The 57,671-nt window shown below is 44.7% G+C and carries 51 protein-coding genes and 4 tRNA genes (2 of these 55 only partly in view); 12 read left to right on the forward strand and 43 right to left on the reverse strand.

From position 1 onward, the window contains the following. Together B5Y67_RS24260 and B5Y67_RS24265 are read right to left on the reverse strand one after the other, a co-directional pair. A protein-coding gene (locus B5Y67_RS24260) for a polysaccharide deacetylase family protein (RefSeq protein WP_088228944.1) crosses the window boundary here: on the reverse strand, nt 1–1,243 show its 5' portion. 47 nt of this gene lie to the left of the window's left edge; 1,243 of the gene's 1,290 nt are visible here — the first part of the coding sequence; the start codon lies at nt 1,241–1,243; its stop codon lies off the left edge, out of view. Between the two features lie 144 nt (nt 1,244–1,387). Next, the gene (locus B5Y67_RS24265) at nt 1,388–2,539 is read right to left on the reverse strand and encodes a glycosyltransferase (RefSeq protein ID WP_088228945.1); all 1,152 of its coding nucleotides are present in this window, start codon (nt 2,537–2,539) and stop codon (nt 1,388–1,390) included. A gap of 236 nt (nt 2,540–2,775) precedes the next feature. Between B5Y67_RS24265 and B5Y67_RS24270 the strand changes: the two genes are divergently transcribed. The 4 genes from B5Y67_RS24270 (at nt 2,776) to B5Y67_RS25515 (ending at nt 5,080) form a co-directional block, all read left to right on the forward strand. Then, nucleotides 2,776–3,468: a DUF421 domain-containing protein gene (locus B5Y67_RS24270; protein ID WP_088228946.1), complete on the forward strand. Its 693-nt coding sequence runs from the start codon at nt 2,776–2,778 to the stop codon at nt 3,466–3,468. A gap of 106 nt (nt 3,469–3,574) precedes the next feature. Beyond that, nucleotides 3,575–3,898, forward strand: a complete 324-nt coding sequence (locus tag B5Y67_RS24275; protein ID WP_242976103.1) for a DUF4363 family protein — start codon at nt 3,575–3,577, stop codon at nt 3,896–3,898. Nucleotides 3,899–4,279: 381 nt separating this feature from the next. After that, nucleotides 4,280–4,699: a hypothetical protein gene (locus B5Y67_RS24280; RefSeq protein ID WP_088228948.1), complete on the forward strand. Its 420-nt coding sequence runs from the start codon at nt 4,280–4,282 to the stop codon at nt 4,697–4,699. A gap of 219 nt (nt 4,700–4,918) precedes the next feature. Next, nucleotides 4,919–5,080, forward strand: coding sequence for a hypothetical protein (locus tag B5Y67_RS25515; protein ID WP_170932797.1), 162 nt, complete (start codon nt 4,919–4,921; stop codon nt 5,078–5,080). 318 nt (nt 5,081–5,398) lie between these two features. Here the strand turns inward: B5Y67_RS25515 and B5Y67_RS24285 are convergent, their stop codons facing one another. Then, complete coding sequence (locus B5Y67_RS24285; protein ID WP_088228949.1) at nt 5,399–7,384, reverse strand: cell wall-binding repeat-containing protein; 1,986 nt, start codon at nt 7,382–7,384, stop codon at nt 5,399–5,401. Nucleotides 7,385–7,913: 529 nt separating this feature from the next. On the opposite strand from B5Y67_RS24285, the gene B5Y67_RS24290 reads away from it, so the two are divergent. The 3 genes from B5Y67_RS24290 (at nt 7,914) to B5Y67_RS24300 (ending at nt 10,544) form a co-directional block, all read left to right on the forward strand. Continuing rightward, nucleotides 7,914–8,147 carry a hypothetical protein gene (locus tag B5Y67_RS24290; RefSeq protein ID WP_088228950.1) on the forward strand — a complete coding sequence of 78 codons (234 nt, stop codon included), beginning with the start codon at nt 7,914–7,916 and terminating at the stop codon, nt 8,145–8,147. Nucleotides 8,148–8,495: 348 nt separating this feature from the next. After that, nucleotides 8,496–9,341, forward strand: a complete 846-nt coding sequence (locus B5Y67_RS24295; RefSeq protein WP_088228951.1) for a hypothetical protein — start codon at nt 8,496–8,498, stop codon at nt 9,339–9,341. 246 nt (nt 9,342–9,587) lie between these two features. Further along, nucleotides 9,588–10,544: a hypothetical protein gene (locus B5Y67_RS24300; RefSeq protein WP_088228952.1), complete on the forward strand. Its 957-nt coding sequence runs from the start codon at nt 9,588–9,590 to the stop codon at nt 10,542–10,544. 362 nt (nt 10,545–10,906) lie between these two features. Here B5Y67_RS24300 and B5Y67_RS24305 read toward each other — a convergent pair. The 38 genes from B5Y67_RS24305 to B5Y67_RS24490 form a co-directional block, all read right to left on the reverse strand. Further along, a tRNA-Leu gene (locus B5Y67_RS24305) sits at nt 10,907–10,989 on the reverse strand. A 141-nt stretch (nt 10,990–11,130) separates the two neighbouring features. Further along, nucleotides 11,131–11,427 (reverse strand): hypothetical protein, encoded by a 297-nt coding sequence (locus B5Y67_RS24310; RefSeq protein WP_088228953.1) that lies wholly within the window; start codon nt 11,425–11,427, stop codon nt 11,131–11,133. A gap of 242 nt (nt 11,428–11,669) precedes the next feature. After that, nucleotides 11,670–12,773 carry a DUF5667 domain-containing protein gene (locus B5Y67_RS24315; protein ID WP_088228954.1) on the reverse strand — a complete coding sequence of 368 codons (1,104 nt, stop codon included), beginning with the start codon at nt 12,771–12,773 and terminating at the stop codon, nt 11,670–11,672. 154 nt (nt 12,774–12,927) lie between these two features. Further along, entirely contained in the window at nt 12,928–13,572 is a 645-nt protein-coding gene (locus tag B5Y67_RS24320) for a VTT domain-containing protein (RefSeq protein WP_088228955.1), read from the reverse strand. Nucleotides 13,573–13,690: 118 nt separating this feature from the next. Beyond that, entirely contained in the window at nt 13,691–15,853 is a 2,163-nt protein-coding gene (locus B5Y67_RS24325) for a YhgE/Pip domain-containing protein (RefSeq protein ID WP_088228956.1), read from the reverse strand. A gap of 30 nt (nt 15,854–15,883) precedes the next feature. After that, the gene (locus B5Y67_RS24330) at nt 15,884–18,043 is read right to left on the reverse strand and encodes a YhgE/Pip domain-containing protein (protein WP_088228957.1); all 2,160 of its coding nucleotides are present in this window, start codon (nt 18,041–18,043) and stop codon (nt 15,884–15,886) included. A gap of 526 nt (nt 18,044–18,569) precedes the next feature. Beyond that, nucleotides 18,570–18,645: transfer RNA gene (locus tag B5Y67_RS24335), tRNA-His, on the reverse strand. Between the two features lie 20 nt (nt 18,646–18,665). Then, nucleotides 18,666–18,742, reverse strand: a tRNA-Arg gene (locus tag B5Y67_RS24340). Nucleotides 18,743–18,803: 61 nt separating this feature from the next. Beyond that, a tRNA-Pro gene (locus B5Y67_RS24345) sits at nt 18,804–18,881 on the reverse strand. A 119-nt stretch (nt 18,882–19,000) separates the two neighbouring features. Beyond that, on the reverse strand, nt 19,001–19,594 hold the full coding sequence (locus B5Y67_RS24350) for an XTP/dITP diphosphatase (protein WP_088228958.1): 594 nt from the start codon (nt 19,592–19,594) through the stop codon (nt 19,001–19,003). Continuing rightward, a complete protein-coding gene (rph, locus tag B5Y67_RS24355; RefSeq protein ID WP_088228959.1) occupies nt 19,591–20,316 on the reverse strand; it encodes a ribonuclease PH in 726 nt (241 codons plus the stop codon). Before rph ends, B5Y67_RS24350 begins: the two co-directional genes overlap by 4 nt. Nucleotides 20,317–20,403: 87 nt before the next feature. Continuing rightward, entirely contained in the window at nt 20,404–21,339 is a 936-nt protein-coding gene (locus B5Y67_RS24360; protein WP_088228960.1) for a lantibiotic ABC transporter, read from the reverse strand. Between the two features lie 64 nt (nt 21,340–21,403). Continuing rightward, nucleotides 21,404–22,147, reverse strand: a complete 744-nt coding sequence (locus B5Y67_RS24365; RefSeq protein ID WP_088228961.1) for a heparan-alpha-glucosaminide N-acetyltransferase — start codon at nt 22,145–22,147, stop codon at nt 21,404–21,406. Nucleotides 22,148–22,149: 2 nt separating this feature from the next. Beyond that, nucleotides 22,150–22,803 carry an O-methyltransferase gene (locus B5Y67_RS24370; protein ID WP_088228962.1) on the reverse strand — a complete coding sequence of 218 codons (654 nt, stop codon included), beginning with the start codon at nt 22,801–22,803 and terminating at the stop codon, nt 22,150–22,152. A gap of 204 nt (nt 22,804–23,007) precedes the next feature. Continuing rightward, nucleotides 23,008–24,282, reverse strand: a complete 1,275-nt coding sequence (locus B5Y67_RS24375; protein ID WP_088229073.1) for an HD domain-containing phosphohydrolase — start codon at nt 24,280–24,282, stop codon at nt 23,008–23,010. Nucleotides 24,283–24,370: 88 nt separating this feature from the next. Further along, nucleotides 24,371–25,618 carry a globin-coupled sensor protein gene (locus tag B5Y67_RS24380; RefSeq protein ID WP_088228963.1) on the reverse strand — a complete coding sequence of 416 codons (1,248 nt, stop codon included), beginning with the start codon at nt 25,616–25,618 and terminating at the stop codon, nt 24,371–24,373. Nucleotides 25,619–25,951: 333 nt separating this feature from the next. Then, entirely contained in the window at nt 25,952–26,164 is a 213-nt protein-coding gene (locus B5Y67_RS24385; protein ID WP_088228964.1) for a hypothetical protein, read from the reverse strand. Between the two features lie 102 nt (nt 26,165–26,266). Continuing rightward, nucleotides 26,267–26,824: a Fe-S-containing hydro-lyase gene (locus B5Y67_RS24390; RefSeq protein WP_088228965.1), complete on the reverse strand. Its 558-nt coding sequence runs from the start codon at nt 26,822–26,824 to the stop codon at nt 26,267–26,269. Next, complete coding sequence (locus B5Y67_RS24395; protein ID WP_088228966.1) at nt 26,821–27,681, reverse strand: fumarate hydratase; 861 nt, start codon at nt 27,679–27,681, stop codon at nt 26,821–26,823. Before B5Y67_RS24395 ends, B5Y67_RS24390 begins: the two co-directional genes overlap by 4 nt. Nucleotides 27,682–27,715: 34 nt before the next feature. Continuing rightward, nucleotides 27,716–30,946, reverse strand: a complete 3,231-nt coding sequence (locus B5Y67_RS24400) for a cell wall-binding repeat-containing protein (RefSeq protein ID WP_088228967.1) — start codon at nt 30,944–30,946, stop codon at nt 27,716–27,718. 226 nt (nt 30,947–31,172) lie between these two features. After that, nucleotides 31,173–31,961: an acyl-CoA dehydratase activase gene (locus B5Y67_RS24405; protein ID WP_088229074.1), complete on the reverse strand. Its 789-nt coding sequence runs from the start codon at nt 31,959–31,961 to the stop codon at nt 31,173–31,175. A 276-nt stretch (nt 31,962–32,237) separates the two neighbouring features. Next, complete coding sequence (locus tag B5Y67_RS24410) at nt 32,238–33,251, reverse strand: 2-hydroxyacyl-CoA dehydratase family protein (protein ID WP_088228968.1); 1,014 nt, start codon at nt 33,249–33,251, stop codon at nt 32,238–32,240. A 782-nt stretch (nt 33,252–34,033) separates the two neighbouring features. After that, nucleotides 34,034–35,284, reverse strand: a complete 1,251-nt coding sequence (locus tag B5Y67_RS24415) for a methylaspartate ammonia-lyase (protein WP_088228969.1) — start codon at nt 35,282–35,284, stop codon at nt 34,034–34,036. 76 nt (nt 35,285–35,360) lie between these two features. Next, complete coding sequence (locus B5Y67_RS24420; protein ID WP_088228970.1) at nt 35,361–36,812, reverse strand: methylaspartate mutase subunit E; 1,452 nt, start codon at nt 36,810–36,812, stop codon at nt 35,361–35,363. Nucleotides 36,813–36,824: 12 nt separating this feature from the next. Continuing rightward, on the reverse strand, nt 36,825–38,204 hold the full coding sequence (gene glmL, locus B5Y67_RS24425; RefSeq protein ID WP_088228971.1) for a methylaspartate mutase accessory protein GlmL: 1,380 nt from the start codon (nt 38,202–38,204) through the stop codon (nt 36,825–36,827). A gap of 14 nt (nt 38,205–38,218) precedes the next feature. Then, nucleotides 38,219–38,638 carry a methylaspartate mutase subunit S gene (glmS, locus tag B5Y67_RS24430; protein WP_088228972.1) on the reverse strand — a complete coding sequence of 140 codons (420 nt, stop codon included), beginning with the start codon at nt 38,636–38,638 and terminating at the stop codon, nt 38,219–38,221. 161 nt (nt 38,639–38,799) lie between these two features. After that, nucleotides 38,800–39,729 (reverse strand): glutamate racemase, encoded by a 930-nt coding sequence (gene murI / locus B5Y67_RS24435; protein WP_088228973.1) that lies wholly within the window; start codon nt 39,727–39,729, stop codon nt 38,800–38,802. Then, nucleotides 39,726–40,679 carry a GntR family transcriptional regulator gene (locus B5Y67_RS24440; RefSeq protein ID WP_088228974.1) on the reverse strand — a complete coding sequence of 318 codons (954 nt, stop codon included), beginning with the start codon at nt 40,677–40,679 and terminating at the stop codon, nt 39,726–39,728. Before B5Y67_RS24440 ends, murI begins: the two co-directional genes overlap by 4 nt. A gap of 383 nt (nt 40,680–41,062) precedes the next feature. Then, complete coding sequence (locus B5Y67_RS24445) at nt 41,063–42,061, reverse strand: type II toxin-antitoxin system antitoxin SocA domain-containing protein (RefSeq protein ID WP_088228975.1); 999 nt, start codon at nt 42,059–42,061, stop codon at nt 41,063–41,065. 101 nt (nt 42,062–42,162) lie between these two features. Then, the gene (locus B5Y67_RS24450; protein WP_140419151.1) at nt 42,163–42,396 is read right to left on the reverse strand and encodes a type II toxin-antitoxin system MqsR family toxin; all 234 of its coding nucleotides are present in this window, start codon (nt 42,394–42,396) and stop codon (nt 42,163–42,165) included. An 845-nt stretch (nt 42,397–43,241) separates the two neighbouring features. After that, nucleotides 43,242–44,861, reverse strand: a complete 1,620-nt coding sequence (locus B5Y67_RS24455; protein WP_242976104.1) for a cell wall-binding repeat-containing protein — start codon at nt 44,859–44,861, stop codon at nt 43,242–43,244. A gap of 94 nt (nt 44,862–44,955) precedes the next feature. Then, nucleotides 44,956–46,173 carry an ABC transporter permease gene (locus tag B5Y67_RS24460; RefSeq protein ID WP_088228977.1) on the reverse strand — a complete coding sequence of 406 codons (1,218 nt, stop codon included), beginning with the start codon at nt 46,171–46,173 and terminating at the stop codon, nt 44,956–44,958. After that, the gene (locus B5Y67_RS24465; protein WP_088228978.1) at nt 46,170–46,895 is read right to left on the reverse strand and encodes an ABC transporter ATP-binding protein; all 726 of its coding nucleotides are present in this window, start codon (nt 46,893–46,895) and stop codon (nt 46,170–46,172) included. The genes B5Y67_RS24460 and B5Y67_RS24465 overlap by 4 nt, the downstream gene beginning before the upstream one ends. Before the next feature lie 37 nt (nt 46,896–46,932). Further along, nucleotides 46,933–48,549 carry an HlyD family efflux transporter periplasmic adaptor subunit gene (locus B5Y67_RS24470; RefSeq protein ID WP_088228979.1) on the reverse strand — a complete coding sequence of 539 codons (1,617 nt, stop codon included), beginning with the start codon at nt 48,547–48,549 and terminating at the stop codon, nt 46,933–46,935. Between the two features lie 123 nt (nt 48,550–48,672). Continuing rightward, on the reverse strand, nt 48,673–50,205 hold the full coding sequence (locus B5Y67_RS24475) for an ATP-binding protein (protein WP_088228980.1): 1,533 nt from the start codon (nt 50,203–50,205) through the stop codon (nt 48,673–48,675). After that, entirely contained in the window at nt 50,202–50,897 is a 696-nt protein-coding gene (locus tag B5Y67_RS24480; protein WP_088228981.1) for a response regulator transcription factor, read from the reverse strand. Before B5Y67_RS24480 ends, B5Y67_RS24475 begins: the two co-directional genes overlap by 4 nt. 201 nt (nt 50,898–51,098) lie before the next feature. Continuing rightward, nucleotides 51,099–51,533 (reverse strand): MarR family transcriptional regulator, encoded by a 435-nt coding sequence (locus B5Y67_RS24485; RefSeq protein ID WP_088228982.1) that lies wholly within the window; start codon nt 51,531–51,533, stop codon nt 51,099–51,101. An 83-nt stretch (nt 51,534–51,616) separates the two neighbouring features. Next, the gene (locus tag B5Y67_RS24490) at nt 51,617–52,390 is read right to left on the reverse strand and encodes a GerMN domain-containing protein (protein ID WP_088228983.1); all 774 of its coding nucleotides are present in this window, start codon (nt 52,388–52,390) and stop codon (nt 51,617–51,619) included. 197 nt (nt 52,391–52,587) lie between these two features. On the opposite strand from B5Y67_RS24490, the gene B5Y67_RS24495 reads away from it, so the two are divergent. Beyond that, nucleotides 52,588–53,334 carry a ZIP family metal transporter gene (locus B5Y67_RS24495; RefSeq protein WP_088228984.1) on the forward strand — a complete coding sequence of 249 codons (747 nt, stop codon included), beginning with the start codon at nt 52,588–52,590 and terminating at the stop codon, nt 53,332–53,334. A gap of 10 nt (nt 53,335–53,344) precedes the next feature. Here B5Y67_RS24495 and B5Y67_RS24500 read toward each other — a convergent pair whose 3' ends face one another. After that, a complete protein-coding gene (locus B5Y67_RS24500; RefSeq protein WP_088228985.1) occupies nt 53,345–54,046 on the reverse strand; it encodes a GDSL-type esterase/lipase family protein in 702 nt (233 codons plus the stop codon). A gap of 170 nt (nt 54,047–54,216) precedes the next feature. Between B5Y67_RS24500 and B5Y67_RS24505 the strand changes: the two genes are divergently transcribed. From B5Y67_RS24505 to B5Y67_RS24515, 3 genes are all read left to right on the forward strand, one after another. Beyond that, complete coding sequence (locus B5Y67_RS24505) at nt 54,217–54,699, forward strand: YlbF family regulator (RefSeq protein ID WP_088228986.1); 483 nt, start codon at nt 54,217–54,219, stop codon at nt 54,697–54,699. Between the two features lie 162 nt (nt 54,700–54,861). After that, the gene (locus B5Y67_RS24510) at nt 54,862–55,461 is read left to right on the forward strand and encodes a hypothetical protein (protein WP_088228987.1); all 600 of its coding nucleotides are present in this window, start codon (nt 54,862–54,864) and stop codon (nt 55,459–55,461) included. Beyond that, complete coding sequence (locus B5Y67_RS24515) at nt 55,448–55,735, forward strand: hypothetical protein (RefSeq protein ID WP_088228988.1); 288 nt, start codon at nt 55,448–55,450, stop codon at nt 55,733–55,735. Before B5Y67_RS24510 ends, B5Y67_RS24515 begins: the two co-directional genes overlap by 14 nt. A gap of 313 nt (nt 55,736–56,048) precedes the next feature. Here the strand turns inward: B5Y67_RS24515 and B5Y67_RS24520 are convergent, their stop codons facing one another. Then, on the reverse strand, nt 56,049–56,891 hold the full coding sequence (locus B5Y67_RS24520; RefSeq protein WP_088228989.1) for a hypothetical protein: 843 nt from the start codon (nt 56,889–56,891) through the stop codon (nt 56,049–56,051). Nucleotides 56,892–57,004: 113 nt separating this feature from the next. Here B5Y67_RS24520 and B5Y67_RS24525 point away from each other — a divergent pair, with 113 nt between their 5' ends. Next, on the forward strand, nt 57,005–57,671 hold the 5' portion of the coding sequence (locus B5Y67_RS24525; protein WP_088228990.1) for a metallophosphoesterase. The gene runs 281 nt beyond the window's last position; 667 of the gene's 948 nt are visible here — the first part of the coding sequence; the start codon lies at nt 57,005–57,007; the stop codon falls past the right edge of the window.

Consider the following 57,671-nt stretch of genomic DNA (forward strand, 5'->3'; position numbering starts at 1 on the left):
CAGCGGCATAAGAAAGTAACTTTTCGCGGCTAATCCAAACCAACTTCGTTTTATGGCCTAAACGTTCATTTTGGCGCTCTTTGCCTGCCGGATGATAGATACGCATAATCATCATCTGCAGAAGGGCTATACCCTTGCTCTTCCACGTATCCGGCAAATCCTGAACCGTAAAGCCAAACCCCTTAACCCCTCGATAGAGCAACGTCTCACCCACAAACACTTTAATGTCGGCATATCTGGGATTATCCGCGATATACCGGGCTAAGTCCGGCATTGATATCCGAGCTTTACGCAAGGCCTTAAGAGCCGTTTTCTGCATATCCCGGCCTTTCGCCTGAAGCCGAATATTATCCATATGAATTTCCGCTGCCGGATCTCCTTTCTGCGCTAATAACCGTCCGTCTTCAGAATAAAGTTCCGGTCCATCATAAATTGTTTTTTCCAAACGGAAAATATTAGTATCGTCAACCCGGTCTACATGATGTGTTTTAGCGTAATAGTGTTCCCATTTTTCCCAGACTCTGAAGGTCAGCCGTTGACCAAAGGACCAGTCCGGAAAGTCCAGGGGTACAAAAGGTAATTTCATGTCGCGGGGAATTCGTTCTGCTAATAAATCCAAGGCCGCCAGAGTATTTTCCGGAGCTCCGCTTTCTCCGCCGCTGTCATGCATCACGACGATTGAACCTTCATTAACCCTTTTCATAATTCGGGCCGCGATGTCTTCAGGTGAGCGCCGAACCTCCCAATCGTGACCCTCCACGTTCCACAACACTGCCCTCATATGATGTCGTTTGAGCCACAGCCAGGTCACAAGACTAAAAGTTCCCCATGGCGGACGCATCCAAGTTATCTTTTGACCGAGGATTTGCTCCAAGATACGAACACTGTCCGTCCATTCCTGGTTGGTTTTCCGAGGGGAGGTGAACCAGGCATAACGATGGCTGAAAGAATGAACACCAATTTGGTGTCCTTCCCCAACCATCTGCTGAATCAATTCCGGATATTTAGCGGCCTTTTCGCCAATCACGAAGAAGGTTGCGGAGATCTTATGGCGTTTTAGCACTTCCAACAAACGGGGAGTAAGCATCGGATCCGGACCATCATCAAAGGTAAGAGCGACTCCCGGGCTGAATTGTCGTCTCCAGCTCCCGATTCCCCAACGATGGAGAAACAAGTCAGGAATGATTGTATAGATCGCCGCACCTATTAAAATAAGACCAAGCACCAAAGTTCCCCAAACCATGATCTATCTCCCTACCATTAAGCTTAACTAGTGAACTCGCTTACGCTAAAGCTGAACATCGGGGCTTCAGATACAATAATGTCCAGTGGACATTATTGCCGAGCCGCCTTTCCCAATTGGAATACTTAGCGGCGAAGGAGGACTCTAGCCGATCCTTTGAGCACTCCGCCGCTCTTCCACAAGCCGCAGAATTCCTTCCACGGCACGCTCTGCAGCGCGGCCAGGAACTGCTTGAGCCGCAGCCCGGCGCATTTGCTCTACAGCCTCAGGATGCTGCAGAAGGCTAAAAATTATCTTCTCTAACCCTTCTTCATTATCTGCCGCTCGGCCGGCCCCGATTTTCTCCAAATAGCAGGCGTTCTCTTCTTCCTGACCGGGAATAGGTTTGAAAATTACCAGCGGCAGCCGTTTGGTCAAAGCTTCCGAAACTGTAAGCCCGCCTGCCTTAGTAATAATGATATCCGCCGCACTCATTAACTCCTCAACATTGTTAACGAAACCAAAACGCACCAGCGGATTCTTACAGTCCTCAACTAAAGAATCCAAAGCCTTGTATAATTTTTCGTCCTGCCCGCAAACTACGATAGTCTGAAGAGGTATTGCGGCTTCGGAAAGAATTTTGCAAATCCATTTGGCACCGCCTAAAACTCCGTAGGCTCCACCCATTACTAAGACCGTTGGCAGCTCTGGATTCATTGTTAGCTTCTGCAAGATCATCCGACGGTCTAATTCAAATTCAAACTTAGGACTTACCGGAATTCCGGAGATATGAATTGTTTGGGGATTTATTCCCCGAGCCACTAACCCTTTATAAACGTCTTCACAGCCTACGATGTAATGATCAACCCCCGGGTGAATCCATTGGCTATGTACCGCATAATCCGTAACAACAGTCACCAAAGGAACATTTAAAACTCCGCGGAGCCTCTGTTGAGCCAAAACACCTGCAACTGTCGGATAAGTACAAATTACAAGGTCAGGCTGCAGCACCTGAATAAATCTCACGAATTCGCGGCGTCCCAAGCCATTTAAAAAGCGCTGAAATAACGAATCCGGGGGAATCTTAGACGTCCGATAGTAAAACTTGCCCCACAATCTGGGGGTATGTTTAATAAGTTCAATATAAGTATTTTTAACAACTGAATTAAATGTCTTACTTAAAAAAGCTCCAAAGTCCAGGTGGGTAATTTTGACGTTCGGGTCCTTAGCACGCAGGGCTTCAATAATCGCCTCTGCGGCACGAACATGCCCAGCGCCAAAGGACGCCGAAAAAATCAGCACATTTAAGTGTTCCACGAACAAACCTCCTCATTTTTGACTGTATGTTTGTTAGATTTGTTACAGGAAGAATAACCCTCTCAAAAAACTCTGTTCTTTGACCATTATACCGTGAAACTGGCAATTCACCAAATTATGGTGGAAACGCTGAAAAGGAATGGCTGTGCAAAAGGGATAACAGGCAAAATTTGCGGGAACTATACCTTTTGCAAGGAATCGTTAATGGTCAAATTGTCCAAGAAGGAGTATTGAAAATGATCATTGTTGTACTTAGGACTCTGATATTATATGCCTTAGTTATTATAGCCCTTCGTATAATGGGGAAAAGGGAAATAGGTCAGCTGCAGCCTTTTGAACTGGTCGTTATTATCATGATTTCGGAGTTGGCTGCCATTCCAAGTGAAAATATCGGTGTCCCTCTCCTTAGCGGTATCATTCCCATTTTAGTTCTGCTTCTAACAGGCATCACCCTCGCCTGGATTTCTTTAAAAAGCGAACGAGCCAGGACTATTATCTGCGGCACACCAAGTGTCCTTATCGAACGGGGAAAAATCTTAGAAGATGAATTAAAAAAGAATCGTTATAGCCTTACTGATTTACTTGAAGAACTGCGCATTAAAAATGTACCCAACATCTCCGAAGTCGAATTTGCAGTTTTAGAGACAAACGGACAACTAAGCGTTTTTCCCAAATCTCAAAATCGGCCTACAATTCCCAAGGATTTTATGCTGAAAACTCAATATGAAGGACTGCCCTTAACAATGATCATGGACGGAGTTTTAAATCAGAAAAATCTGCAGCAAAGCAATAAAGATCTCAACTGGCTAATGACTGAACTAAAGAAACGAAAGATTGACCGTGTAGAGGACGTCCTTTTGGCCTCTTTGGATAGTTCGGATACACTCTTTGTTCAAGTTAAAAGCAGCTTTAACATTAATAACAAGTAAATAGAACCAAAAACCAAATCATTAAGAAAAAATATCGAGGTGAAACTTTTTGCGCACCCATCTAACGATCGTCATTATCGTTATCCTCTTACTCGGAGGGTCTTTGGTGTCTTATCAATATATTCAAAGAACAACCCAAAGTCTTGGCACTCAAATCTCGACCGTCGAACAATCAATATCCGGCCAACAATGGGATATAGCTCAAAGAAAGTTAAAGGAAACTCAACAACGCTGGGATGAAAATAAAATCTGGTGGACCATCCTGCTCGATCATCAAGAAATCGACAAAATTGAACTCAGCCTATCTCGCCTTGACAAATATGTAGAAACCCAAAACCTTCCCCTTTCTCTTGGTGAAGCTTCTACCTTAGAACTCTTGATCAATCATATTTCAGAAACTGAGAAATTTACACTTGAAAACATTTTATAGAATTCTTTTGCCATTTGCCTATTATTCAATTACAAACTAACACACTATACTATTCCGTTTTTCACGTTACTATTCATTTACATACTATTCATTGGTATATCAATATAATTCCACATACATTTTGACCCTCATAATTCTTCAAACTGCTATAAGAGTTTCAAAATGGTTTGAATTTGTTCATGTACAGTTAAAAATGCTATGGCTATAGCCTGTACTGTATCAATTTTAACACTTATGCGCTCCTCTAATATCTTCTATAATTTCGACTAACTGCCTATTTGGACATTTCGACATTAGTGTTATAAATAGCCATGTCGTTTGACATCATATGAAAAAATATATTAGAATTTAACAGGATTATAATTACTGAGGTGAGATAGCGTGAAAAAAGCATTCTATTGTTTAATGGTATTATTGATCTTAACAACCGTAGTTTCATGTGGCACCAAAAATCCTACAACAACAACAAATAATGCTGCAAACACTTCTTCAAATTCCAGCAGCGCCATAACCTATACAGAAGATTTTTCATACCTCCCCGCCTACAACGGTGTCAAGTCATCAGTCTCCCATAAACCTGCCAGCACGGCACAGCCCCTCGGCGAAGCAACATATGTTATCCAAAATGTAAAAGATACCCAAGTATTTAACGATTATGAAGCCCTCTTAAAGAAGGATGGCTGGACAATTACTCAAGAAAAAAAAGTCATTAGTTTTTCAGCGAAAAAGCAAGACCATGTCGCCAATATTTCTCTTTCCATCTTTGGCAGCGGAGTGATTCTCACAGTTCAGTCAAAGTGAGTGAAAAGTTTCAACCATCAATAACAAAGGAGTCTCGATTATCGAGGCTCCTTCGTTATTGATGGCCACTTTTATATAGCCACGATTTTTCTTTCCAAACTTGCATTTATCGTCACATTTCGTGCTTTAGTCCTACTTTACTCATGACTTAGGGCAGATACACCTATTAGGCTTTTTCTTGTAAACTGTTACAAAATAGCCGAAAAGGAGTTACCTCATATGTATGCTAAAGCAAAAAAGCCAGGCACTTTGCAAACAGCACAATTAATATGCGAAAAAGAAAGCTCTTCTCTTGTAAGTGATTGCTTAACTCGATTAATGACACCGGAAGATTGGGAAAAATACGGACCCTTAAATATAAGGAAACTAAAAAAAAAATAATAAATCTTAAACCCATCTTCAAATGCAGCAGCCCATTTGTCCAAGTAGGACGAATGAGCTGCTGCTTCGTTTCACAGGAACTGTAAGTGTTCAAATAAGGCTTATGACGTAATGGCCTCTCCGTTCCCAAACAATACCTAAAACCATCTTTAGACCAAACACCTCGAATGTTCAACTAATGTCTCCGGCTGCGCTTCTAAAATAGCAGTAAAGAGAGGGCGTTATGCCCTCTCTTTCTCTGCCGTCATATTCATTACAATGGTTAACTGATAGAAAACTCAGCTTTATTTTATAATAAAGAATTTAACCAGAAAATCCTTATAGACTTAAAGTCGCAGTTGTTGTAACATTGCTGGTTGAGTCAACACCGGATATTGTAACATTAGTAAGTGATTCAGGATTAATATTAGAGAAAAAACTTAATGTGATTAAACCACGCTTGGCTGTAATTGTTCCCACATTTGATGTAAATTGAATATTATTGGCCAGCGAAGTACTTGTAATATCAGCGCCGTACTGATCATACACGGTATATGTTGCATAACCCACCCTTTGACTACCGTAAGGTAAGGGGATTCCCAATTTCGTTGAGTTAATTGTAATTTTACTGACCTTTTGATCTGAATATTGACTTGAGCTTTGATTTCCAGACGTTGAATTATTAGCAGGAGCTGTATAACTTGAAGAGCTCGAAGCGCTTGTGCTGGAAGAAGTATCAAGGCTCACAACTCTGCCGGTGATTAAGTCTACAAGAGTAATAATCGGTTTATCCGTATTTGAAGAAGAGGTGTATGTTATCGTACCGATGCCTTTGCTTGGATCTAAGGTAATTGATGAGCTTACAGAGGTAACGGCTGATAACTGAGCAGCCGGAACGGTTGACGTAATATCTTTCCCGGTTTCATCGAGCACCAGGTACTTAAAGGTTGCAGTAGTTGCCCCAACTTTTGAGAAATTGCTCAAACCAAGAATTCTATTGTTTCCAATTATGGAATCTCCATTTGAAGTTGTATTGGTCGAAGAAGAATTATAGCTCACAAGTCTGCCGGTGTTTAGGTCCACAAGGGTAATAATAATCGGCTTATCCACATCGGAAGAAGAGTTATACGTTATCGTACCGATACCTTTACTTGGATCTAAGATAATCGATGATTTTAGAGAAGCAACAGCAGATAATTGTGTTGCTGGAACGGTTGAGGTAATGTCTTTCCCGGTTTGATCAAGTACTTGGTACTTAAAGGTTGCAGTAGTCGTCCCAACTTTAGTAAAATCACTTAACTTAAGAGTCTCTTGATTTGATGTATTTCCATTTGCAGAATTGGACGAATTCAGATTAGTAATTACAGATTCAGGAATAATCCCTGTTCCGCCAAATACATAAACCTTACTGGCATTGGTAAACCTTTGCTGATAATAGCTTCTCGTAGTTGCCGGTGAATCAGTATTAATAAGGACTATAGGTTCAGATAGGTTAGCACAGAAGGCTGTTCCTGTTAACGCATCGGCAAAACCTTCACCTGTGGCTAAACAGATACTGTCCGCCTTGAAATCAGTATTAAACAATTGATTGACGGCTATATTTCTGGCATATTTATCAGCCCCGGAGATCCGTTCGGCATTGGGGAACTGTTGGGCTACTTGATCGCTAATGATATCCGAATCCCCGACAATATAGGTTTTACTGATATTAAGCGTTGAAATGTAATTCTTAACGACGTCAGGTATGGCATCATGTGGTACAAGAATAATTGGACTTTGCTTTATGGCAGCAATGGAGCCCACGGATAACGCATCGGGATAGTCCTCGCCGGTGACAACAAACAATGTTGAAGGATCTGAAGTAACTTGCTGGGCAACTTGAATCGCTGTCGCGTACCGATCAATTCCGTAAACTCTTGTTGTCTCAAGTCCCATTGTTTGAAGTTCAGATTCAACTTCTTGAGAAATTACTGCTGTTCCGCCAATAATTACTACGTTTTTCACTTGCAGGTCTAACAGGGTTTGTTTCGTAGCAGATGGCAAACTGCTAGTCGTCGTTAATAAGATAGGAGCATCATATTTCTTGGCTAAGGGGGCAGCAGACAGCGCATCAGGATAGTCTCCGCCGAAAGCCAAGATAGCATAATTAGACTGAGACCAGCCCGAACTGGCAATCTGGGCCGCTGTTTCATAACGATCAATACCTGCCAAGCGAGTAATCGTAGGCGATGAATTTGCTAATGTTGCTGCAGGAAAAACTAAACTGATAAGGGTAATCAGACTTAAGATTATACATAACCTTGAGTTTCTTATCCGAAGAGACATAATGATAATTCACTTCTTTCATATTTAATCAGATAAAGTATAATACTTTGCACCGCAATTTTTTTGTCACAAAATGTAATATTTTGTCCTTAATAAAAATTTAATATTTTAGATTTCATAATCCTCACATTTTCCTTAAGTCCATTCAAATATTATGCTCATTCCCTAACCCTCCAGAATCGTATTCCCTGATTGTGAAATAATCAAACGTAACCATTTACGGACATGCTGAATACGATGTATCAAAACCTTCTCGATCTCGTCTTATGTTATCTAAAAAGAGGAGGTGGAACGAATGTTTATTTTCGGATTAATTGGTGCAGCTTTAGCCTTGATTATAGGTTTGGTGTTAGTTATTCTTCATGTAATCTTCGGCGGCATAGTGGCAGACGCTTAATTCAATAGTCTAGGTTTCAAACCTAGGCTTTACATAGATTCTTGAATGCCTTATTCTTCCCCATCATCCAATTCAGTCTCTCAAGGCTCTGATATATTAAGTGTATGATGTGATGAGAGGCTGTGAGGAATTTTGGAGAACCAAGAGTTTCAAAAGTCAGTTCTGACTCACTTTGAAAAATTAACAGAGCGACTTGGTAATATTGAGGAATTTCTTAAGCAACACCACGAAGATACGGAGAAAATTGCTGTGCAAGTAGAGCAAATAGCGACTACCCAGGAAAAAATGCAACACGATATGAATTATTTACTTAGGAAGACTGCGGATCACAATGATGCTCTCATACTTCTAAAAAAAGCTAAATAAATAGAAATAGTTGAGGAATGACTCGTATATTTCTGATACGATGCGTAAGCGTTTAATGCGTAAGCGTTTAAAATGATAAAATACCCCAACTAATGAGGAGGATGCCATCCCGCATCCTCCTTTGGCATATTTAACATTGGGTCTATGCCACTCCGAGCATCCTTTTAGATCAATTAAATGATATCAGGAAGTCCATTATCTCTTGTGCCAGAACTAGGATACATGAAAAAGTATTAGTCTAAAAGTCCTTACTTTTTAGGCCAATTTCCTGAATTATTGAATTAGTCTAGATTAGCTAAATTTAAATCGTTATAATTTAATAAAATTCAACTTGGGAGATGGTCATCAATGAAAAAGCATTATTTTCTTACATTCGCCTTATCCATATCACTTACTTCTCTCCCCCTTATCACTCCTCTAGCCCTGGCTGAAGATAGCGTTCCGGCGAGTACAAACACGGATATAACTGCAACAACAAGTGTAGATACCACAACTGATTCCTCATCAACTGAATGGTTAACACCACTTATCGATAAACTTCAAACCATATTAGGAACCGATTCTCCAGTTACTCCTGACTCGCAAACGGATCAAACTTCGGAAAATACATCTGAAACTAGTACTTTAACTGAAGTTGGGGATACCGGAGAAACGCAAGTACCTACGGATGAATACTCCAAGAAACTAAAGGAAGCTCAAGACTTTTTAGAAGGACTTTCCGCAGAGGACTCGGACACAATGCAAAAACTAGAGCTTGCCGTTAATAATAATCACGCGCAAAATATTAAAGTATTAGGAAATCTATTAGATAAACTACCCACCCAGGCCTCTGAAAGACTGGCTTTTAATATTGTTCGGTCTATGGAAAAGAGCGTTAATAGAACAGAAAAGACTGATCAGCAAACCCAAGAAGTGACAACTACAACAAATGAAGTTACAACTACAGCAAATAGTGTTGAAGACGATTCCTTAAGCGAAACAGAAACGAGCAGCTTAACCGAGGAAGAACAGACTGCCCTAGATTCGCTTGATCAAACCTTTGGAATAGATGAAGCTACCTCCGGAACCGCAGATACGACACCCCAATTAAATGCCGCAGCGAAGGTACACGCTGAGCAAAAACAAGGCGGACACAATGAAAGAGCCGGTGGTGGAGAAAAACATCAGCATTCCAATAGATCGAAAGGGCATTAAAAAATCAACATTCCCAAAATCACCAGGAATACATAATAGAGAGTCTTTCATCCAGAGGAATGATTGACTCTCTATTTTTTTGCTTGTTAATGAAATCGGATCCAGCATTAATACTTGTAAATCTATGATATTCACAAAATCCTCACAAATTTTTCAGCAAACATTCAGCGAACGTTCAGCGTACATTTTGAAATCATGCCTATACTTAGATAAACTATAAAAATTGATTTCAAGGAGTGTTTGACTATGAAATTCACCAAAACAACCAAAATTGCTCTTGCCTCAGCAGTCATTACTTTGTTATCCTCCACTGCAGTTTTTGCAGGAACTTTGAGTCAATCATCGACGCAAACGCAAATACCGCAAATGTCTCACTCAAGAGGTCTTGATGGAGGATTGAAAAGTCGATTAGACAACTTAGTGGCTTCGGGAACCTTAACCTCTGACCAAGAAACGGCAATTAACGATGCTCTAAAAGCATCCATGCCTCAACGTGTCAATCCATTAGATAGCCTGGTAAGCGCAGGAACCATTACACAAGCCCAAGAAACGGCAATCGAAACTGCTATGCAAACAGCTCGCCAAAATGGTACCAAAACAGATATGAAAACCGTTCTTGACAGCCTAGTCACAGCAGGAACCATTACCGCCGACCAGGAAACCGCAATTACAAACGCTATGCCACAACATAACGAACAAGGCGACAAGGGAAAAGATCATAAAAATCCATTCGATAGTCTAGTCACTGCTGGTACTATTACACAAGCTCAAGAAACTGCAATCGAAACTGCTATGCAAACAGCCCGACAAAGTGGCACAAAAACAGATCTGAAAACCGTCCTTGACAGCTTAGTCACAGCGGGAACTATTACCACTGACCAAGAAACCGCAATTACGAACGCTATGCCACAACGTTCTAACCCATTAGACAGCCTAGTTACCGCAGGAACCATTACATCAGCCCAAGAAACGGCAATCGAAACTGCTATGCAAACAGCCCACCAAAATGGTACCAAAACAGATATGAAAACCGTTCTTGACAGCTTAGTCACAGCGGGAACCATTACCGCGGATCAAGAGACAGCGATTGCAGATGCTATGCCTCAACATAAAGAGAACTCTGATTTAAAAACAGCTTTAGATAACCTAGTTACAGCCGGGACGATTACTCAAGCTCAAGAAGATGCTATCTTAACAAAATAGACAGTAAACAGCAAAAATCCTCCTTTTAGCCGTCTAAACTCAAACGGTTAAGAGGGGGATTCTACTTTTTCTAATCAACGAAATCTCAATCAGTACTCCACTGGATTCTCAAAAACAGCTTCACTGGATTACTAAAATCAACTCTCTGTGTAAGGCATAGAAAAAGCCCCAGGCCGAGCTGGGGCTTAGTTTTCTTGCGTATAATTTAAAAAGGGCCATCAACATGGTGGGAACAGAGAAATTAGTAGCTGCGATGAAGGCTTAAAGGCCTTCTTTTTTTATGTGTTTGGTTAAAAATGGGGTTCAAGAGCCTCTATAAAAACAGTTAAACCCGCATGAATAGCGGGCTTTTAGACAAATTATGGTGCGGGAGACAGGACTTGAACCTGCACGGTTGCCCGCTGGAACCTAAATCCAGTGCGTCTGCCAGTTCCGCCACTCCCGCATGTTGAAATCACGTAGCAGAAAATATAATATCATATATCTTACAAAAAGACAAGGGATAGAATATCAATGAAAATTATTTACCTTAACCTTATTTTATCATTTACCATAACTTGCCTAGCTGAGCTTATCTATTACACTATTACCCCATGCTCCGTAATAGCCAAAAATATTCGGATAGTAAAATGATCAGATCAATTCCTATCAAAAACAGCAAATTCTTCAGCCAATTCTCCGGATAGTTCCAAAAATACAAAATAAGATTGATTACGACAAGGACGGCTGAACTAATACCCCAACGCCAATACAAGCTTGAGTCTTTGGAAAAAAGATGAATAAACCAAATGATGGGCAAAAAAAGAAAGACACCCAAAAAGGTAATCATATTGTATCCAATTTGACGACGCAGATCATCAGGGGTAGGTTTAGCTTTGCCCAAAATCTTCTCTCCTTATCTTATCCGAATATGATCTGATTATTACTTGAGTATCAGTATACCATGATTTATCAAATCCGAGTAAATCGAAGAAGTGAAGCAAGATATGGGAACCACTCCCACTTGTAGAAGCGAGAATCTTACGATTGGCACACATAGAAACTCCCGCACACCACTGCCGGTGCGGGAGTTCTTTTTTCAGCTATTGTTCCCTTGCCTTCTCAGAGGATTCAGCTACCCCATCTCTAATCTCTTTGATGGTTTTCTCTGCCGCCTCTCTTACTCTTGGCCATACTTCCATGCTCGGAATTTGTTGATCCTTTTACAGAAGGATGAACAGAATTGGAACTAGCCTTAAGGCCAGACATCGTGGTTCCTTGAGTCATCGGAGTTTGCTGAGCAGACGTAACTTGCTGAGCCCCGGAATTATCCTCGTCCTGGTCCTGATCATCCAGGTTAAGCTTTACATTTTGCTTCAGGGACTTCTTAAAGTTTTCTAAAGCGACTTTAGCATCCTTTTCTAATTGCTTATTATTATTTGTTGTCGGTTGAGTATTTGTTGGACTCGAGTTTGCTGTCACTGAGCCGGAATCAGCCACAGATCCTGAGGTTGATGCAGAAGTACCGGAAGCGACCGTCGTACTTGAAGTCGTACTCGCGGTGGAATCCGTTCCTTCAGCCTGCAACTTGGTTACATCCTTTTCCATAGTTTCAACAATATTCAAGGCTAATCTTTGGGCGGCTTGAGGGGGAAGCTTATCCAATAAACTGCTCAACACCGCAATATTATTTGAATTCACATTTGCGAGGGCTATGGAGAGAGCTTTAGCCGTTTCGCTGTTTGGATCTTTTGCTTGGTTAATAAAATTTTGAGCCTGGCTGATCTTGTCTGAGTATTGAGATAGACTGGCTTCAGCAGCTTCAGGATCTCCTTGCTGCATAAGGTTTTTAGCTTCGGCTAAATTTGCTAAAGCATGGTGCTCATTAATAGAAGCCTTATTAACAGGGTCAGACGTCAACATCAGCTGAATTTTACCTAATAAATCTGTGAACCAATTTTCGGCTGTCACGGTATTGCCATTGCCATCAACAACAGTCGCCGGAGATACCGTAACAGGCACTGTCGGGTCTAGAGGAGGCGCAGCTGTAGTTGTACCTGTAGTTGTAGCTGTGGTTGAAGCTGAAGTTGTTGGAGTTGTTGGAGTTGTTGTAGTTGCGGTTGTATCGGTTGCCGAAGAGGCAGAAGAAACGGTATCAGCGAGTGTTAGAGCGGAACCAATAGGCAGGGTAAGTAAGGTAAAGGTTGCGGCGATAGCTATTCTTCTTTTCATGTGTTGCATTTTGTTCATTAATTATCATAGTCCCCTTTTTTTGAGCTTTAGTACGTACTATTATTTCTTACGAATATAAAGGACGTTTTAAGGGGGCATGAAAATTATTTTTATTTTAAGGGCAATCCTCAGTGAGCTTTTATCAGGGGAACATCAGCTACAGCAAAACCCTTTAGAATACCGTTTTTCTTTTGTTGAGAAAATAACTGGTTCCCCAGAATAGTGCCAGGGCAGCAAATCCCAAAACCAGCCACAGCCAGGTCGCCCGCGCAATACCCAAAAAAACAAGAGCTGTGCCTATATAATAAGGAATCATGGACACTGCAGCGGTCCAGAGATATGTCCATAGCTGCATCGAGGGCATGGCACCTGCTATGTAATTAACGGCAAAAGCAGGGATAGGCAGCAGCCGGGCCACTAATAAACCCATTGACCCTTTGCCTTTGACCCAATTATCGACGGTATTGAACCGTTCCGGCGAAATAAGTTTTTTCATCAGGGTTTGCCCGTAATAACGCACAAGAATGAAAATAACCAAGGAACTAAATGTAGAACCGACCCAGGCAAAGAATACCCCTTCATACACTCCAAAGACTTTCAGAAACATAATAACCAGCCCTTCTGAGGGTATGGGCGTCATGCAGATCGCTGTCATCAGTAAAATAGCAAAAGCAACTCCCCAAATGCCCCAGGCTTGAATAACGTCAGAAATCCGGTTCTGACGATCATAGTAGAAAAAGGCCACTAACAAGATAATAAAAGCCACAGTAATAAGAGCGGTCAGGCCATACTTTCCCAGCTTGTTTTGATCTCCCATCGTTAGCCTCTCAGTCCTCCTCTTTTTATCCCCTCGTGAGAAATTACTTGAAAACACTGATCGTTCCTTTGTCTTAAAACAATGAAGCCTAATTCTCGTTTAGTAATGTTCCCAAAACTTATAACCCGGATTCCTTAAATTTACGCTCCATCAGTTCCGTCAGCCTGTGAAAAGGCTTCTTTAAAATCCCCAGGCAGAGAAATACCAGGCTAAAGATCAGCAGAGCAGCTGCATAGTTCATCACTTTGCCCCATAACGGACCTGCAATCGCTTCTCTAAATCCTCCGATTGCATAAGTAAAAGGCCAGAGAGGCTGCAGGATTCCGAAGATTCTTGGGTTTGTTTGAATAGGATAAATTCCCCCGGAGCCTGCAATCTGAAAAACCATGATGACCACGGCAATTGCCTTCCCAACATTACCGAAGATTGATACCAAGGTAAAGATTATACTGGTAAAGCAAATCCCCGAAAGCAAAGCAAAGCCCAGCATCAGGGGCAAATTTGCCGGACTGACTCCTAAGATGAATTTGTCACCTAAGGTTACGATGACCGCTTGCACAAGAGAAATGGTCATAAATAAGAGCATTTTGCCATAATGTCTTTGGATCAGCGTCAATGTTCTTTTGTCATTATCCCCATAAGCAGTATGTTCAACACTCAATAATGATGAGGACAACAGACCTCCCACCCAAATAGCCAAGACAGTGTAAAACGGAGTTAAGCCTACCCCGAAAGTCTTCATGTTGTAAATATCAACTTCTTTGACATCGATGGGCGAGGAGAGAAAGCCGGCAGCTTGAGCAGGGTTCATTTTCATCAAATTGATCATAGTATTAAGGTTATTTTCGTTTAAGTCCTTCAGCTTAGCCTGTAATTGATTTAATTCGTCCTGAAGATTCGCAAGTTGATTGTTTAAATCATTAGCCTCCTGTACAGATATCTCACTGCCCGCTATGCCATAATTGGCTAAAGCATTTAACTGAGGCACAATAACCTTTGTGGATTCCAGGATCGTATTAATATTATCTAAGCCGCTCGTTAAATTATCCGAGAGATTGTTAAAAACCTTTAGTCCCGCAGAATAAAAATTATTAGTTATTGGAACAAGATTATTTGCGATCTCCTGGTTTAGAGCAGCAGCTTGATCAATGGCTGAATTTAGAGACGCTTGGGAGACGCCGTTGCTAAGAAGTGTTTTAAGTGCGTTTACTTTGGTTTTCTCATCACTGACTAATCCCTTCAAATCCTTAAGCATGCTTATCAATTGGCTTATGGAGCTGTTGGGATAATTTTTATTGATGGATTCTAAGCTGTTAATATCGGCATCGATTAAATTAGCGGCCGAATTAAGTGGGCTTGACAGTTCATCGATAATAGTTGCCAGATTGCCAGCATCTGAAGTCGCGGCCATTTGCTTCAGGGTCGACAACAACTGCTGATTTTGCTGATTAATGGCTTCCAGCTGAATCAAATCGTTATTAATCTCTGTAGCTGTGTTGTTAATCGCTTGCTTTGTGGAGAGCACCAGAGATTTATTGGCTTCGGAGGCACTTTGTAAATTGTTAATTTGAGCCGTAATTTGAGGCAGATTTGTTTTAACAGTTTTTAAATAACCCTGTAACGCTTCAGAGTTAGTATTTGCCTTAGCGATAAATCCTCGAATCGCTTCCAGATCACTGCCGGCCTGAGTCAATGTATCTTTTATCTGCAGAATTTTGGCCTTGTTGGTCTGAATATTTCCTGCCACGGGATTTAAGGTTTCTAAGACTTCCTTCGTAACTGTCGCCAGAAAATTACTCTTAATATTATCGGCTAATTCCTGTGTTGCCGCATTAGAAATTTTGGAGGCGATAGCATTCAGTTTTTCATTAACCCTATAGATAATATCGGGTTTGGGGGCAGTTACACTTGTCAGGCTTACTAACTTTTGCGAAAAATCACTGGGAATCTCTATGAGAGCGTAGTAGTATCCCTCATTGAGCCCATAGTTTGCCTGCCAGGAATCAAGGATAATCCAGTGGATCGATTGATTCTTTTTTAGTTCCGTAATAATCTGATTTCCCACGTTAATTTCCCGGCCATTAAAGGATGCGCCTTCATCATTGTTCGTTACCGCTATAGGAAGATTGCCCGTGTTGGCATAAGGGTTCCAACTGGCCCGGATATTTATCCAGGCGTATAACGAAGGCAAAATGCATAAGCCTATAATGATTAAAATTGCTGCTTTGCTCGTAATAATGCTCTTTAAATCTTGCCTAAAGACTCCGAATACCTTTTTCATGCCCGCTCCTAACTATTACGAAATTCAAACTTACTCTCCGATTCCCGACAACTTAAAATTCGTTTCGAACTTACGAACGCGCTCGTCTAACACCTTTTTAAGGAAGAAGCCCAGCAGGAGGAATATAACCGCAATGAGGATCAGCATGAAAAAATCCAAAGCAACACTGCTAATTAACGGGCCGGCCATGGCCTCCCGGAAAAGGGCAATAGCATAGGTAAAGGGAAATGTCGGCTGGAGTATTCTCAGGATTAAAGGGTCAACCTGGATAGGATACGTTCCCCCGCTTCCCGCTAATTGCACGATCATATAAATAATGGCTAAAGCTTTGCCAAGATTACCCAATAGAGAGACTAAAGTATAGGTGATAATGACAAAGGTTAATGATGATACTAGAGCAGCTACAATCATCAGAGGTGTACTGACCGAATACACGCCTAACAATAGCTTATCTCCCAGGGAAACAATGAGTCCCTGCACAAGGGCTAACGTTATAAAGGTTAACATTTTGCCAAAGTATTTCTCACGGATCGACAAGGTCTCAATTCCTGCAAAATAGGCAGCTTCCGTCTTGAGCAAGGACGTTAAGATAAGTGTCCCCACCCAAAGGGCTAAAACCGTATAAACGGGAGCCATAGCAGAGCCATAGTTTGGCACTCCATATATAGACTCCTCCCGCAAATTAAAGGGTGAAGCAATGTAACTTCCCATTAATTCAGGATTACTCTGGAGTATGGTTATAATTTGCGCTAAGTCATTATTGCTGACCATCTGAAGTTTATCGCTCAAAATGGCAATGATACCTTGATACTCTAATAACCTGCTTCTTAAATCGCCGGATACTTTGGCGGCCAATTGACTGCCTTGAATTGCTGTTCCCATAAGATTATTGATTTGAGCTTGAAGTCCTTGAGCCGATGTTATGAGATTCGAAGCATCGTTGGCAGCATTGATCAGGTTATCCGCGATAGCGTTTAAATCCTTTCGGGCGCTGGCATTATAGGAATTTGCAGCCTTAATAATTTGTGAGTTAAGATTTGTTGTTGTATCGTTTAATTGCTGCCAGAGTGTTTGATTGATTGTATTGGCCTGATTGAATTGCTGCTGTAAAGAATTTAATTGATTGGTTTCGGCTGTCAATGAGTTTTTAATGCTTTGCAACGAAGCAATTAGATTAGCCAGGTTTGCACTGGGGCTAAAATCATTAAATTTCTGCAAGTAAGTAATAATAGTGCCTATTTGGCTATTAAGGGCCTCCAGCTCCAGGTTTATCTGCCCTATGGCGGAATTTATCTGAGATGTTGACGCATTGGCTGCTGAGGAATTCACGCTTTGCAGCAAATCATGGATTCTGTTCACTGAAGCTTGAGCATTATTCAAACCTGTGTCGATCGTATCAAAAGATTGGTTTAAAGTAAGCTGAGTCGTTTTAAGCATTGCCGAATTGTTGTCGTTAATTTGCGCAAGACCGCTTAATTGATTATCCACCCCCGGCATGGCAGCCTGGATTTCTGTCAACAATGAGCTTAAATTACCTGACCGTCTGTTGATGTCCTGAAGCAGCGGTAAGATTACACCCATGTTCCGATTAACCTGGATTATTTCATCCTTCCATTGAATTATTTTGCTTTTATTCGCTTCTGCATCTGCGCCTACTTTATTAAACAAGGTGAAAATACTGGCGTTTACGGTAGATATAAAGTTGGTTGAAATCTGATCCACCAGTGAACTTTTGGCTGCCTCCGTTATTTTGCCGGCAACGGGATTGGCCTTCGTATCCACCTTATAAATTATTTCTGGTTTCTTCGTAGTATCCGTTAGAAAACTAACAAAACTGGCCGAAAAATTGCCGGGGATCTCGATAACTGCAAAATAGGTCCCGTCAACGACCCCCAAATTGGCTTCAGTGTCAGACACGAATTTCCAGCCCATCTGTTTGTTGGTCTTTAGTGTAGTTACAATGGTATTGCCTATATTAATCGCTTTTCCTTGATATGTAACACCTTGGTCCTGATTCACTACCGCCACCGGAATTGTGCCGGTGTTTTCATAGGGATCCCAACAAGCCAGTATATTAACCCATGCATATAGGGAGGGTAAGATGCATAATCCAGCAATGATTATTAAGGCCATGGGATTTGCTTTTATCCGTTTCAGGTCATTGCCATATAGTTTTAAGATATTCTTCAAAGGATCGACTCTCCTTTTTAGAATTATTTGCTCTTGTGAACAGTATTTCCCTAACTAATATCGCTTATCAAAAAAACAGTCTGCATGTAAAATCAGCGAATATTTCCAAGTTTCTCCGTAATTATATCTTGAGATGAATAACTTTTCCAGATCAAGGAGCAACTTGGCCAGTTCTCAAAGGCACTGAACTTATTAACCTCTGCCGAAGGCGGAGGTTAACGGTGGTTATCGGAGATTTGCAACACTAATACTAGAGGAACGTACTTAACGCAAGTCGAACTCTTTGATAAGGGGCTTCTCGCCGCAAAAAAATAACAGCAAACCTTCCCATGATTTCCTAGAAAACCGAGAAGGTTTGCTGTAATAATAATTATCAGATATACAGTGAATAGTTTAGAATTAAGCTCTCGTAAAAAAAAGTGTATAGCCGTATGCGATTGATCATTCTATCCGCCCATTACAATTGCTTGCTTTTCCAAACAATAAAAAAAGCCAAGAACAATTCTTGACTCAGATTTTCCTGATATGGGGTGGGTGATGGGTTTCGAACCCACGAATGCCGGAGCCACAACCCGGTGCGTTAACCGCTTCGCCACACCCACCATAGTGCAGTGAACTTAATTGGTGCGCCTGGAGAGACTCGAACCCCCGACAACCTGCTTAGAAGGCAGATGCTCTATCCAACTGAGCTACAGGCGCAGTTTTAGAGATTACGATTGTCAACCCAGGTTACTCCTAAACCTAAACAAGTTGGGAATAATGGTCGGGGCAGAGGGATTTGAACCCCCGGCCTCCTGCTCCCAAGGCAGGCGCGCTAGCCAAGCTGCGCTATGCCCCGATTGGTGACTTGATTAGTATAGCTCATCTCCAAGTATTCGTCAAGAATTTATGCTCAATATTTTAAAGTTTTTCACCGATTTTTCAATGACTCGAATTTTGCTGGTTCATAATGGGGAGCTAGCCTTTGAGGGCCTGCAAGATGGGAATCGCTTTACGGAAGGCCCTCGCTCTGTGACTCAAATCATTCTTCTCAGCCAAGGTTAATTCTGCTAGCGTTCTTCCCAATTCCGGAACCAAAAACAACGGGTCATAACCGAAACCATCCGTCCCCCGCCGCTGCCTGAGGATTTTCCCTTCAACGGTTCCCTCCGTAAGATATTCTTTCCCCTTGGGAGCCGCAATAACCAGGGCACAGCGAAAACGGGCCGTTCTCTTATCATCAGGGATCCTTGCCAAAAGGTCCAAGAGCTTGTCATTGTTGCGTTCATCGTCTTTAGGCTCTCCGGCAAAGCGGGCAGAAAAGACTCCGGGAGCACCGTTGAGAGCGTCTACCTCTAAGCCCGAATCATCGGCCAAAGCAATGAGGCCAGTTCTTTGAACGGCTGCTCTTGCTTTTAGGGCCGCGTTCTCAGCAAAGGTTTCTCCGTTTTCTTCAACCTCTTCCCAATCCGGAAGATCCCGTAAGGAAACTACTTCAATCTCTTCATCAGCAAGCAAATCCTGCAGTTCTCTTACTTTACCTTGATTTTGGGTAGCTAATAGTATCTTCATGAATTCGTCTCTATTGCTGTCTTCTGGACTTCCATGAGGGAGCGAATCCCTTTTTCCGCTAATTGCAGAAATACATCCAAATCCGTACGATCAAAGGGAACTTCTTCTGCAGTTCCTTGAATTTCTACGAATTTCCCTGCTCCTGTCATAACCACATTCATATCTACTTCTGCTTTTGAATCTTCCTCATAGTCTAAATCCAGGACTTGAACTCCCAGAACCTTGCCGACGGAAACTGCCGCCAAGGTATCCATAATAGGATTTGTTTTGATAAGTTTCTTGTCAAGCAAATACTGTATGGCATCCAACAAGGCTACATAAGCTCCAGTGATGGACGCTGTCCTTGTACCGCCGTCAGCTTGCAGAACGTCACAATCCAGCCATATCGTCCGTTCACCTAATTTTTTTAAGTCAACAACGGATCGCAAAGCACGGCCGATTAAACGCTGGATTTCCATAGTGCGGCCTGTGAGCTTTCCTTTAGTCGCCTCGCGCTGAGTTCGAGTTTGGGTGGCCCTGGGAATCATGGCATATTCGGCAGTTACCCAGCCTTTTCCCGACCCTTTTTGGAAGGGAGGAACCTTTTCTTCTACACTCGCCGTACATAAAACCCGTGTCCCGCCAACTTCGATAAGGACCGACCCTTCCGGCGCTTTTGTAAATTGTCTTGTAATTTTAACAGGGCGCAGCCCATCTGCGGCCCGACCATATGAACGCTGCATTATTAACCTAACCTTTCTTAACCTATAACTTGTTAGTTTAGTTTACCAGATCACTTCAATAAATGCCAATAATACACAAATAATTTGTTACTTGCCGTCTGGATTTTGATTTCTGCCGGCAAACAAATCAATCGAACGAGTAATCATCGCCGCTTCGCCAACAATCCCCGCAATGGTATAAAGCCGGGCAATAGGATCAAAGCGGAATTCTTTAAGGAGGTGAAAGCCTTTAATGTCACTGGTCCTGCGAATGTGGATGCGCGGACCGGTACAGGGATACTTCATTTCGCCCACTCGGATGTGCTCATCATCGGCAAAACAAATCGCCAGATCTGCTTTGATCAAATCCAAGACACGCTCTTCCACTAAGTCTAAATCAATGTCAGGTTTCTCCGGAAGTTCCAAAACAAAGCCATGCTTAATATCACTATGCACTTCGGGCCTTTCCAAGCCCATTTCTTCTAAAATCATGGATGTCAGATCTTCGGCACTATGAGCCATGCGCCGAAATTTGATAGACTCAAAAACAATATCTGCAATACTTTGCGGCTCAGGTCCAAATACCGTCGGACGTGTCACTATGACTTCTTCTCCGACACCGATTAAAACTTCGGCATTTGCTCCCAAGTGGGGATACACAAGATCAAAATGCTCAACAACAACTCTATGCCCTTTAGAAATGGCTTTCTGAATTGCCTCTGCAATTTGCCAGGGCTGGGTGAAGGCTGACTCAAACCGGACATCCAAATGGTAGGTATGACATCGAAAATGGTTACGCTCCGCATCTTCCATTAAGGGCAGCGGCCGGATATTAATACCGTCATCATCATTGGTCAATTCCAGACCGGGAAACATTCCCCGAATGAGCAGCGACTTACCGGCACCCGCATCTCCAACAAAGCCAATTAACTTATCTTCTGGGCTTAAATAACGCTGCTGTATATTTGTTCCCAAAAACAACAACCGCTTTCTCCCTCGCGGGGCAAAATATACGGCTTGCATCAAATGTTCATGGACAAACATCGTTTCAATACCTACTCCCTTCTATGATCAGGTTTAAACCAAACTCCGGTACTTCATCATTATCTTATAAATGGTTGCTTATGTATAGGAGCAGCAAAAGAATCGGTTGATGAATTAAATAGATCCCTAAGGAATTCCGACTTAACCATTGTATCCATCCCGGAAGACGCCAATTAATTCTCGGCCAGCTCCAGACAAGAACGTTTTGCGAAGATCTGCCGCTTCCGGCTCCTTCGGAATAAAAATGCCGGTAAATAAGTATGCCGATGATAGTTACCGCTAAATTAGGGAACAGCGGGTAATAGTCAATGGTGCTGAATCCCCAGTACATCAGACCCAAAGGGAGGAAGAAACTTGTTTGGACCACCAGTGTATTGAACCAAAACCCTAAGCAAGCAATCAAAGCGGCTATGACCCAAAGGAGACGCGAGGACAATCTCCTGAAGAGAGGAGACAAAATCATGGCTGTCCCTAGAAAATGTAAAATTCCGAAGCGGACATACTCCTCTTTCATAACCAGATACGTCACTAACGTAACAACCATTCCGTAAAACAGAACATTTAACCCCCGGCGAACCGGGGAACTACTTAAACCGCTGGACAACCCGGATAAGAGAATAAAGAGCAGCGCCGACGTCTTCCCGAGGATAAACCAGAAAGGCGCTTGATAATCGACAGCCGCTCCGGCAAACTCATGCAGGTCATAAACCGTGTGAAAAATCACCATAAATACGATAGCGACAGCTCTTAAAAAATCGATTTCCTGAAATCGCTGGGATGACCTCCGGAGGGGCTTCCTTTCTCCCATAATTATCTCCCTTTTTCAGCTTTCCTGCTGACAGATACGCCGTCCCCAAAAGGCAGAACCGTAGTCACATAGTCAGGATTAGCGCAAAGTTCCCGCAGAAATTTCCTCAATCCCCCGACCATGCGCTCATATTTCGGTGCAAAATTACTTTCCGGTACTACCCAGCCCCGAAAAAGAACATTGTCAACAACCAGGATTCCGCCTGGGATGATTAAATCATCGATCAGCTTTAAGTAATCCAAATATTCTCCCTTAGCCGCATCAATAAAAACAAAGTCATACCCTGAAGTCAAGCCGGGCAGAATCTTACGGGCATCGCCTTCCAGAGCTGTGATAGTTTCCAGAAGCCCCGCACGCTGAAAATAGCCTTTAGCTCTTGACAAGCGGTCCTTATTCATGTCGATGGTCGTAACATGACCTCCGCTCTTCTCCACCCCGCGGGCCAGCCAGATCGTGGAATAACCAATGGCAGTGCCAATTTCCAAAACTGACTGGGCCTTATTCATGGCGGCCAACAAACTGAGAAAATTCCCCACTGTCGGTGTCACCACAGGTATAGTTTCCTGGAGAGCTTGTTCTTCCATCTCCCGCAGCAAAGGGTCCCTTTCACCCAACAAAGTTTCAAGGTAACGTTCCATTTCAAAAGGGTAAAACACGGTGATCGCGCCTTTCTCTATTCAATAGTTCCACTTTACCACAAATCCGACCTGAAATAAAAAATAAGTATGTGCTTTCTATAAATTGTTTGATCACCGAACAAACAGCTACAGCAAGACACATACTATCAATATATAGTCATCATGAAGACAAGCAATTTGAGCAATCAAAATGCTTTGTCTTAACGACAGAAGAGCTGACTCCTAAGTGATTGTCCGCTGCTGATCAGGCCGAGTACCGTTCGGGGCAAATCCCTGCAGCACTCTTTTGGCTAAAACAATCAATTCCCCATCAACACTAGTGCCTGCACCTCGCTGAATAATATCGAGGGCTTCAGTTGTTGACATGGCAGGCCGATAGGGACGATCCTCAGTCAAAGCAGCAAACATATCTGCAATCGTCATAAGACGGGAGCCAACATCAATTTCTTTGTCCTTAAGTGCAAAGGGATAACCTTTGCCGTCAAGACGTTCGTGGTGATGAGCAGCCCATTCGACCATCCTCGTCGGGAAACCGGCCTCAGTCAACAAACGATGGGTATAATAAGTGTGAGTTCGGATGACGTCTACTTCCGAGGCATCCAAGGGTCCTTGCTTGTCTAAGATCTTTTTGGGAATTGAGAGCTTGCCCAAATCGTGCAGCAAACCAGCTACATAGATTTCGTGACGTTGTTGTTCACTCCAACCCAGGCCTTCAGCTAAACGTTCCACAACCTCTGCAACTGATCGTGAGTGGCGAGCTGTAAAACTGCTTTTTTGGTCGATGAGATCTGCAAACGTCGCTGCCAGCTCGTCAGTGAATCCCGTAGTTTCTAATTCTCTAGTCAAGGGAACATGCCAATTCCCAAACAAGAGTCCTAAAACAATTTGCAGCAAATCCGGCTGCTCGATATCCAGCCAAAAGGCTTCTTTGACGGCTAATTGTTCAAAGGCTGCCGCCGGTTCAGAGAAAAACAAAACTTCCTTTTCCCTGGAAATCCAGTTTAATAGTTCATCCCGTTCTTTACGAGTATGCTGACGGCGAGACAGACGCAAATCCACCTGATCCGCTAAGGATAAAATCCTGGCCATCAGCGGGACTTCAGCAGCAGGAACACCTAAGGCGCTCCGGGCTGAACGCGGCGTTTCATGGTGATACTTTATCGCAGGGGCCAGAATTGCTCCCGAAGGAAACCGCTCGACGATCGCTGAACCGACCAGACAGTGTTTACTAAGAAGCTTTGGGTTGCCATAGTGGGTCCTAAAGGAACCCATGGCCCCAATATCATGGAGCAGCCCGGCTACCGTTAAATGCACTAATTCCTTTTTATGAAGTCCCAAACTGCGCCCCAGACGCATGGCAATATAAGCTACCCGTTCGCCGTGCTGCTGCCCGACTGCGAACTTAAATCCTCGTTCAACCTCTTCATCAACTAACCCGAGGTCAAGAGCTCGAGAAAAACTCCACATTCTCCGAATGTAAAAAGCATCCTCAGGCAAAGTCATTATCTCCACCAACTTTATCCAATCATAAGGCTTTCACTTCTCTAAGTGAGAAGCCCCGATGTTCAGCTTTAGCTGAACGAGTTCACTCCCTCATGCCCATTTGCGCCAGCGACGTGGCCGAATTAGCGACATCTTCTGAGGCTGCTCCAATTTGCCCTGCCGTCGTGGCTAAGGCATCAATCTGCTGGGCAATTCCCTGAACTTGTTGAATACTGGAATTGATTGCTGACATAATATCACCGAAGCGATTGACGACTTCTCCTGCCTCTACTGCTGCGTTTTTCATAGCATCTGTCGTTTCCTCAATGGACTGGTTAACGGCTATGGTATTTTCTTTGCTCTGGGTGATAAGGGCACTAATTTCCCGAACCGATTGTTCTGAATTTGTGGCCAGTTTCTTAACCTCTTCAGCAACAACACCGAAGCCCCGGCCGCTGTCCCCAGCCCTTGCCGCTTCAATAGCCGCGTTTAAGGCTAAAAGGTTAGTTTGCGAAGCAATTTCCCGAATGACATCGGTAACCGAAGCAATGCGGGCTGAACTTTGATCCAACTGGTTCATTTTTTCCTGCATATCAGAAGCCATATCTGCCAAACGCAAAATGGTTTCGGAAATCATTTGAATTTTACTCGCACCTTCTTGAGCTAAAGCATCGACTTTCCTCGAAAATTCCGCCGCTTCTGAAGCATTATTAGAAATACGCGCCGTCGCTTCGTTCATTTCAGCCGCAGATGCAGCCGTTTCCTCCGAAGTTGCCGCTAAAGCCTGACTCGCTTCATTGACTCTTCGCTGCAAACTGTCAATCTCAAAGAGCGCTTTTTCCAATTCAGCCTTCTTATCAATTTCAGTCATATAGGATTGAATATAACTTGCCATAACAACCTGCTGGTCAAAACTCAAAATTCGTTGAAAAGCTAAAGCTGAGCGTAACGCCACATCGGTTTTTTTCTTAAAATGCTTATAGATCAAGGGAATAATTTCATCACATAAGATCTGATTGGCGCTTAGATAATAAAAAGGCGGTAAATTGATGCGATTATGTACTTCTCCGATCGTCACGCGCCACTGCATAAATTGTTCATTAATCGTCTCCGGGCAAATTGAGAGCAAATATTTCTTCATGGTAATTTTAAGCTTATCTACCGATGAAAATTGATCAATAATTGCTTTTAAACCCGGAATCGTCGTAACATGGGCATAAAAGTTGGTCACGATTTGATCGGCATTCTTCTCGATAATCGCCCGTACCTCTTTAAGAAGGCTTAACTGCTCGGAATCGATCTTCAACAGCTGAGTAGATTCTGTCAGCTCAAATTGATGTAATTGTATCAATGTCATGCACCCTTTCTTAAGTTAATTACCCTTTTCCTTACTAAGTCTTAATGAACTATCTGATTGAATAATTTCTTTGGTAATCATTTAAAGCCATGAGCAATGAACTCGTTCAGCTAAAGCTGAACATCGGTGCCACTCCCACCTGAATTCTATTAATAGTCGACAAAATCCTGCTTTTACTATTAAAATCCAATGAGAATTTTCCCAAAATGAAAAGAGAGCCCGCTTTTGAGCTCTCTTTCCTTAAGCTGATTCTGTTGTCATGTACTTATGTTAAGCCTTAGTAAGTAAAAACCTCTTGCTATGCTTTAATTAATCTTCAAATTTAAGTCATCCGGCTCGGCGAACGGCGCGATGAGATATAACATGAGTGATAGGTTCATGGTCAGGGATCAGTGGTTCAACCGATCCGTCAGACATAACCTCATAAATTCTAACCTCTCCACCTCCCTTAGTCCACTCGTGACAACACTCGCTGCAATAATAACGTTCACGGCCAATTCTGCCTACTTCACGCGCTCCACAAAAAGGGCAATAATCCATAGTTAGCACTCCTATCAAGGATTTCCAATAATATCTTATTATATCTTAAAATCCTTAATTGTACTTTAAGAAATTGTGAAGCTTTTGTGACCAATTCTGAGCTTAAACCGTTCTATACTGGGCTTTCCCGCTCTCATACAGATTCGTTCCTTCTTGATCAATAATCACAATTGCCGGGAAATCTTTGACAACCAATCGTCGAACTGCTTCCGGTCCCAGTTCAGGATAGGCAATCACTTCTGCCGAAACAATGCGTTTGGCAATGAGTGCGCCAGCCCCGCCGATAGCTCCAAAATAAACGGCACCATGCTCTTTCATAGCTTCTATGACCTCAGGACTGCGCAGCCCTTTACCTATCATTCCTGTTAAACCTTGAGCAATTAACTTGGGGGAATAGGCATCCATCCGTCCGCTTGTCGTTGGTCCTGCTGATCCAATCACTTGCCCTTCCTTAGCTGGAGTCGGCCCCACGAAATAAATGACTTGGTCTTTCATAGCAAACGGCAATTCAAGCCCTTGCTCCAAGGCTTCCACCATTTTCTTGTGAGCAGCATCTCGTCCCGTATAAATAACACCACTTAATAAAACATTATCTCCGGCTTTTAACGTCTTGAGTTTTTCTTGCGTAAGAGGGGTTTCGATGCGTTTTACATCACTCATTGACTTTCCCTCCCTTGTAAGGTGATTTCCTTATGACGTGTCGCATGACAGCCAATGTTTACGGCCACAGGCATTCCGGCGATATGCGTGGGATATACTTCTAAGTTGACAGCCAGCGCTGTCGTCACTCCGCCAAATCCTTGGGGTCCAATGCCCAAGCGATTGATACGCTCTAATAATTCTTTTTCAATCTTCGCCAAACGTTCATCTTGGTTATGGATTCCAACTTCACGAAGCAAGGACTTCTTAGCCAAGAAGGTAGCCTTTTCCATAGTTCCTCCGACACCCACACCGACGATAATCGGAGGGCAAGGATTTCCGCCGGCTCGGTCAACAGTATCGACAACAAAATCCATCGCGCCCTGCAAACCTTCTGAAGGCTTACACATTTTCAGGCCGCCCATATTCTCACTCCCAAATCCTTTGGGGGCAACAATAAGGCGCAAAGCATCACCGGGTACAATATCGTAATGAATGATCGCCGGAGTATTATCTCCAGTATTGACTCTATCAAAAGGATCTTTGACAACCGATTTGCGCAGGAACCCCTGCTCGTATCCCTGTCGTACTCCTTCATTAAGCGCATCCGTCAGGCTGCCGCCTGCTATGTGCAAATCCTGACCGATTTCCACAAAAAGCACTGCCATCCCGGTATCCTGGCACATAGGGACTTGCTCTTTGTGAGCAATATCGGCATTTTCTATAAGACGCTCCAAGACCTCCTGACCCAAGGGCGAAGATTCCCTTTTAAGGGCTGACTGAAAGCCTGTCATAATGTCCGAACTCAAATTATAGTTTGCTTCCATACAGAGGGTTCGGATAGCTGAAATAATTTCATCCACGTGGATTTCTTTCATTTAGATGCCTGACCTCCTTTAATGTCTATTTATTTTAACTCGATGTCGTCGCTGAAGCAACGGGCGAAAACTGACTAGTAGCAGAACCGTTAACTGCCTGGATTTTATAATAATAGGTTGTATTGGCCCACAGACCGTTATTAGAATAACTATTTGTTGTTACTGTGGCAATATGGGTAAACGTACCCGAAGAGGATGTTGAGCCGAAGATATAATAACTTATCGCACCGCTTACGGCATCCCAACTAAGGTCTATTTGACCTGAGCTTACAGCGGATGCCGTAGCGAGTCTTGGTGCAGATACGGTTGTGGATACATTTGTTGCGTTTGCACCATTAATGCTGGTTAAAACGCTGTCCGGCACAACAACTGTTCCGCCGAAGACAACTTCTTTTTGAATACTGCCGGAGATGCTTCCCAGGTAATCAAGAGTTGACTGCTCCACTGGATTGCTTACCAAAAAGACCGGGGAGTTTGTCAGAGAAGCCAAAACCGAACCGGCTAGAGCATCACCATAGTTTTCACCTGTCGATATATAGCAGGTGCTAAAATCCAATTTGTCAGCAAATGCTTTAATAACACTGATATTTGTATCATACCTATCTTGACCGCTAAGTCTTGTCGGAGAGGGAAGCTGATTAAGAACACTATCACTGATAACCCCTGTGCCCCCTACAACATAAGTACTTTGTATCCCCTGCAAATAGGTTTTCACACTTTGAGAGAGAGTATTCTTCGATGTAAGCAGAATAGGGATTCCCTTCATAGCCGCGATGGGGGCTATAGACAAAGCATCCGGGAAGGTTTCGCCGCTTGCGACGACTGCTTGACTCGTTGGCTTCATTGCCTGTGCGATTTTTACCGACGTTTCGTAACTGTCGTTTCCCGCAATTCTCGTAACTTGAATTCCCATATCTTTAATGCTTTGCTCAACTGCCGCAGAAATAACGCCAACTCCACCTACGATAAAAACACTTTTTACTTTCATACTCGTAAGCTGGGCCTTAGTTTGTTCATTTAACGTATCCTTAGTCGTCAGCAATAAGGGTGCATTATACTCTGCAGCCAAAGGGCCGCTGCATAAAGCATCAGAAAACGTTTCCCCGCTGACAACAACAGCATAGTAAGAGGTTTTCCCTTCTTCTTTGGCGACCTCTGCGGCAGTCCCGTACATATCTTCCCCGGCCAGTCGTTGGGAGGGAATTTGTGAGGGATTCGTCGGTGCAGTGCTGCCCGACCCGGTAGTCACCGCCGAGACGATGGCCGAAAAGGGGCTTGATCCTAAACTGCCCACCGCCTGAATCTTATAATAATAGGTTGTATTCGAAGTTAGATTGGAATCCGTATAATTCAAGGTGGAAACCGTAGCAATATTTGTATAGGTGTCCGAAAGGGAGGATGCCCGGTACACATAATAGGAAGTTGCATTACTGACGGAATCCCAGGTCAAATAGATCTGACTGGTACTTAAGGCCGTCGCTGTAGGGTTGGCAGGAGCCGGCAAGGCACTATTGGTAAGCATTGTTGTGGCAGGGACGATGGCCGAGTCGGCACTGGGACCGTTGCTTCCTACCGCAACCACCTTGTAAGTATAGGTGGTGTTCGCTGCCAAGCCGGAATCAGTAAGGCTTGTACTCGTTGCCATCCCTATATTGGTATACGTCAGCGAAGGCGAAATAGCCCTGTAGACATTATAATAGGTGGCATTGGGAACGGCACTCCAAGTCAAGTATATTTGACTGGTGCTTTGGGCAGTAGCCGTTACATTGGTCGGCGTCGGCAAGGCGCCATAAGAATATGTCGTTGTTACATTGACAATGGCCGAATCCGGGCTGGTAGCCGAACTGCCGACAGCTACGACCTTATAATAATAAGTCGTAAATGCCGAAACTGTGGTATCAGTATAAGTCGTTGTCGTCGGTACGCCAACAATGGTGTATGTTCCGGTAAGAGAGGTGGACCTGAAAACCGAATAATACGTTGCATTAGTTACAGGTGCCCAATTCAAATAGACTTGAGTGCTCGCTGCAGCCGTCGCTGTCAGACTTGCAGGTGCAGCTAAACCGCCGCTGGCGACGGTTGTCGCATTAACAATAACAGAATCCGAACTTGGTCCCGCATTACCAACAGCCACTACTTTATAATAATAGGTTGTATTGGCCGATACGGTGGAATCATTATAATAGGCCGTTGTCGGCGAACCAACAATAGCGTAAGTTCCATAAGGAGATGTTGACCTGTAGACATAATAAAAATTCGCACTCACAGCGCTCCAGGTCAGATAGACTTGAGTGCTGCTGACAACCGTAGCGCTTAGATTACCGGGAGCCGCCGGGACTGTGTTAGAGACTGTCGTTGTCGCGTAAACTACGGGAGAATCTGCACTTGTCCCATAGCTGTTTCCAGCCTGAACTTTATAATAATAAGCTACGTTCGGAGTTAAGCCGGAATCAGTGTAGTAAGGGGTACTGGGTACAGCAATCGTGGAAAATGGTCCTGACGGCGAGTTAGACCTGTAAATATAATAGTTGGTTGCATAACTAACCGGATTCCAGGTCAGGCTGATTTGAGTTGTACTGGGGGCTGTAGCGATAAGGTTTGTCGGGGCTGCAGGAACGCCAGTTGAATTCATCGGTGTCGCAGAAACAACGGCAGAATATCCGCTTACAGCACCACCGCTTACAGCCTGAATCCTGTAATAATACGTAATATTCATCGACAAACCGGTATCCGTAAAACCTGTAGTACTGGGCTGAGCAACAAGAGTATATGTACCTGAGTTCGCTGTTGTCCTGTAAACATAATAGTAGGATGCACCACTCACAGCACTCCAAGTCAAATAAATCTGACTTGTGCTCGCTGCCGTAGCCGTTAAATTTGTCGGAGCGGACAACGTGCTGCTTGAAGTTAGAGTAACCGCACAAACTACGCTGGAATATGCGCCTCCTCCAACGATATTGGCGGCCTGAACTTTATAATAATAGGCGGTACCCGGAGACAAACCAGTATCTGTATAATTCGGAGATGTTGTCGTACCGACAATCGAGTAATTCCCGGAGGAAGAGGTTCCCCGGTAAACATAATAGGCTGTCGTACTGCCTACCGAACTCCAGGTTAAGGAAATTTGACTGCTGCTAAGGGTGGTAGCAGTAAGACCTGTCGGCGCTGGGGGAGTCGTTAAAGCCAAGGCTTTTTGGGGAAAGAATAACGTAGTGATTAATAAACACAACACTAACGCCACAAACTTGAAATTACGTTGTTTCATCAGTTAACCCTCCTGAGCTGCTTTTACCTCAATTTCTTTTGCCTCAGTGTACAAAGACATTTAATACCTTTTTTCATTATTTATCTCGCTGAACATTTCGAGATTGTTATTTTCTTATTAATCGTTGCATAATGTGTATTATTCTTGTTTCAAGCCCTATAATCCTTCTTGTCAAGACAAACATTTTCAGAAATCGATACAAGCCATCTCTGTTTTGTCTTACTCATTAATCACTCGCCTCGCTGCCCTTAATACAACATCCTATGGCCCCATTATATTGAGGTTCTTGGGGAATAATAACCCGCTTCCCTGTACCTTCCTGCAGAAGCCTTGTCACCGCCTGATTATGGGCAACGCCCCCGGTAAAGACTAAAACCTCCCCCTCAAAAGAACGCAAAAGGGGCAGGATTCGCTTAACGATCGTGGCATTAACGCCCGCTGCCAGTTCTTTTATCGGATAGCCTTCAACGATCTTGCCAATAAGTTCGCTTTCTCCAAACACCGCACAGGTAGAATTCAGCTCCACAGGAGCATCTGCATACTGGCCAAGCTCCTCAAGAGACAAATCCAAGATATTAGCCATGTTTTCCAAATAACGCCCTGAGGAGGCCGCACACTTATCATTCGTCAAAAAGTCAATCATTTTACCTCGGCGAACTTGAATGATTTTGCTGTCCTGCCCCCCTAAATCAACGAGCGTGAAATCCTTAAGCCCGGTTTGGTGAACAGCACCCAGAACATGAGCTTTTAATTCCGGAATCGCTTCTCCTCCGGCAAGCTCTAAGGTATTTCGGCCATAGCCGGTCGATACAAGACTGTCAACTTCAGGCAAACCCAAGGCTTCAAAATTCACGACCAGTTTCCCATCGTGCTTACGTCCATATTCTCGATAAAAACGGATAGTATCTAACCTTTCCAGCCGCTTAATCTCTAAGGAATCAGATTCCGTTGGGGATTGCATGAGGGCGATCTTAACACTTCGACTTCCTAAATCAATACCACAAATCGTTTGCATAGACATTTTAACCTCACGAGGCAAGAAGTCTCCCACCGCTTTAGGCAGGGGATGAATTGCCGCCTTTCTTCTTGATATTCTCATTCATAGAGCACTAAAATATAGTAAAACATAGTTGCCAAACCTTATAAAGGAATATAAAAAGCTTTGCGTACATCCTGATTCTTAGGGCTCATTTAACCTGAAAAACTACTATTGTTCGATGTAACACTTCACTGGCGAAAAATCCAATGCCGCCTAACGCTCAAAATCCCTAACAAACAAGGACGACTTTCTCTATTCTTTCAGCATACTTAAAAATGACTCGATCCTCATTTTGCTCCGTGCGTCCAGCCCCGTTGGATTCTCGCCTTCCAGCGTTAAGATCGGGTAGTCCAATTTTTTACGAATAATCAAGTCCTCGATTTGACGGTAACAAAAGCTTTGCGTATAGTGGATAATTCCATCCAGCTGACGTCGTTCCCCTTCGCAACGAATGTCCTCAATCCTCTGAAAAACTTGATAAGGATAGGTGTAGCGCCGGTATTGTTCAACGATATCCTCCGTTGGAAAAGGCATGGAAAATTGCCTTTGAACTTCATTAAAAACAACACGCGCCCCCTGCTCCTCGATAAAATCATACATCTCGGGAAAAATCGGAGGAACTCCGATAAAACCTAATCGTACTTCCCGTGCCTTTTTCCGACCTTGGGACAGATTCCTTTCCGCTAACGATTCTCTTTGGCGAGCCTCTTGGATAAACTCCTCCATCTCGCGGGCAAATCGTTCTGGATCACCGTTAAAATCCGAGCAGGAAACTTGATAAAGATGATTTTCGAACCCCCTTACCCGATTTTCTTCCCAAGTCAGCCGATCAATCTCCCAGGCCAAGGCCCGGACTTGGTCAAGCCGCCTTTTCTGCTCCTTTACACCCTCCCAGGTTGTTCCTAGAGCAGCTATAAGTTTGTCCATTTGCAGCCTAAGCATGTCAGGATCACCATCATAAGGAAACGCAAAAGGTATTATATCAATCCCCTCAACTTCCCACGTCTCCATCAAAGCATGAGTATTGCTGCAATCTCCTTGAGTAACAGCTATAATACGTCGGATTTCAGGGTCCAGCAGAGCACTGGAATACAATCCCTTAATCCAACCGCAGACATTCCTGGGAAAACCAGCCAACTCAGCATCCTCAACACGCTTCATCGCATCTGAAGCAGTAATAAATATATTATTTAAATCAATCGGAGTTTCACCTGCCGCATAAATAACCTCAACCGGCACCGTCGTCGTTAAACCAATCTTACCCATAAAGGCCCACTTCTCCTTGTCCTTGCATAGCTTAAATTGCTTATACTCTTTATTGTAAAGGTTTCAGCCCGAAAAGTTAAGTCCGCGGCCCTTTTCATCATCTAACATCGCCGCAAAGCATCATCATAACCAGCGGTCCCCTCTCGCCGTCCATGGTTTCGGCGAACACACTGCAGGGGTATGCGTAATGAGACGCGGAGTGGCGATAAGCCGTCCGCCTACGTCATGGCCAGCAGTTGACATCGGACATCACCCATGGGTTTGGCACGAAAGTATCCAGCGAACATCTTCGCTCGAAGCGGCTATCTCCAAAGAATACTTATCCGCTGAAGAGCTCCCGCGCAAGCAAGTGAGTTGGCCTCGGAATACCAATGAGCGATATGGGCGCAGCTCCCCGACCCGAAGGATCTATATTTATCCCTCGATGGCGCCATCAGGTCGACTTTAGCGTCGACTTAAAAAAGAGAAGACCAGACCCCTTACTATTAAATCAATAAGGAAATCCAGTCTTCATCCTAAGATTGTTAACCCAAAAACACTATAGACCTAAGAGGAAGGGAGCTTCACCCACAAGAGTGAACTCATTGCATGGAGAGGCGGTTAGGCTCACAAAGTTTGCGTAGGAGAGCGGAGCCGTGGTTCACATCAGGTATTACCCTGAGGTTCGGCAGAGCTCCCACGCAAACGAGTGAGCGAGCCTCGGAATGCTGAGTGAACGGTGTGGGCGAAGCTCCCTGACCCGAACGGCTCAATTTCCGTACAACCCCATTTGCAAAGAAGAACTAACGTGCCGACGCCTTCCTTCCTAACAGCGCCAACGTCCGATTCATCTCATTATGCACGATCATATACCCCTCATCAACGCCCATCCCAGGCTTAGCCAGCATCTGATCCGGACGGCTTGCCAAAGCAACATGAACAGCCGTACGTCCGCCGGCATCAGTTTCGTTGCAAGACCCTCCGACATAGGCGCCTACGCCATACTTTTTGGCATAAATCACTGCTTCAATAGTATTTTGAATCCCGCCAAGATCCGGCGTTTTGATTTGTACCATATCCGCCGCTTGAGCATCCACAAACTCGACAATATCTTCATAGGTGTTGCACCACTCATCGGCGACGATTTCCACCTTCACGCCACGCTCTTTCAAGGCCACCCGCAGGGCTTTCAGTTGGGCAATCTGTCCCTCAGTACTGCCGGCATCCATGGGGCCTTCAATTCGCAAATGCAGAGGGGCAGCCGCTTTTTCCAGTTTTGCAAAATACTCGGCCATTTTTTGCGTATCATCTTTGAAGGCAATCCCAATGGTTCCATAAACGTCAATATGCAAAACCGGCCGGTAATCATCTCCGCCAATGGTGAGAATACGATTTCTCAGCCAGATGACATAGTCTAAAAGCAGTTCCCCGTTAACACCAAGCTTTGTTTCAACGTTATTGATTAAAGCATGCGGCAATACTCCGGCACGCTTAATAATAGCCTTATCGGCATTATCATAGCGGTCATCACCTGTCTGGGCAAAAATCGGAACAGGTTCCAGAATCATAGGGAGATCATATTCTTCCAGAATAACTTCCGTCATGGTTTTCTTCTTAGCTTTGGCAACAGCATCAAGAATTGCTTGGCTGACTCCATAGCGAATGGCCGTATGGTAACGGTCTCCGTTAGGGCGTTTGGAATTTTCCACTAAAGCTGCTAAGTGACGGAAAGAATCGAGTTCCTGACCCAAAAGCTTAGGTGCAATTTCCTCCATAATAATAGGGATAAATTCTTCCGCCAAAAAGAGAGGATCACGGCCGCCCGCTCCTGAATATTGAACGGCAGCACAATCTCCTGAAGCAACTTGACCATCTTCCAAAATCAACATCACGGAAATAGACTCCCCGCGCTGTCTAACAGCTTTAAATCCCGGGGTCATCGGTTCTCCGGTATAAGCGAAACCGTCATGGCCGGCCCCTGCTTTAATGGCCTGCTGATCATCAAAATAAAATCCTGTCAGTCCCGGCGAAGCAATTATGTCAACAATTTTCATGATAGTGTTCCTCCCTCATTTTCTGCATTTTTATCAAGTTAACTTGTTCAGTTAGAGTATTCCGATCCCATTTGTCTTACCTTGGACGTCCGACGAGCATTCCTTTACCGATAGCATAAATATCATCGATGACCATCTGGAAGGAAGGATCCCGGCCCTCATCCCGTCCCCGTTGGGCAATGCGTTCACGGTGGAAATCCTTGATCGTCTCATCAAAGGGAAGGTTACCGAAATCCAGCATTCTTACGGCTCCCGTAGTATCCCGGGCCGGTAAAATTTTGCCGGCATTAAAACGGCTGGGAGCAAAAGGAACGTCGATAACACCTGCCTGGAACGCTCGAACGGTACCCACGGCCATGTCTCCTTCACCGAGACTTAAGACGCGATCCAAAATGGCCCTGGTTTCCGCTAAGATCATCTGTTCTTCTAAAGCCAGTTCCTCTGTCATCGGCAAGGTCTGGTCTTTTAACATGTTCAATACCTGTTTTGTAGCCCGGATTCCTGCCGCATTAGCTTCTTTGGTCGGAATGCCCAAAGCTTCGTGAGGTGTTTTAACAATAACCTTCGTCGCTTTGCCTAAGGCAGCCGTAGCAGCACCCCAAGAAATAACTCCGAAAGCCTTGGCTTCGTCTTGGGGGAATCCACCCATCCACTGGTGAAATACGGTGGTAATCATAGCCTTGGGATACCCAAGCTTCTCCATATATTCTTCAGCAAGGACCGGCAGAGTATGCAAAGCGGCGACATCTTGAATTAGGTTGCCGCATTGACCATAACCCAAGGTCAAACTGCGAACTCCCTGAGCCACTGCCAGAATTCCTTCAATTACAGCCACAGCATGAGAAACTGCCGGAGGAACAAGTGTCCCGGTCAAGGGACCGAAGGGTTCGCGATTAATTTTTACCCCTTGTTCTTCATACAAGCCAATAAGCCGGTCAACATATTGCCAATACTTAATCGTGCTCTCAATCGAAACATCTTTGGAGTAGGGTATATTATAAGAAATGCCTCCCCCTTCAAAATCCGTAAAACCTCCGGCGATGGTTATTTCGGCTAACAGCCGGGCATCCGGAGTCCCATGACGCACCTGAACAGGTACCTGAACGCTCTCAGCGACTTGCCGGCAAGCTGCAACTCCATGGTTTACCGCCGGAAAGCCATTCAACATCGAACGTCCGATTGTTCGGCTTTCTTCAATCCCGGATTGTGCTTCTGCATAGCGGTTCTGCCGCGTATAGGAGTCAATCGTCGTGGGCAGAAAATCTGCGCCTCCTTCATCCTGGAGGCAGCGCAGCAATTCAATATGTTCCGTGATTAGTGCCACACCAGCACGCGGTTGAGCAAAGGTGATCCCTTTCTCTTTGCCTTCTGCCAGTTTCTCAGCAAAAATTTTGCTTTTGGGCAGTCCCTTATGGTAGGCAACTGCTTCTTCGAAATTGACGTCCTTACCGGTCTCCCATTGCCCTAAGACTTCCTGACGCTGACGCTGAAATTCTTCAGCATCCATTTGCCGGACTGTTAATTCCATCGTTATACCCTCCTATAGTTCAACCACGTATTTTTTCATCATTCGAAGCGCAGCTTGGGGTGCAACTTCACGCAGCAAACCCATGGCCGCCAAGATATAATCTTTATCCAGATAGAATCTGGGTTTTTGAGGTTTCAGCAGAGTTGGTTCGGCAGAGTCAAAAAGGGAACCCTTGAGAATTTCCAAAGCATTCGGATGATGAAGCAAAACTCCTCCGGTCCCAATCACCACAGGCAGCGGTGTCAAATCTTTGCCGTGCTGAACATAGGTCGCTCCAAAAGGCGTATAAATCACTTCAATCGTTCCAACATGCCGATCGACAGCTAAACCAACGGCCATGCGGCCCATGGCTGCATCAAATTTAGCTTCCTCCTCGGTCTGAGGTATTCGCCAGGGGTTTTCTTTGAATAGCCGCAGCTGACTGGCTACTTGCTCATCCGTCCAACCCAAATAATCATACAAGCGCCGGCCTGAAGCTTCCACTAAAGCCTCTGAGCTGTAACGCATGCCCAGATCGCCTTCAACGGTTCGTTTGGCAAAAGGTTCCGGCAATCCTTTGAGGGTGACGCTCGGTTTACTCGGATCCCCTTTGGCGACTGAATGAACGTCTGTCGTAGCTCCCCCGACATCAACAATCATCAGTTCACCCAGTCCACGCTCTGATCCGGATCCTTCAGCCAACAATTCCGCCGCCGACAATACCGCCGCCGGGGTAGGCATCATAATCTGTTCTAAAAACTCTTCCGCCTTATCTAAACCTTTGGCGTGGACAATATGGCTGAGGAATATATCACGAATCGCCATACGGGCCGAATCAACTGCCAAAACTCCCAGATCAGGCATCACATTGTCCGCCACTATCACAGGTGCATGCCGTTGTCTGAGCAGGTCTGCAGCCTGAACCGCTGCGGCTTTGTTGCCGGCGACCACCACCGGCAGACTGATAGGCAGCGTGCTCAGCAGTTCGGCGTTTTTAAGCAATATCTCTTTATTTCCGCCGTCAGTACCTCCTGCCAACAGGAAAATATCCGGCTTGGCAGCAATGATCTTCTCCAGATCCCGGGCCGTTAACTCGTAGCTAAAGACTTCAAGCAATCTGGCCCCTGCTCCCAAAGCAGCTCTTCTGGCCGCTTCAGCGGTTAATTCTTTGACCAAGCCGCTGGCCATCATTTTCAAACCACCTGCCGCACTGCTGCAGGCAAGTTTACGGACAAAATTCCATCCTCCCGACGGCTCAGGTATCTGTGCCAGCGCCTTATTCAAACCATCCATAATATTAGTTTCAATGGTCGTTCCGGCCCGGGCGGTACCAAGGATCTCTTCCGTATCAAGGTCAACAATCGTCACTTTCGTGTAAGTACTGCCAAAATCAATGAGAAGGACTGCTTGCAAGGCTCATTCCCCCTTTATTCTTCGCTTATCCCCAAATCTTCCCGCAAATCTTTAATGGGAACTTCAGGCATGGTACCCGGCGGGTAGACACGATTAAAGCCCATTGCCAAGAAGCGTTCTTTAACCGATTCAAAATCTTGTTTCCCCACAACCAGATTACCGCCGACATACATTAAAATGTCACCAATTCCTTTTTCCTGACATTTCTCACGCAGTCCCCGGCAATCCATCTCACCATGGCCATATAATGATGAAACCATCAGGACATCGGCATTTGTTTCAATGGCAGCATTAATGAACTCTTCCTGAGTTGCCAGCACTCCGATGTTAATGACTCTGAAACCTGCATGAGTAAAGGCATAATCCAGGATGCGGTTTCCGACAGCATGAACATCTGAACCGATTACCCCTAATACCAAGGTCTTTTGTTTCACGATTAATTCCTCCCGGCTTTTTCAATTATGAAAACTAACTAAGAATTTGTCCTGGTATTTTTAACTTGGAAACGAAATGACTGGACCGACAATTGTAACAGGAATATACGGAATGTAAATTAAAAGGATGTTTATTTATAATGGGCTTAAGTTTGGGACATCTAAATGTTCAAGGAGCCGTCCAAAAAATGGACTTGTTCAACGGATTCTATCGAGTCCTGCAGAAGTGTATTGCCAACTTGTCTGAAAAGTTCCGGGTCTCCGCTGACAAAATAACGGGCCCGCCATTGACTTTTACCTGAAGCATCAGACGTTGATGCTAATTCTAAGGAAGGATCGGATTTTGCTTCATCCCGCTGCTTCATCTGAGCCAGCAATTCTTTAAGTTCCTCTAACACGGCCAGAGCAGGGTCAACAATCAGAACATCCTCGCCTAAAATTTCTTTAAGAACCGGTTCCAAAAAGGGATAATGGGTACAGCCGAGAATCAAAGCATCAACCCCGGAGGATTGAAGAGGCGCCAGATAAGTCTTGGCAATTCCCCGAGCCTGCAAAGAATTGGCTAACCCAGCTTCGATCAGCGGAACGAAGAGGGGACAGCCCTGTGCTTTGACCAAGGAAATGGCCTGTTCTCCATGCTGCCAAGCCGAGCGCAGGTCAGCATTCTCCGGCACACTTCCTCGGGCCAGGGCGCGGCTGACCCCTAAGGAATAGGCCTTGCTGCGTACCGTTGTTTCCGTAGCAATCAGCCCGATTCGGCCTGCTATGGTTTTCTTCACGGCTAAGCGGGCACCGGGTTCAATCATTCCGATCATCGGAATATCAAATCTCTCCTGAAGCGTTGGAAGGGCGGTGGCAGAACTTGTATTGCAGGCAACGACGATGGCTTCTGCCCCTTGCCCGATCAAAAAGCTGACGCTTTCTTCCCCAAAACGTATAAGTTCCTCCTGGGAACGGTTTCCATAAGGCACTCGTGCCGTATCTCCAAAATAGACAATTCGCACATCAGGCAGCTGCTCCAGAATTTGTTTGGCCACAGTAAGTCCGCCAACTCCCGAATCGAATAAACCAATGACCCGTTGTTTGCTCAACGTTTACCCTCCTTTATTTCCAATAAAGCACCGCGCAGCAAATTTAAGCTCCCGGTATCTGGTTCGAAGCGAAATTCTATACATTCCATATTATCCGGAAGAACTTTTTCAACCCGAAGGCGCAGCTTCGGCGCAAAAATTACTGCCCCGCAATCGGGCAGAGCCTCACGTAATCTTATGTCATCAGGTTGTATCAACGTCCGAAAGGCAGGATGAAGCCCCGCTTGATTTAGAGCGCTGATAACCTTATCCGCAAAATGACTGCTCTCGCAAACTAAGGCCAAGTCCCGTCCTGCCGTCAATTTAGCGATCCGGACAATCGTTTCCAGCTTTGGCTGGAGTGAAACACCCAAAATAGGCAAGTGAAACTTCTCAAATAATCGTTTAACCTCTGACAAATGAGCTACTCCTGTGACGAGCATATCCATACTAGCTAAACGTTTTTGAACCGTGAGTGAATCCTGAAGTTCAGAGAGCAAAAAGGGCAGCAAACTGACACCAGGGCCAAGGTTCCAGCGCGCCTCGTTTAATTGCTCAGGGTTGCATTCAATGAAAGCGACTTTCACCCGTGACAGGAAATGCTTTTTCTCCATCCCCCGCACATGAACGAAAGAGACAAAGTCATCAATGCTGAAGCCTAAGCCAACAGCCTCTTCCATGGCGACATCAATGATACGCAGGACCTTCTCTTTGCGTCCCTCCTGCTGCATGATCAGTAACGTATCGGCTACAAACGTCCCTTTTCCTTGAGCTGAACTTAATACCCCTTCGCTTTCAAGCTCTTTGTAAGCTTGACTGACTGTGTTGCGGCTTACGGATAAACTCGCGGCCAGTTCCCGTTCAGTTGGCAATTTCATACCTGCAGCCCAAACGCCCTGAGTAATGTGACGTCTAATTTGTTCCTTGAGCTGTATGTAGTAGGGAACTCCGCTCTTACGATCGAGATCCATTTACCCACCTCTTAACCAAGTTTCAGCCCTTTGGCTTAGTCCTTATTGGCATGGTCAATTAGTCCAATTTTCTTACGCTATTATATTCGGCATTCCTCCAAGAATCCCTTCTCGTTTCCTAGTATTTTATGAAAATTAATTTATAATTCGCTTACCATTAAAAAGGAGTGGAAAATATAAACTGAACAATGAACAATTATTGATTCACTGCTGTAAGGCTACTGTATCGGAAGTTTCAGAGACTAAACCGTGAGGGGGATGGCTAATTGCCTATCCCCCCAGTTTTTATCCGATCAATTTTTCCCGTTAAGTTGTTTGGAATAACAAATCTTCTCCTATAGCATAGCTAAATTGTGAAGTGTTTAAGATTGACAAACCAAATACTACATAAAGGTTATATTCGATACGTACTTATTAAGGCTATATTCACTACAAATATCATGATTTTTTCGAAGATCGGAAAAATACTGTTGAATAGCTTCTTTAGATATAATGTTTGTACAGCGTTCGTTTTGATCGATTCCCGTTCTTGCATCTACCCAAGGTTTTTCGATATGAGTTAGCCTTTCGAGATATTTAGCATCATACTTACCATAAACAGACCACACTAAATCAAGGACAGTAAGTTCATCTTTTTCAAACACGCCGGGATCGAAAGAAGAAACCTTTGGTATATTCGAAGAACCATATTCTTTAAAATAAATATATAAATCAGGGATAACGGGTCCATGAACCCAGGCTTGAAAATCTTCTTCGAACAAGGATTTATGAAAGGTTAAGGACCACGCCTGGGCATAATATACCAACTTTTGCAATTTTAGCGGTGTAATGGATTCCCCCGCTTCCGGTTCTATTTTATTAAGAAAATACTCCGCTACACTAACAAGCTTATTTTTGTGTGAACTCTTTTGTCCGTGATCGAGAAGTTCCATAAGTCTAGCATATAGTTTTCGTTTAGAAACAGGCGTGAGCGCACCTTTGTTTGTATGATATAAGTCAAGCATATTTTGGGAATTCATCAATTTACGAAGAGTCTCACTATACTCCCTTGTTGGCGTTAAACCATTAAGATATCTAATAATAGTCGTTTCTCCCCAACCCAATAATGAGGAAAGCGGTTTTCGTCCTATGTTGTATTTGATTAGAAGATTTTCGATTTCATTAACTTGGATTAACCCTTTTAATTCCCTATATATCTTATTGGCAGACTTCACATTTTCGTCACTTAATTCAGAAATATAAATTTCCTCTCCACAGTCATTACAATAAGCGATTTTCGCAAGATACGAGAAAACAACATCCTTTATTTCAGTATCAATCATTAATTCTTTAATGCTATACTCAACATCAGCATCGCAGTGATAGCAATACTCTCTCATCATCTTAAACCTCCCACTATCCAAAAATTAATAACTCATATTAATCCCATAGCCCAAAATCGCTGAAAGATCAGCGACTCGCACCGATCACTTATATTGATATCTCAAAGGAAACTCGTTCGATGAAACGATAAACAAACGACTCTTCCCTGTAATTTAAGTTTTATGTAAATTTCGGTTTCGTTGTTAATGAGCGGTGGTTTAAGAACCTTGCCGAAAAGCCATACCTCTCCTTTGCGATTAGGATCTCGATCTGTATCCGTATAAGAGTAATCTTTAAGCGTCAAAGTTAATAGTACTTCGCAAATAATATCATTAGTGAGTCCGTTCTCAATCATGAAATTACCCGTCTTATCCTCACTATTAGTTCTTTTTACAATATATAATCCTTTAGGGGACTCCCCTAAAATAGAAAACACCCTTGAAAGAAAGCCTTCGACTTCTGATTCAAAAGCTACTCTGATTGCAATCCCCTCCTATTAATCTTCTTCTATGATACCATTATATAGTAATTGGGGAGGGCTGGCAATAAAACAGTATCAATTGATACCATATTTTTATTTTACCAGAATCGTGTAGAATTATTCAACTGTCAATTTGTACAGGTATTTAGAGATATTACCTAAAGCTTTAAGTATCTTAATGTAATGTTTGACATCTCCGCTAATACCTATGACTATATCTTCGAAAGTTTTTCACTACTCTCAAATTCTCTGTTATACAAAAATCACTGATTTCCATTAGGCACAAAAAATAAGGGCGGACCGATTCTTGATACAAAGAATCGGTCCGTCCAAATTTAGTATGATCAGCCGAATGTAAAGATAACCTGATGCAGCAACCGGCATTAGACCACTCTAACATCCCTCAGCATCTGATGGCCCAAATAACTACATGACATACCCTGAAAAAAAGGCCACAGAGGAAGGGAGCTTCGCCCACAAGAGTGAACTCATTGCATGGAGAGGCGGTAAGGCTCACAAAGTTTGCGTAGGAGAGCGGAGCCGTGGTTCAAATCAGGTACTACCCTGAGGTTCGGTGCAGCTCCCGCGCAAACGAGTGAGCGAGCCTCGGAATGCTGAGTGAACGGTGTGGGTGAAGCTGCCTGACCCAGAAGATCGCTTGTTATCCTTCCGATACCGCCGCATTAGCCACATGGGTATCCAGTTGTACAAATCTCGGCCTAATGCGCCAACAAATCCTTAAGCTCCGATTCCAAATCCAACGAAACACTGCTGTTAGTTCCAACAACTGACGATTGCTTAATATAACCCACATTATATAACAGGAAGTAATTCAAACTCGAAGGAACAGTATATTGCGGAACCATAGCAACAAACCCACCTTGTTTAGCAGCTAAAGCCGCTGTTACCAAAGCATCCGCCTTGGGATTTCCCGAGCTTACATCACCTTGGCGTACAAGTCCGGAAGCGAAATAGAGAGGGGTTTGAGGCTTCGAGGTGTTAAAAAGATTTTGGAAGATGATATTTTGCGTGTCATATTGATCATAGCCGCCCCAACGCTTAACGTGATAGTTGGAGCCTAATTGATTCTGCACAGAATTTCCAATAACCGCCGTGCCTCCCAGCAAAACGACGTTACTTGCCTTAAGGTCTGCCAAAGCCTTGGCCGTGGAAGAGGGTACGGAATCCTTTTCCGTGAGCAGAATCGGGCTTCCTTGTTCAGCGGCAAAAGCGCTGATGGCGATTGCATCGGGAATCGCGGCATAATTAGCGATATAAACGGTCTGGGTGGGATCAATCCCCACAGTCGCAGAGATCTGGGCCGCAGTATCATATGCCTGCTGGCCGGCAATTCGGGTGACGGTAAACTCACCGTTCAAACTGTCCTGGATCCCTTGGGAGACTGCAACAGTCCCGCCGACAATATAGATATTTTTTGCTCCCAGATTGCGAATCTCCGTTAACGTGCGATCATCCAATTGAGAAGAACCAGTCATAAGAATCGGTGCATCAAGCTTTTTCGAAAGGGGTGCAGCGGCAAGAGCATCCGAAAATTGGTCGTCTCTGGTTAAAATGACATTTAGAGAACCGGAATTCCAGCCGCTTTGTGCCACACTGATGGCCAAGGAGACATTGTCCCCGGAATTCCCTCCAATACGGGAGCTTTGCGTGTAAGCCGGAAGAACCGGTATGGTACCGATAATATGCCCGGAATAGAGAATATTGACATTCCCGAATTGGGTCGGTGTCATATTGAAGGTAAAGGTTCCATCGCTAAGAGTTGTATAGGAGACTGAGGAAGCGCCGACTAATGAGCCGTCAATCGTTCCGGATTTACGCATCAAAGGATTACCGTTGGTATCCGTTACTTTGACCCTGATCGTATTATCCGTATTAATATACATAGGATCGGTGACGATAGTCTTGGCATCTAAAACTGTGATCGTTCCTGCGGCATAGGCTGTTCCTATGGCACCTTGACGAATCACTAACTGATAATCACCGGCTGTATCGAGCGTTACATTGCTAACTGTATAATCTCCGCTGTTTCCGGAGACTTGATAAATTTTCGAAACTCCGCTTGAGTCTGTGATCGTTGCACTGGCAACTGAGCCGGAGAAAGGATTAGAGTTATTATCCCAAAGCTGAACATTAATGTCACCTGTTTCTCCGGCAATCAGTGTGGAATCAGCACTGGTCGCAAAACTGAGATATGCCAGCCAAGTACTGTAATCGTCGGTGGTACTTGCAGCAGATGCTATCCCCGGAATCATCCCGATCAGCAAAATCACAATGGCCAGTACACTCATCACCACTTGGGCCCGTTTACTTTTCCTCACGTATTTTTTCCCCTTTCCAACTTTCCGATAACTAAAAATTGCACAATCGAAGCAAATACCTGAAACAAGCAGCAAAACCAAAAGAATTGATAGATTACTCATACCTTAAAGCGTCAATTGGATCCATCGAAGCCGCTTTTCGAGCCGGAAAAACCCCGAAGATTATGCCGATGGCTGCAGAGAAACCGAAAGCGACCAACACAGACGTCGGGGAAATGCTGGTACTCATTTTTAAGGCTTTCCCAGCCAGGGTTGATCCTCCAAAGCCGAGAACAATACCTATTCCGCCTCCCAGAATACTAAGTACGATGGCTTCAATGAGAAATTGCATCATGATATCGAGACCTTTAGCCCCGATGGCTTTACGGATTCCAATCTCCCGCGTTCGTTCGGTAACCGAGACAAGCATGATATTCATGATGCCAATTCCTCCAACCAGGAGAGAAATTCCGGCAATACCGCCAAGGAGCATAGTCAGGGTTTGAGTTACTCCCGTCATAGTTTGTAACATATCCGCCTGATTTTGAATATTGAAATCATCATTTTTCCCGGCTTGGATATTATGAGCCCTTTCCAGCTCGGCTGTAATCTGATTTTGAGCGGCTTGCATTTGATCCGCCGATGTAGCGGAAACCAAGATATTACGAACGGTCTTTTTCCCCAGCAAGCGCTGCTGAATGGTCGAAATCGGTGCGGTAATCATATCGTCACTGCTCATAAAACCGGTTGATCCTGTTGATGTTGTCACTCCGATAACTTGGAAAGGTACATTGTTGATTTTAATGACTTTGCCGATCACTGAAGCATTGGCATCACCGAAAAGGTCTGTAACTACAGTAGGGCCAAGGACAGCCACACGTGCGGCCTTATCAACATCATCTGTTGTAATGAAACGCCCCGTTGCCATCGTTACGTTTTTAATTTCCTGATAATCCTGGGTCGTACCCATAATCGTGGTCGAGGTGTTTCCCGAACCAAAAACCACTTGTCCATTGGTGTTCGCGACAGGAGCGACTGCTTTCACAGCCGTTCCGATCTGGATTTTATCGACATCCGTCATTTTTAAAGTGTCCGAACTGCCCATTCCTCCCCGGACTCCTCCGGAATTGGACTGTCCCGAGCTGATGGTCAGGAGGTTCGAACCTAAACCTTGAATCTGAGAGGTAATCGAAGCTGTAGCCCCGTTGCCAATGCCCACCATGGCGATAACAGCCGCTACCCCGATAATCATCCCCAGCATGGTTAAGGCAGAGCGCAGTTTGTTGGCCCGCAAGGCCCGGAGAGAGACCCGAATACTTTCCAAGAAGTTCACTTTGCTACTCCCTCCTCTACGATCTGGGCTCGAGCTTTACGGGGATTGGCGACTTTCTCATCCCCTTCAATATTGCCATCACGGAAATGGACAATCCGTTCCGTAAATTCCGCAATATCCGGTTCATGAGTTACCAGAACAATCGTGTTCCCTGACTCGTGCAGCCGCTGAAAAATAGCCATAACCTCTTCACTGGACTTGCTGTCTAAATTTCCCGTGGGTTCATCCGCTAAAATGATCGAAGGTTTGGTAACAAGGGCCCGGGCAATGGCTACCCGCTGCTGTTGACCTCCTGAGAGTTCTTTAGGTTTGTGATAAATCCGGCCGCCGAGGCCGACAGATTCCAAGGCTTCAATGGCACGAGTCCGCCTTTCTTTGCTGGGTACTCCGGCATAAAGCATGGGAAGCTCAACATTTTCTACAGCCATCGTGCGGGGCAAGAGATTAAATCCCTGGAAGACAAAGCCGATCTTACGATTGCGAATCACTGATAACTGGTCACCGCTTGCTTTGGCCACATCGGTTCCGTCGAGAAAATATTCTCCTTCTGTGGGGGTATCCAAGCAGCCCAAAATATTCATCATTGACGATTTACCGGAACCAGAGGGTCCCATAATGGAAACAAACTCACTAGCCCCCACGTGAAGATCCACCCCAGCTAAGGCAGCAACTTGAATATCACCGTTGGCATAGATCTTTTTAATCCCTTTAAGATCGATCAAATTGCATCCCTCCTAACGTATTCTTAAAGCTAGTCACTTAATTTCCTCTGGGACGTGCACCGCCGCCACCGGTTATTGCTCTGGCAGCGCCGCCGCCAAGGCTAAATCCCGATTTGGAACTGGAATTTGAATTGGTCGTCGTTGTGTTGGAAACGGTACCGGTAATGACTTCCTGCCCTTCTTGTAAACCGCTCTTGATTTCCACATTGGTGCCATCATCAAGGCCAACCACGACGGGAACCATACGGACATTAGCCATGGCATTTCTGCTGCCGGCACCACTTCTTGTTCCCGAATATCCGCTGCCTGAGTTTCTGGCACCGGAATATCCGTTAGCCGCGTTGCCGGCTTGGCTGGTACCGGTTTTAGATTGCCCTTGAGATTGAGACTGTGCTTGGGAATTGGCTGTTCCGGAAGTAGTGCCCGGAGCTGCAGGTACCATTACATAGCTTTGCGTACCTCTGGTCTTAACCGCTTCACTCGGTATCGTTAAAACATTTTTCGCTTCAGAGACAATAATATTGATATTGGCATTCATACCTGCCCGGAGAAGGTCGCTGTTTTGATCAACTGTCGCGGTAACCTGATAGGTGGTAACATTTGAGGTCGTTGTGCCCTGCAAGGCAACCGCATTCACTGTCCCACTGATATGGTTATTCGGATAGGAATCAAGGGTGATATCTACTTTTTGTCCTACTTTGCATTGCGTAATATCTGCCTGGTCTATTGCAGCATCTACTTCAAGTTTGTCGCCTACAGGAGTGATGGTAATGATGGATTTGGAATCTGAATCTTGCCCCAGTTGAAGCGGGCAATCCACGACCACAGCATCCACCGGCGCAATAATCGAAGCATTAGCTAAGTCCGCCTGAGCGCTGGCGAGCTGAGCCTGAGCGATTTGAATACTGGCCTGAGACGATTGAACATCGGAGGATTTCGGACCCTGCTTCTGTTGATCCACTTGATATTGAGCCGCAGTAACATCAGCCTGAGCAGCAGCTAAAGCTTTTGCCGCCCCTCCATTTTGATTGTTCTGAGCTGTCGTTAAAGCATCCAAAGCTGAATTCAGAGAGTTTTGCGCCGATTGAATGGAGGAAGAATTCGTACTCAACTGCGCTTTCGCCAAATTGTCGCTGGCTTGTTTGACGTTATTGTTGGCCAAAGTCACTTGATTGGCCAAATAACCAGGATCTGCATTCTGCTGAGCAGTCGTTAAACTCTGCTGCGCTTTGGCAAGGGTCGATTCAGCCTGCGCAACAGTTTGAGCATTATAGGAATCCTCCAGGTCCTGATACTTGGTTTCGGCGGAAGTCACATTGGCTTCAGCCTGCAAAACAGAGGTTTTTAATTTTGTATCGTCAATCTTGGCAAGGACTTCCCCCGCTTTAACCGTATCCCCTGCTTTTACGTTCAGTTCTACGATTTTTCCGGCAGAAGAGGCGTTTCCTGAGGTTGGAAAGGTTAAGGTAATCGCGTGGGGATAATTAACAGTTCCGGTTGCCGTAATCACTTTTTGAACATCACCCATTTTAGCCTTGGAGGTCGTATAAGAAGCCGCCGCCGGTTTCGCCGTAAAATGCTTATACGCCCAATAGCCCCCTCCCAAGACCAGAAGAACACCAATTACCCCAATGGTCACCTTTTTTTTGTTCATACTCTTTCTCCTTTTTCGCTCATTTAAACAACAAATCTTAAGTATCTGCTTATCTTAAAAATAATTCTTGCTTAGAATACCATAGACTTTTGTTCAAACAAGGAAGGACTTCTTAAGATATTGTTAAGGATTGACATCTAACGTGTTTTTGGGCTTCACAGGCAGTAGAATCCGAAAACTGCTTCCCTCACCAAGTTCACTCTCAACCTTGATTCTTCCTCCATGTGCTTGGATGAATTCCTTGGCAATAGCTAAACCCAAACCAGTTCCGCCGTTCTCTCGTTCGCGTGATTTGTCAACTCGATAAAAGCGATCAAAGATATGGTCAAGTTCTTCCGCAGGAATTCCTTCGCCGGAATCTTTTACGGTTACCTGCACCCATCTTCCGGCTGATTCATCCCCGGGATTTTTATCCCTAGAACCTGCTTCCTCGGTTTTATCGTCCTTTCTCCGGAAGACATCCCGCAAGCGCCGTGAGACATCCTCACCAGTTATTTCATTTTCCGGAGGATTTTCCACTTCTTCTAATAGAACGTTCAGAGTTCCTCCTGAGGGAGTATGCAAAAGCGCATTGCCAATTAAGTTAACAAAAACCTGAGTTAATCGATCAGCATCTCCAATGATCTCAGGAATTTTCCCGCCGCTGATGTTGATGTTTAAACCACGTTCCTCAAATTCTATTTGAAATTGTTCAATAATTTTTCCGACAATAGTACGAAGATTAACTGTACTAAGGGCCATAGGCAATTTGCCCGCTTCCGCCAGACTTAGCTGCTGCAGGTCGCGAACCAAGCGAATAAGTCTTAAGGTCTCATCCTGGATTGGCAGAATTGTCTCCGGAGTTGAAGGCAGCACTCCCTCTTGAATGGATTCCAGTTTACCAAGAATAACCGCCAGAGGAGTCCGCAATTCATGGGCAATATCTGCCACCATGTTGCGTCTTACTTCTTCATTGCGATTCAATTGCTCCGTCATTTTATTAAAATCACGGGCCAGAAGGGCGATATCGCCATTGCCGTCGACTTCGACACGAGAAGCCAGATCCCCGTCACCAACCCGCCGCACGGCTTCCATCAGGCGATTTAAGGGCTTGGTAAAATGCCGGGTTAATAACAGTCCTAAAAGCAGCGCTATTAAAGACGTAATAATTAAGCCGATAATCATTCCTTGAATAATGGACGTTCCAATGGTTTTCGCCAACTTGCTGTCCACCACAGAGGTGTGTATCGCCTGCCAATAATGCCCCACTGTTTTCCCATTGACTGTAATCGGCTGCCATTGCTTTTCGATTTTGCCATAATCAGGAAAAGTAGTGAGCTGTTTACCCAGCTCGTCATTCGAGGGATCAACGATGACTTTGTTGTTTTGGTCGAAGACTAAAAAACGTTGAAAATCTCGGGGAGGGTGGGCAAATTTAGGATCAGGCGGTGTTGTCATAACCTGGGAAACGTGGTCCTGAACCCCCTCCCAGCTGTTGTGCCCCCCATAATAGACGCTGAGCAGTTGGCTCAAATGATCTCCAAAAGACTGCTGCACATAGGTTTCAGCATGTCCAATCAAAGCCTGAGTTGAGGTAAGAGCGATACCGGCAAAAACAATGGACATAAAAACAACCATGCCGATTAAAGCCAGAATAAACTTACGCCTTAACGTCATAGGTCCTCACCAAACCGATAACCGACCCCAAATACGGTTTCAATATATTTAGGATCACTGGGATTATCTTCGATTTTTTTACGCAAGTTCGAGACATGGGTATCGATAGAACGTTCATAATAAAGATACTCTTCTCCCATTGCCTGCCGCAGAAGTTGGAGCCGGCTGTAGACCGTCCCCGGACGCAGGGCCAATAAGTGAAGGATATTAAACTCCGTCGGTGTAAGTAACAATTCCTGTCCTTTTTTCGTGACCTTATGGCTTGTCACATCAATGGTCAAGTCTCCCCGCATGAGGAGAGATGAATTGGAGTTCTCCTGAGCGCCCCCGGCGGACCGCCGCAGCACTGTTTTTATACGGGCTGCCAGCTCCCTCAGGCTAAAAGGCTTAACGATATAATCATCTGCGCCAAACTCAAGGCCTAAAACACGATCGATCTCCTCTGACTTGGCCGTTAACATAATAATGGGGATTGTGCTTGTCTCACGCAAGCGCTTACACATTTCTAACCCGCTCATTCCCGGCAGCATCCAATCAAGCAGCACCAAGTCCGGTTTTTCCTTTTCAATGAGTTCAATTCCCTCAAGACCATTCTGCGCCGTCACAACATTAAAACCATCCCTCGAAAGATAGTCTCGCACGAGGGTTAAAATCTCAGCCTCATCATCCACTAATACAATTTTGGTTCCCACGTCCACAGCTCCCTCCAGCTCTCGATCTAAAATTTAATAGTCTCAGTATACCGCGTAAATTTTAGTTGTATTTAAGATTATTTTAAAGATTTTATGGAGATTTCGCTACCATATTATTCTGGGCAGATGATACTCACTTCTTAATATGCCAAAAAATACCTCCGCTTAAGCAAGCGAAGGCATTTTTTGGCATATTAATTATTATAAGTTCATCCGCTGTTCCAGAAGTTCTAAGCTCTGAAGCAGCTTCTGATATTCCTCTTCTGAATAATTCCTGAGAACGTCTCCCAGAAAGTTTTGCCGTTCAGAGATGACAGCATCAACAATTTCATTGCCTTTGCCCAATAAACGCAGCCGAACCATTCTCCGGTCATTTTTATCCCGAACCCGTTCCACCAGCTGCGCTCGTTCCATTCGATCTGCTAAATCTGTGGCAGTGCTGCAGGCTACAAATAAATGTTTTCCCAGTTCACCCATGGTTAGCGGCCCAAATTCCCAGATACTTAAGAGTGCATTGAACTGAAGTGAAGAAATTTCCATACTGACTAGAATCGATCGTCCGCGCTTAAACAAAATGGTGTTTGCTCGTCTTAAGGTCTCCTCTAATTGTTTGGTCAGATCTTCCGTTGACGCCATCTCTCGTCCCCCATTCCCCATTTAGCTCTATTTTAGCATAGATTCGGGGGTTGTACACAAGGAAAATATACCTTTAACCCTCGTTAGGTAGAACTCGGCGGGTAATTAAAGAGATTGATGGAACTGGGAGAATCAGGGAGCGCACCGTTCGTTTTATCCGACTGAGAAGTACCGCTTCCCGAAGGCTGGGAGGATTGGGAGGATTGAGCACTGCCTCCGAGATTGGGAATTATCGTCGTTACAGGTGTTGATCCCTTTACCAAACTCGGCTTGCTGACTAAATTCGTGGCATCAATTGTGCCATACTTCGTAAGGGGTTTACCTTCGATGCGGATTTGGACTTGTTTTATCGTCGAATATTGGGTCAGAGTATCGACAAGTCCGTAGAGTGCTGCTTCCGGTGTAACTTTGGAACTAGGCTGCAAAAACTCTTTGCTTAAATCCACGACCGCTAAATCACCTTTCACAGCGATATCCAAAAGTGTTGTTGAGGTCGGGACAGCGGCTTGATCTGTTGTTCCTTTCGCTGCTGCCGGTCCTTTTAACCATTCAGTTACCGTCTCTCTGGCGACACTTATAGTCTTAGGCAATGTACGTTGTTCTTTGACAAGATACTTTCCTGTCGAGTCCGGAAAATAGAGACTAATTACCTTGTTATCCCCCGGAGCTGAAGCTGAAACCGCGGCCGTGGCTGCTGCAGAAATTGCTGCCGTTTTGTCCCCGCCAATAAAGTTTCCGAAAGAGCTGTCAGTCCCATCCTTGTTGACAAGAGTCTCCAAGGTACCGCAGCCTGTCAGAGACAACAGACTTAGGACTATAATCCCAATTAGTAGTTTAGACCCTGCTCTGATTTTCAATGATTGATGCCCCCTCCCAGATCTTTTAACCTATGATCCCATTGTGGTTTCCTCACAATAAGCCTATGCTTTGTCCGCAGAAATAGTACAAGAACTCTGTCTTGAAGATGAATTTGGCCTGCAGAAAATATTTTGTATAAAGCTCAGCTTTACACATAAATATGATAGCGGTTAAATGTTTGGAAAGGAGATCCCCTATGCAGGATCTATGGGAAGTATTTAAAATCAGTACCATCGCAGGGCTGGCTACGACCTTAGGAAGTTTGCTCGTTCTTCTGTTCGGTAAACCGCAGGAACGCATTCTGGCTTCGCTGTTAGCAGGGGCCGGCGGAGTGATGCTTGCAGTGGTAAGTGTTGATCTGCTGCCCAATGCCTGGAAAATCGGTCCGCCTCTTCAGGTTGGCTTGGGCTTTGCTTTAGGCTTGCTCTTCATGTTGTTTGCCGATCGTCAGCTCAAGACACCGGGAAGTGACTCGTCACTCCCTTTGACAAGACGTCAGCGTCTTAAACGGGCCGGCCTTCTCGTCGCAACAGGGATTGCCTTACACGATATTCCGGAAGGAATGGCCATTGCTATCAGCCAGGAAGCCGCTCCCAGCCTCGGTCTTCTCATTGCCATCGCTATTACCTTGCATAATCTGCCCGAGGGAATGGCTACGACTGCACCCTTAACCATGGCTGGAATCCGTTGGTGGAAAATATTAGCTTTAAATATAGGAATTGCTGTCTTCACGCCTTTAGGAGCCTTAATCGGTCTTCTGGCACTGGAGGGAGCAGCAAACTCCCTGGCCTTTTTTCTGACCTTCGCCGCAGGAGCTATGGCCTTTCTTGTCTTCGCTGAACTGATCCCCCTCTCACGGGAACGTCATCCTCATTATGCTCTCCTCGGCGGAACCATCGGTTTCCTTTTCTTCGCTCTGGTCAGCATGTTACTTCCGGCGTAACTGTCTTTATTTACTTCAAGAGTTTGGCCGCATAATCTCCCATTTCTTCATAACCTTTGGCATTGGGGTACTTTCCATCTTTAGAGACTAAACCATCAACGGATTTCTTGGAGCTATCAAACAGCACTGTCGTAAAATCCAAGGTCATGAGCGACTGTTTTTTGGCGTAATCAATCTCCCAATCTCGAAATTCCTGGATATTCGTTTGATACTTTGGATACCAAACGGGCAAGGCCAATACAGGAATAATGTTATTGGCTTTTGCTTTTTCGACCATCGCTTGAATATTCGTTTGATAATCTTTCAGAGAAACGCCTTGGATCGCGTCCCCGGTGCCGACAAAAATAATCACTCGGCCCGGCTTTTCACTGACCACATCGGCATCGAAACGAGCCAGCAAATCCTTGGCTGTCTGGCTCCCTTTTCCCTTATTGACAACACTTATCTTCAAATCATCGGCTAAGCGCTGAGTCCAAGAATGTTTTGTGTCCAAGGGATATCCCAGGGTAAAGGAGTCCCCTAAGGCTACGATCTTTGAATTGCTGGGAGTTTGCGCGGAAGCAGCAGTTCTCTGAGTTTCCGCAGCACCTGCTGTCGATCCCGATGGCTGACCGGCTTGACCCCACAATCCGAGAAATCCGGTGATAACGACGATTAAAGCCAGCGCAGCGGCGGCTTGAATCAGACGTATCTCCAATCGATAAGTTCGCATAGAAACTCCTCCTTTTCCTTCTAGAAACTACTTATTCTACATCGTTTCCCTCTTTCCTTCTAACAAATTTTAGAACTATATCCCAGAAACCCTCTCCTGAAGGTCAATACCCCATACACCAGCAGGCTTCTCAGCGCATATTTTATAGGAGGAAATAAGGAGGTGCCCCTATGAGTTACATTGATAAGGCCCGCGAATTGGGAGAAGCCCTGTCTCAGACTCCCGAACTTCAAGGACTAAAGGCAGCAGAAACTGCCATTATGGCTGACCCTCAGACCAAAGAAGCATTCAGCGAGTACCAGGAAAAAGAACGCAATCTCGTCACTGCCCAAATGATCAGCAAAGTGGTTCCAGAGAAAGAGTCTCTAGCTCTGCTTGATCTTAAAGTCCGGCTTATGAATAAATATCCTCTGATTAAAACCTACTTTGTACAGCAGCAAAATTATGAGAAACTTATGGCCATGGTTAATCTGACCTTGACAACTGCAATGCATGGGCTGCCTTCAGCAAGCGACCTGCCCATTCCGGAAGAGCTAAAGGGCATGGCCCAGCAAATTCTTGACAAAATCAGCGGCGGAAACCCCATGGAAAAAATGCAGATCACCCCTGACATGGTAAAAAACCTTAAAATACCGCCATTAACTCAAAAATAGTCAAAGGCAGGAGTTAACATGATCAATGGTTATCGGGGCCCGCATTTTATCAATGATATAACACATCCTGTAACATTCATAGCTTTCCTGATTGTCATTATCTTAGGAAGCTGGGCAACGATTTGCACCTGGTTCTAAAACGTAAAGGAGAGGAGGAGGGCCGTGATTCAAAGAACTGAATGTGCTCCCCCCTTACCGGCTACTTCTTTCTCCTTTACTATTTTAGTCGATAGCCCCATTCGCCGCAATTTACCCTTCTGCCCTGTCAGTGCCATGTTATTTCCGATAGCCACAACGGAAATCGAGTTTGCCTCCATGATTGTTGCCGGTATTGATGTACTGATGACGTTTCTTTTTAAGCGCTCATTAGCTCATCCGCCGAACTTGGGCCGTCCAACACCGGAACATTATCCCGTGACTCTTACCCTGCCCCAGCTAACACAGCTTATGCAGGCCTCAATCAACGGTCAAATACCTATGCAGCCGCTCCCTCAGCCTGTCCCCGGCCAGGGTTTTGGCCCTGTCGGCACTGATGAACCTCTATTCCCTGATAACCTAAGCGTTTCCTTAGTAATTTCTGCTCCTTTTGCACCATTTGATGGAAGTCCTGACACATCCTTTAACGTCCCCTTATTTGAAATTCCGGGAGTCCCCGGCAACTTAATCATTGCTATGGGAATCATCATCGCCCAGTTCTTTATCGAGCGCAGCGGAATCGGTATTCCTAATGGAAATGGGGGGGATAGCATTGCCACTTTTTAACAGCTTGAAAGACGAATGCTCAAGACCCCCGCTCTGCAGCTATCCAAATCCTAAGTCGCCGGCAACCTGGGATTATGGCTTTAACCGTCTGGTTCCCGTACTCCAGTCCCCAACCGTCGGAGCAGGAATGTTAGCCGTTACTTTTTTCCTATTCATCGCCTTCTTCTCCAACGTTCTCTTAGCTCAGACATCGTTAAAAACCCTTGGCATTGCAGTAACAGTCACGACCTACAGCTTAATGGCTTTAATCGTACTCATTTTGTTTTTACTGTAACGATCTCGGGCATCCTCTTCAAATAAATCAGAATTAACTCAGAGCGCAAAAATAGCCAGATTTCAATCCTGGCTATTTTTAAATTTTCTGAACCCTTTACTTTCTTTTTTCTCCATACAGAAAAAAGTTAAATTTTATTATAGTTTTTGCATAGAGAAAAAAATTAACAAACTTCCAGTTACTCCGAGTCATTTAATCATACAAAAATTGCAGCGGGTTCTTTAGAACTGCTAAAACTGTGTTAAAAATCTGCCAACCTTAAGAAGGCCCTGCTATTTACAGGGCCTCCGTGGGATAAAGACCGGGAATATGCTTAAGGCGTTGGCGGAGGAAGTATTGTTTCAGTAGGTGTCATGGCTTCAGGAGCCATCATTGTTTCCGAAGGCACTCCCATCTGACCTGGGACAGGCAGCACCTGCGGTACTCCGGGAAGCCCTTCAGGACTGACCGGCGGTTTCTTGCCTCTGAACAAGTTGGAGACCTTACCCCAGAAGGATTGGGCCGTATTCTTCATCGGACTGAGAAATGCCGCAGGTCCTCTGGGTTCTTGGACTTTCAAAATAATAGGTCCGTTGGGGGCCTGCCCCAGTTGACCGATGCCCTCGATAGAAACTACCGTTCGAGTGTAGGGGTACAAAGGAACAGGACTCTGAAAATGGGCCCTATAAACACCATTGCCCACAGGACGAAGAACACCTGCTAAAAAACCCATCTTCCCTTTACTATCAACAAGATAGGCCGCATACTGACCGAGCTGACCTTGCCCCAGGAAGGTTTGCGGCGGCGGGAGATTAGCTACTAAAAGAAAACTGTTATCAGGTGATATGGTCGCCAACCCGTTAGCAGCAATTCCATCTTGAGCCGGTTGAAGAATAAGCTGTCTCGCCTGATTCATCCCTTGATTTGGCCCTTGAAACTGGGGCTGGGAGAAACCGCCTGGAAATTGGCCTTGTTTAGGGCCGATAAATCCGCCTCGGAGATTTTGAACTTGACCGTCCTTTTGAAAAATACCGTTGGCTTTGAGTCTTGACCCCAAAGTATCACGAATCGTTCCGGGAGAGTATCCCGGACCTAATGGAGCATTAGGTAATGTTGGGAATCCCTGCGAACCCATGGGTTCATAAGGATTTGAAGGAGTGTTCCCGCTGAACTTCACCTTGCGCCCCTCCTTTATAAATTCAAACTAACCTCTTAACATGATATGATTAAATGAAAGGAAGAGTTCTGATATACTGTTAAGAAAGGTAAACTATTCTTGGGGAGGCCGCTATGCCGGATAAATTAACCACACTATTTACGAAAAAAATATCCCGCCGGGACTTTTTCCGCGGAGCCGGCGGCTTTATCGTCAACCACTGGCTGCTTTCACTGCTGCCCGTCGGAGGCGCCGGACTGCTCGGCTGGGCAGAACATGATACCGAGGAATTACAGAGCGAAATGTGGGATCTAGCCTATCCCAAACTGCCAAAAGCCCTGGAAGGAAAAACCATCTGCCAGCTCAGCGATTTACATCTGGAAACCTTGAAAATAACACCCCAACGCATCATCCAAACCGCAATGGCCCAAAAACCAGACCTACTCGTCCTGACCGGAGACATCATCTCAACACGAACCGACCTGGATAAAGTCGACTCCTACTTAGAAAAACTCTCCGCCCCCTACGGAAAGTATGTCGTCCTGGGCAACAATGACTACGGCCACCTCTCCCATTCTTTAATGAAACGCTTTCTGAAACAGCTTCAGGGCCTAGGCTGGATCCCCCTGCTCAACGAATCATCCTTCATCCCCTCACTCAATCTCTGGATTATCGGCATCGACGACCCAGCAACCGCACACGACAACGTCGATCAAGCCTACCAAAACCTCCTCACCCCCCAAACCTCACCGCCAACATCCCCCTTCCGCCTGGCCCTGGCCCACTCCTCCGACTGCCTCG

It is taken from the genome of Desulfosporosinus sp. FKB, assembly GCF_002196705.1.
GTDB lineage: Bacteria > Bacillota > Desulfitobacteriia > Desulfitobacteriales > Desulfitobacteriaceae > Desulfosporosinus.

Coding starts and splice junctions, on each gene's coding strand:
- B5Y67_RS24470 (WP_088228979.1), bottom strand. CDS start 48,549: ATGAACAAAAAAAAGGTGACCATTGGGGTAATTGGTGTTCTTCTGGTC.
- B5Y67_RS24450 (WP_140419151.1), bottom strand. CDS start 42,396: ATGATTGAGAACGGACTCACTAATGATATTATTTGCGAAGTACTATTA.
- B5Y67_RS24295 (WP_088228951.1), top strand. CDS start 8,496: ATGAAAAAGCATTATTTTCTTACATTCGCCTTATCCATATCACTTACT.
- B5Y67_RS24405 (WP_088229074.1), bottom strand. CDS start 31,961: ATGCAAACGATTTGTGGTATTGATTTAGGAAGTCGAAGTGTTAAGATC.
- B5Y67_RS24300 (WP_088228952.1), top strand. CDS start 9,588: ATGAAATTCACCAAAACAACCAAAATTGCTCTTGCCTCAGCAGTCATT.
- B5Y67_RS24420 (WP_088228970.1), bottom strand. CDS start 36,812: ATGGAATTAACAGTCCGGCAAATGGATGCTGAAGAATTTCAGCGTCAG.
- B5Y67_RS24320 (WP_088228955.1), bottom strand. CDS start 13,572: ATGGGAGATCAAAACAAGCTGGGAAAGTATGGCCTGACCGCTCTTATT.
- B5Y67_RS24410 (WP_088228968.1), bottom strand. CDS start 33,251: ATGGGTAAGATTGGTTTAACGACGACGGTGCCGGTTGAGGTTATTTAT.
- B5Y67_RS24440 (WP_088228974.1), bottom strand. CDS start 40,679: ATGGATCTCGATCGTAAGAGCGGAGTTCCCTACTACATACAGCTCAAG.
- rph (WP_088228959.1), bottom strand. CDS start 20,316: ATGCAGCGTTCATATGGTCGGGCCGCAGATGGGCTGCGCCCTGTTAAA.
- B5Y67_RS24485 (WP_088228982.1), bottom strand. CDS start 51,533: ATGGCGTCAACGGAAGATCTGACCAAACAATTAGAGGAGACCTTAAGA.
- B5Y67_RS24505 (WP_088228986.1), top strand. CDS start 54,217: ATGAGTTACATTGATAAGGCCCGCGAATTGGGAGAAGCCCTGTCTCAG.
- B5Y67_RS24495 (WP_088228984.1), top strand. CDS start 52,588: ATGCAGGATCTATGGGAAGTATTTAAAATCAGTACCATCGCAGGGCTG.
- B5Y67_RS24285 (WP_088228949.1), bottom strand. CDS start 7,384: ATGTCTCTTCGGATAAGAAACTCAAGGTTATGTATAATCTTAAGTCTG.
- B5Y67_RS24390 (WP_088228965.1), bottom strand. CDS start 26,824: ATGAGTGATGTAAAACGCATCGAAACCCCTCTTACGCAAGAAAAACTC.
- B5Y67_RS24315 (WP_088228954.1), bottom strand. CDS start 12,773: ATGAACAAAATGCAACACATGAAAAGAAGAATAGCTATCGCCGCAACC.
- B5Y67_RS24365 (WP_088228961.1), bottom strand. CDS start 22,147: ATGGGAGAAAGGAAGCCCCTCCGGAGGTCATCCCAGCGATTTCAGGAA.
- B5Y67_RS24415 (WP_088228969.1), bottom strand. CDS start 35,284: ATGAAAATTGTTGACATAATTGCTTCGCCGGGACTGACAGGATTTTAT.
- B5Y67_RS24350 (WP_088228958.1), bottom strand. CDS start 19,594: ATGAAGATACTATTAGCTACCCAAAATCAAGGTAAAGTAAGAGAACTG.
- B5Y67_RS24385 (WP_088228964.1), bottom strand. CDS start 26,164: ATGGATTATTGCCCTTTTTGTGGAGCGCGTGAAGTAGGCAGAATTGGC.
- B5Y67_RS24325 (WP_088228956.1), bottom strand. CDS start 15,853: ATGAAAAAGGTATTCGGAGTCTTTAGGCAAGATTTAAAGAGCATTATT.
- B5Y67_RS24500 (WP_088228985.1), bottom strand. CDS start 54,046: ATGCGAACTTATCGATTGGAGATACGTCTGATTCAAGCCGCCGCTGCG.
- B5Y67_RS24475 (WP_088228980.1), bottom strand. CDS start 50,205: ATGACGTTAAGGCGTAAGTTTATTCTGGCTTTAATCGGCATGGTTGTT.
- B5Y67_RS24270 (WP_088228946.1), top strand. CDS start 2,776: ATGATCATTGTTGTACTTAGGACTCTGATATTATATGCCTTAGTTATT.
- B5Y67_RS24445 (WP_088228975.1), bottom strand. CDS start 42,061: ATGATGAGAGAGTATTGCTATCACTGCGATGCTGATGTTGAGTATAGC.
- B5Y67_RS24360 (WP_088228960.1), bottom strand. CDS start 21,339: ATGTTTGTCCATGAACATTTGATGCAAGCCGTATATTTTGCCCCGCGA.
- B5Y67_RS25515 (WP_170932797.1), top strand. CDS start 4,919: ATGTATGCTAAAGCAAAAAAGCCAGGCACTTTGCAAACAGCACAATTA.
- B5Y67_RS24395 (WP_088228966.1), bottom strand. CDS start 27,681: ATGAAAGAAATCCACGTGGATGAAATTATTTCAGCTATCCGAACCCTC.
- B5Y67_RS24400 (WP_088228967.1), bottom strand. CDS start 30,946: ATGAAACAACGTAATTTCAAGTTTGTGGCGTTAGTGTTGTGTTTATTA.